Genomic DNA, 57,671 nt, shown 5'->3' with positions numbered 1-57,671 from the left:
GGTACAACGGTTATAGGCGTTGAGAGAAAGGTCGTGCCATAATGGACAGCCAGGGAAACACCGTGACGCCGGGCGCGCCTGATCCGGAATTGAACCGCATCCCGTCGGTGAATAGCCGGGGTGGGGTCTCATCGAACATCCTGAGCAAGGTCGTGTTTGTCATAGCCGTGGTCGCCGTTTTGGCCATTGGTGGGATCGTCACCTTCAAAAAGCTCAACACGGACGCGTCGAATAGGAAAACCGAGCGAGCACTTGCCGCCAAATCGGAAAACAAACCTGCGGCGGTCACTGGCAGGCGGAAGTTCGACGCCGAGGCTTCCCCCACACATCCGGCAAGCGGCACAACCAACACGTCGGATGTTGCCATCAATGGTGCGCCAGCCTGTTCTGACGGCGGTCCTGGAACGATGGCGAGATCGGCCAATGGCGAGCCCCTGCTTGATGCGCAGGGCCAGCCGATGCGGTTTTGCGGGGACGGCAAGATGATCGTGCCCGCTTTGGAGGTCGCAGGCACCGTCCCGCCCATACCGGTCTCCGGCACGCACACGACGACCACTGCCGCCGGCCAACCGCAACCCCATGTCGATCGCTACGGCGGGGACGTCATCTTGTCCGGTGGCAGCCCAACCCGCGCAGGCAGCCAGGCCGATGCCGGCGATCCGATGAACAATCCTCTGATACGCGCTGCGCTGGGTCAGGGGCTTGGTCAGGGCGCGGGCGCACAAAAAGGCCTTATGGCAACGTCGAGCGGCCCCCAGGGCTCTGTTGGCAGTCTGCTGCAGCCCTCAGTCACTCAGGCGGTTCAGGCGGGCAAGATCGGTGACCGCAATATGATCCTGCCTATGGGGCGGAGCATCGAATGCGGGCTTTCGGTCAGGATGGTCAGCGCTTTGGCGGGTTTGACGAGCTGCGTGCTCAGCCAGAACGTCTATAGCGACAATGGACGGGTTGTCCTGTTGGAACGGGGCTCGGAGGCTACGGGAGAGTATCGGGCGGTGTCCGAGCAGGGCCAGCGGCGTCTGTTTATCATCTGGACGCGGATCAAGACACCCAATGGCATTCTGATCAACCTGGACTCGCCGGGTTCGGACAGCCTGGGCACTTCGGGCCTGCCCGGCGGGGTCGATAACCACTGGTGGCAACGGGTGGGCGGTGCGTTCCTGCTATCCACAGTCAAGGATGCAATTGCCTACAAGACAGCCGAGGCCTCCGGAAACGGTGCGGGCGGGGCCATCTTTTATCAGAACACGGCGACGACTGGCGACCGCATGGCGGAGAAGGTGCTTGATAGCACGATCAATATCCGCCCAACGATCTACAAGAACCAGGGGGACCGGGGCTCGATCTATGTGGCGCGCGATCTGGACTTCGGGAGCGTCTATGCCCTACGAGCCCAATAACCGAGCGCTGCCGCGCGACGCCATGGTGCGCGAGCTGATGAAGCCGCTCCTCCATGTGCTGGCCATTCCGGGTGCGACGGAGATCGTCATCAACCGGGCGACCGAGGCGTTCGTTGAGGTCGGTCCTGACTGGCAGTGTTACGATCTGCCCGACATGACCTATGAGCGGTTGCATGCCCTGGCGCAGACGATTGCGACTTATTCCGACCAGACCTTATGCCCGGAGCGTCCGATCCTGTCGGCCAAGCTGCCGGATGGGGAGCGGATACAGATCATTGTGCCCCCCGTTGTCGAGCCGGAGGCGATTTCGATTTCGATCCGATTGCCGTCATCGGACATACGGACCCTGGCCGAATACCAGCAAGACGGCACGTTCGACCGGTTTGTCTGGGCCAGGCCCCAGCATCTCGAAAACCGCCAGAACGACCTGCAAAGCACCGACATCGAGCTGATGAAACACCTGGAATCCAACCGGCTGGCGGATTTCATCGACCTTGCGGTCAGGGCCAAAAAGAACCTTGCCATTGTCGGCGAGACCGGGTCTGGCAAGACAACCCTAATGAAAACGATTTGCCATTCGATCCCGTCGCATGAGCGTATCATCACCATTGAGGATGTGCGCGAGCTGTTCCTGCCCCATCATCCGAACCGAGTGCATCTGCTCTACAGCAAGGGCGATCAGGGCGTGGCCAGGGTGACGCCGGCCGATCTGATTGCCGCCAATATGCGCATGAAGCCCGATCGGGTACTGCTGGCCGAATTGCGCGGTTCTGAGGCCTTCGACTACTTAAAGCTTCTGACGACCGGCCATAGCGGATCGGTGACCAGCTTTCATGCGGAATCGTGCGCGCTGGCGGCCGAGCGATACGTGTTTATGTCGAAGGAGCACAAGGATGCCGAGAGCTACGATGCCAACGCCTTAAAGGCACTCGTGACCTTGACCATCGACATCATCATTCATGTGGCGGCGGTGACGGAAGGGGAGGGGGCGAAACGGCGCAAGGCGCGCTATGTCAGCGAGGTGCATTTCGATCCGGTGGCCAAGCTCAATTCCCGTTTCGGCGAAGCGCCTCTGCACAGGGCCGGCACATGAAAAAGGTCATCCTCATCTTAGCGGCCGTCGCGATCTACGCCATAGCTGGCTATTTCGCGGTCAAATACCTGTCGGGCGCCCTGTACTTCGTGTTTAACAAGGCGGCGCCGGCCCATATAACGCCCACGACCTGGGATACCTACTGGTACGTCTATCACGAGGTACCCGGCCAGAAGAAGCGTTTGCAAATGGCCTTGGTGGCCGCGCTCGCCATCGTCTTCGTTGTTCCCGGCCTGTTCTTGGCCAAGTTTCTGGAGGGCAAGCCGCGCCCGTTACATGGGGCTGCCCGGTTTGCCAATGCTGGCGAAGTCGGTAAGGCCGGATTGTTCGGTGAGGATGGCATTATCGTTGGCAAGGATCGGGGCCGGTATTTGATCTTCGGGGGGCAGCAATTCGTCATGCTGTCGGCGCCGACGCGGTCGGGGAAGGGGGTATCGATGGTGATCCCCAACCTGCTCAATTGGCCGCATTCCTGCGTGGTGCTCGACATCAAGCTTGAGAATTACCGCCTGACCTCAAAATTCCGGGCCAGCCATGGCCAGAAGGTCTATCTGTTCAATCCGTTTGCCGAGGATTTCAGGACCCACCGCTGGAACCCGCTCGATGGCGTCAGCCGCGACCGCAATTACCGCGTCGGCGATGTGCTGGCCGTAGGCCAGGCGCTTTACCCGTCGATCGACGGCAAGGATAATTTCTGGAACGATCAGGCGCGCAACCTGTTCTTGGGCTTGGTGCTCTACCTGATGGAGACACCGACACTGGCCTGCACCTTGGGTGAAGTGTTGCGTCAATCCTCTGGCAAGGGCCGTGCGCTGAAGGATCATCTGCAATCTCTCATCAACGCGCGTAATAAGGGCGACGATCCACTCAGTGAGGATTGCCTGGATGCGCTCGGTCGCTTCTGCGCGGCGAGTGAAAACACGTTGTCGAGTATCTTGGCCACCTTCAATGCGCCCCTGACCATCTTCGCTAACCCGATTGTCGATGCGGCGACCTCGGCGTCGGACTTCGACATATCGCAGGTCCGCAAAAAGCTGATGTCGATCTATATCGGTATCCAGCCGAACCGGTTGGCCGACGCGTCCTTGCTGGTCAACGTCTTTTTCAGCCAGCTTTTGAATCTCAATACACTGGAGCTGCCGCAAAACAATCCGGCGCTGACGCACCAGTGCCTCCTCATTCTTGATGAGTTTACTGCCTTGGGCCGTGTTGGGATCATCGCCAAGGCCAACGCCTTCATCTCCGGCTATAACCTGCGCCTTCTGACTGTGATCCAGAGTGTCAGCCAGTTGGAGTCGGTCTACGGTGAAAAGGATACGCGCACGCTCGTTACCAACCATGCGCTTCAGGTGATGTTCCCGCCGAGAGAGCAGCGCGATGCCAACGCTTATTCCGAGATGCTCGGCACCTATACGGAAACAGCGATATCAAAGGGCAAGAGCAGCCCGCGCGGCGGGGGCGGGCATGGATCGAACTCGGAAAATACGTCTTACCAGCGTCGTGCTCTGATGCTGCCGCAGGAGTTGAAGGAGATGGGGGCGGGGCGCCAGATCATCCTCATGGAGGGGTTGAAGCCGATCCAATGCGACCGCATAAGATACTACGCCGATACCACCTTCATGGACCGCTTGAAGCCGCTCAGTGCCACGCTCAAACGGATCAAGACCAAAATCCCGAACCGGACACAACTCGACGAGGCGGCGTTCGTCAAAAACGAGTTGTCAGCCACGGTTGAGGGGGTCGATATGGTTCTGCATCGGGCGAGGGTAGAGGGGCGGATAAGACCGTTAAAACTCGGTGAGACCATTGATGTCGCCAAACTCGACCTTGACCTCAAAAAACTGCCGCGGCTCGACGACCAGAACAATCCGTCGCCGGCCTCGATCGAGACCTTTGTCGATGCCGCGCTCGACCAGTTCGATGGCCTGAGGCCTCAAAGCGCCAAAAGCCAGATGCGAGGACGCAAAACTCAAAACCCGACACAAGCCGCAAAGCCGAAGGCCAAACAGCCGGCCGTTATCGACATGGCCGCCCCATGAGCTTGCCTATATCCCAGAACAGGAGACCGACTATGAAACTTACAAGCTTAACCGGCCTTGCCACCGTTTTGGCGCTGGCGGGCTGCGCCTCGCCCAATGCCGATGCGCCGCCCTCGGCGTTGGGCCGGACTCCGATTAATTCGAACTCAGGGATCGCCGCTTATCAGGCACAGCAGCCTGCGCCGAACCTGACCGCGACGGACACGCGCATTGAACGGCAAGTCAACGACCTATCACGGCAGGTGGGCGAGCTGAAGGCGTATCTCGTCATGTTGCAGGCCAATCAGGAACAGGCGGGCTTTGTCCCGGCGGCCTATGGCCAGACTGCCCACATGCCCAAACACAGCCTGGCGCAAACGACCCAGGGCCAAAAGGCAGCTATCTCAGCCCCCTCGCTCAGCATGAGCATTGGCCATGACCTAGGCGCCAGCAAGTTCAGCCTCAGTGAAGACGAGGCGGTGAGCTTCGTAGCGGCGGCTAAGGCCAGTGGTCACATCACCATACGTGGCCGCTCGGATGGCAACAAGCTTACGCCTCAAGCCAAGGCGCTGGCTATTGACCGGGCGGTCAGGGTCAAGGCCTTCCTGATGAGCCAGGGGGTATCCGGCGATAATATCAGAATCACCTACTGCACGCATGGCTGCCAGGTCGCCGATGGCGCGACGGCCGATGGCAGAAGGTTGAACCGGCAGACCATTGTCGAGCTGCGTAGCCCGATGAGCCTGTACTCACTCGCCTTGGCACAAAGGGAGTAGGGCGATGAACGAGATTGAGGATGGCCGCGAGCGGTTGCTTAGCGAAGAGGTCCATAAGGCAAAGGTCAATCTGGAGGCACGCTTGAAGACTGCCGACTGGTCCTATGACTATTCCGACGACGCAAATACCCGGCGAAAAGGCGCGGCCGTTATCGACAGGATCTATAAGGATATTGACGCTCTGGCCAAACAGGACCGTCAGACGGCGACTGAAGTCTGGGACCGATATGCGCCCAAGGACCAGAAGCGCCCGCCGTCGCTGGACACGCAGATCGAAGCTCAGACGCAAACTCAGACACAAGACTCGGCTCAACAAGCTCAGAGGCCTAAATCCGGACCCGGTAGTATGCGCTTTATCAATGCGCTCGACCGGGAAATGGCCAAGGCACATCTGGCGGAAAGTGGTTGGCGCGACCGTCAGGACCTGGCCAGGGTGATGACCGATCTTGAGGCGCTGACGCAAGTCAATCCCGGCAAGGCGACCGAGTTATGGGACAAGCATCGGCCAGGGGACCCGGATAAACCGATCTTCATCGACAATGATGAGAAGGACCCAAAGGAAAAAAGCCAGAACCCGATTAAGGATCAGTCCCCCCCAAAAAAGGACAAGCCGGACGACAAGGTCAAAACCGACTTCGACGATCCGGTGCTTGAGGCGCTTCGCAAACGCTACCTTGTGGCAGACGACAAATACTATAAACGCGACACCGCTCGGACTTTGGCGTTTGAGGACCATGGCCGGCGGCTGACGACCAAGCATGATGATGCGGAGATCGCGATTTCGATGGTCGAGCTCGCCCAGATTAAGGGGTGGGAGACGATCAAGGTCAAGGGCAGCGAGGCCTTCCGGCGTGAGGTGTGGTTGCAGGCGCAGCTTCAGGGCCTTGAGGTTCAGGGTTTCAGGCCGCAGGCGGTTGATCTGGTCAAGCTTTCGGAACGTCAGGCCGACAATAACCGCCCGGCCATCGGCGCCATCAACACGATTGAGAAGAGTGAGCGGAGCCGAACCCAACCCCAACCCCAACCCCAACCCCAACCCCAACCCGAAAACACCAAACAAACCCAGATCGACGAGCCGACCGCGAAGCTGACGGATAATCAGCAGATCGCGCTCGATGCCTTAAAAGCTGTTATGCGGGCGCGGGGTGACGGCGATAAGGCGATTGAGATGGCCGAAGCGGTTGCGCGGGATCGCTTCCAGACGCACCGTGTCCATGTCGGTAAGGTCATTGAACAGGGGACGGCGCCGTTTGAGAACGATCCGAAGAATGAGCGGTCCCCCTTTGTGCGGCTAGATACGCCGAAGGGTAGGGAGGTCATCTGGGGCGCTGACTTACCTCGGGCGCTGGAAGAGGCCAAGGCAGGCGTGGGCGACGAAATCACCCTAACGTCTTCCGGCAAACGACCTGTGACGATTACGGTGAAGGACCGAGACGACACTGGCAAGGTTACCGGTGAGCGGGAGGTCGTCGTCAATCGCAATGCCTGGGAAGCGCGAAAGCTTGAGACGTTGCGTGAGGAGGCAAAACTAAGGGTGATCCACCAGGCCGAAAAGGCCAACCCCACGATTCGCACCTATGATGCTAACGCGCCGCGTGTCGAGCCCCGACGGGAAATCACCAAACCACAGGCCAAGATCGAAAAGGACCGCTCGCGCGTTTGATCGTCATGCCGTGCAAGCGTTCGGTTTTCGTTTTTTCCGCCTTGGTGAAAATATCGTACTACATAAATATAGTGTTGTGGAACAGGATGTTTACAATGCCGTCGCCGCACAGGCACTCGCTTGGCGTACGAAAAGCCCTTCTTGCCCTTGGCCTTAACATATGCGGGTTAGAGAACTGATGTCGTTGCGTCTGGGGAATATTGACGTCGAACGTCGAACGATCCGTGTCCGCGGGAAGGGAAGGGAAGTCGTGAGCCACAGGTCTTTCTAAGCCATGACGACGTACTTATTTCAAAGCGCTATGCTTCATACCTCGATCAAAATGTCCGAAGCGATGTCGCTCTATTTTGGAGTGTGAAGATGTTATCTCAAAGGAGAATTTCGCCCATTCACGGTTGTTAAGCGCACGCGACAATGGTATCCGGGTAATGGGAATAGGGGGCGCTTTGTGCAGACCGAACGCAAGTCAGAAACAGAAAATGAAGCAGCAATTGATAGTGGCCTGTTATGCCTGACGGCCTTAATGGGGTTTCTGGGTAAGGCTGTAGATGCAAATCAAGTCCGACATGACCTCGGTATTGGCTCGAAAGCCGCCACAGCACCGGAGTTGCTTCGCGCCGCAAAGCACCTGAACGTAAAAGCAAAATCCGCGCAAGTTTCGTCAGATAGGCTGGGACGGCAACCGTTGCCCGCGATTGCACGTCTGACCACAGGGTCGTTCATCATTGTTTTGCAGGCGTCGAAGGACCAAGTCCTGGTCTTTAATCCAGCCGAACCGGCACCCAGAGCCTTTAGCCTTGCAGAATTCGAAGCGGTCTATACGGGTGAACTGCTGCTATTCACAGTTCGCGATGGTATCGGAAGTTCGACAAAGGCCTTTGATGTCACATGGTTTATCCCGGCCATTATCAAATATCGGCATATTTTACGCGATGTCCTGATCGTATCTTTTTTTATTCAGATACTGGCTCTGCTGACGCCTCTATTCTTTCAGGTCGTCATAGATAAGGTGCTTGTTCACAAAGGGCTGACGACCTTAGAAATCCTCGCCATTGGCCTTCTGTGCGTCTCCTTGTTCGACGTCTTGCTGGGGGCGCTAAGAACCTATCTGTTCTCCCATACCACTAGTCGTGTCGATGTCGAACTTGGCGCCAAACTATTCCAACACCTTACGCGGCTGCCCATGGCCTATTTTCAGGCGCGTCGGGTGGGCGATACGATTGCACGTGTCCGGGAGCTTGAGAATATAAGGGAGTTCCTGACGTCTTCGGCTCTCACTGCGGTGCTGGACCTTTTCTTTGGCGTCATATTCCTTATCGTCATGGGGCTATACAGCCTTTGGCTCCTGCTTATCGTTCTCATCACCCTGCCTCTTTATGCATTGATCGTCTATTTCCTGGCGCCGATCCTGAAAGACCGGCTTGATGAAAAGTTCGCGCGCGGGGCTGAGAGCCAGGCTTTTTTGGTTGAATCCATCACAGCTGTAGAGACTCTCAAAGCCTCTGCCGTCGAGCCCCAGGCACAAACGCGCTGGGAAGGCCTTCTCGCGTCCTACATCAAAGCAGGCTTCTCTGCCCGAATGGTTGCCAATTGGGGATCGCAGGCGATCCAACTCGTCAACAAGGTGGGCACAGTTGCGCTGTTGTTTTTCGGTGCGAAGCTTGTAATCGACGGCCAACTGACAGTGGGTGAACTGGTCGCCTTCAATATGCTGGCCGGGCAGGTGGCAGGACCGGTCTTACGCATTGCGCAATTGGCACAGGATTTTCAGCAGGCAAAGCTCTCGGTACAGCGATTGGGTGATATTCTAAATACGCCAACTGAGCCCGTCCCGAGCGCTGATCGGGGCCGACTACCCGATCTACGCGGCGATGTTCGTCTAGAGCATGTCGGGTTTCGATATCGTTCCGATGGGCCGGAGGTGTTGGCGGACCTATCCCTGCAAATTGCCCCGGGTGAGGTTCTGGGTATCGTCGGTCCCTCCGGGTCGGGTAAATCGACGCTGACCAAACTCGTGCAGCGTTTGCACACCCCAGAGAAAGGCCGTGTCCTGGTCGATGGAATGGATGTCAGTTTAATCGATCCCGCCTGGCTTCGCCGGCAGGTCGGAGTCGTTTTGCAGGAAAATATACTTTTCAACCGATCTGTTCGTGAAAACATCGCCTTGTCCAATCCGGCGATGAGTATGGATGCTGTGGTGAACGCCGCCAAAACCGCCGGTGCGCATGATTTCATTCTGGAACTGTCGGAAGGGTATGACAGCCATATCGATGAACGCGGTTCCAATCTGTCCGGAGGCCAGCGCCAGCGGATCGCTATCGCCAGAGCGCTGGCGTCGAACCCGCGTATTTTGATTTTCGATGAAGCGACCAGCGCACTTGATGCCGAATCGGAAGAGATCGTCCAGAACAACCTCGACAAGATCGTCGCCGGGCGAACCGTAATCATCATCGCGCACAGACTGTCGGCTGTGAGACGGGCCAACCGCATCATTACGATGGAGAAGGGCCGGATCGTTGAGGCTGGGACGCACGACGTGTTGTTGAAAGCCGGAGGGCGTTACGCTCAGCTTTACCGCAAACAAATGGGCCTTCAACATGGTGTGGAAATGGAGGTAAGCGATGTTTAAGACGCTCAAAAGCCATTTCGATACGACGCTGGAAAGCCTCAAGCTCATCAAACAGAGCGAAGCCAGCAAAACGCGGTATGACAACACGGCATTCCTTCCGGCTGCGTTAGATATATTGGAAACACCACCCAACCCCTTGGGGCGTGGCGTCGTGTGGGTCATTGTCAGCTTCCTGATGATTGCCTTGATCTGGTCGATTGTAGGCTCAGTCGATATCGTCGCAATCGGCGAAGGCAAGATTATCCCAAGAGGCCAGGTCAAGGTCATACAGTCGGCCGATCTGGGCGTGGTGCGCGAACTTCACGTCAAGGAGGGGCAGGCGGTAAAGGCTGGTGACGCCCTTATAGTTCTTGACCCTACGGTATCCGGAGCTGAAGTCCAACAGGCACAACAAGCCTTACTGACAGCGCAACTCGAACTGGCGCAGTCGCGCGCCCTCGCTGATTTTGTGGCGGGCCGACCGGCGCACTACGAAGCGCCCGTTGGGGCCGATCTAACAGCTTCGGCAGTTCAGAGTGCTTACTTGCAGCAGCGTATTGACGAACAGAGGTCTACCTTGAGCGGCCTCAACGAGGCGCGCGTTCAACGCGCTTCTGAGTCCCGCATGAATATCGAAGAAGGTCGCAAGCTCAGTCAACAACTGCCATTGCTGGAGGAGCGTCTGCGCGACTTACAGTCCCTGCACGAGCAAGGACTGGCGCCAAAGACCGTTGTAAACGAAGCCCATGAGCGGGCGATCGGTATGCGTCAGGACATATTGATAAGGCGCGAGGAAGGTCATAAGGCACAGGCCGCAGCACTTGCGGCTAATCAGGCGTACATTTCGCAAAGAAGCAAGTTTGCCAGCGACGCCTTGAAGGCCTTGACCGAGGCCGAAGCCAATTACCGTTTGCGGGAGGAAGAACTTAAAAAGACCAGAGAAAAAGCTCGCCTCACGGTGCTCAGGGCACCCGTCGATGGCTATGCGCAACAGCTTCAGCTTCACACGGTGGGCGGTGTTGTTAAGGCGGCCGATCCGCTACTGGTCATCGTACCCAAAGGCGCGGAACTTCTCGTTGAGGCGAGCTTTCCCAATCGGGAAGTTGGCTTTCTGCGGGCGGGGCAGCTGGTGGAGGTCAAGCTGGAGGCCTTTCCTTTCACCCGGTATGGCACGTTAACTGGTAGGCTGGAGCAAATCAGCCGGGACGCCATAAACGATGAGAAGCGAGGCTTGCTCTATACCGCGATCGTGGCCGTTGACGCGCCGGCCCAGCAACAAAGTGGTGGTAAAAGTCATCAAATCCAGCCGAGTATGATTCAGCCAGGGATGGCGGCCAGCGTGGAAATCAAAACTGGCCGTAGAAGTATTATCAGTTACCTCCTGTCACCGTTGTCTCGGAGGGTGAGTGAGGCCGGTAGGGAGCGTTAGCAGGATGCTATTTGTTGTAGACGCCAAGACGCTAGCAGAAGTAAGCCGTCGAAATGCCGCCGTTTAACGTCAAGTCTGAAAATTATAAAGTCGTTTATAGAAGGTCGGCACACCTCATAAATGATGAAAAAATGGTTGTCATGTACCGCAATAGTTGTCATAAATATGCAACCAAAGGGTGTAATTGCTGACTTCGCCGACAAACAGGTGGGGCTCGGGCTTAACTCCGAGCCAAGTCACCACGCGAGTCTTACCTGACGGCTTAGGCCTTGTGGTTGAGTCCACCGGATAACCGTATTTTTGGGAATGAGGGAATGAAATGGCGTGGGAACGTATTGAAGATACTGGCAAAAGGTTGCGTGACAATCCGTACTGCTATTTTGATTCTGATAATGGAAGGACCTATCGTTCCGCAAGTTACCACATGATGAAGGAAGGAAATATTCCTGTCAATGCAGGTTTTCTCTTATCCGGCTCTGATCTATTTCTCCCAGGTTATTACGAACAAACTGATCTTGTGGCTTACGAAGACATATTTTCTGGAATGTCAGGGACCAGAGTATTGTATGATTACACAATTGGAGAGCTGGGAAACTATAGGGAGGCTGCAGGAGTACTTGTTGAAATGTCAGGCTATACTAACCCGCCATTTTTCATCACGGCCGACGACGACCAGGTTGAAGGCTACCTTGACCTATTGCTTTCCTTCTATGTAGCCAGAGACAAAATCAGCCTACAGCCAGAAGGTGTGCCTATTCGATCAGCATGGGTTATCAAGAAACTGATATTCGCCTGCAGGCATACAGGGAAAACAATAGTTAAGCATAATGTTGAATCAAATCAGTATCTAAATTTAAAATTTAAAGGTTGGTAAGTTCAATGTCAATTACGTTGCAGCAAGCGCTCGGCCAATTCAACGCACTTCCGTCCGGAAGTGATTTGACAACGGGTGTCCTTAACATTCTGGATCAGTTAGACCTGACGGAAGGCGGGACGAATAGCAATATAACAAAGACTGTCTTGTACTCAGGACCTATGGGCGACTTTTCAGCCTCTAATTATGCCAAAACTTACGCTGGCCTTTTGATCTCAAGTCTGAAAGTTATAAGGCAGTTCATAGGTGGTAGGCACGCACCTCATAAATGGTGAAAATAGTGGTTGTCATGTACCGTAATAGTTGCCATAAAGATGCAATCAAGGGGTGCAATTGGTAAATGTGTTGAAAATTGGTTGTGCGATTAAGCGCAATGGATAGCGAAGCTTTAAGTGGTCGTCTAGGGAGCTGCGGCCGACCGTAAAACGTCTACCGAGCCGACTGTGTTTTAAGAATGAAAGAATATCTATGACGTGGGAACGCATCGAAGATACCGGGAGGCAGCTTCGGGACAACCCGTACTGCTATTACAATGCTGAGAACGATCTAACTTATCGGCAGGCATTTCACGCCCTCATGAATGAGCGAGAGGTGCCTGTTAATTTTGCATTTCTATTTAATGGACCTGATATCCTACTGCCCGGATACATAGAGCAGACAGCAAATGTAGAATACGAAGATAAGTCGATTGAAGGGCGTGGCGCACGGTTTTTATACGACTACACTATAAAAGAATTGGGCAATTACAGGGAGGCGTATACTGTAATTACGAGCATATCTAAATATGATATTGATCCATTTTATATTACTGCTGACGATGAGCGCATTCATGAATACCTAGGTTTTATATTGTCGTTCTATATGGAAATTAATAAAATCAACAGGGTTCCTCCGGGGGGGGTGAGAAACGCCGTTCATGTAATCCGGGATTTGATTTTTACCTGTCGGCATACCGGCAAGACAATAGTTAAGCATAATTCAGAGTCTGATCAGTATTTAACGCTTAAACTTTGGGAAAATTGATCCAAATGACAATAACCATTCAGCAGGCTAAATCTCAACTTGAGGCTCTCTCTAACAACGGATCCTTAACTGCTGATCAATTTGAAGCTGGTGTTCTCAGCATTCTTGACCAGTTGGATCTGACCGAAGGTGGTGCTAACACAACAATCACCAAAACGGTTCTCTACTCCGGCGCGATGGGCGATGCATCGGCATCAAATTATGGCGCCGCATACGCCCAGCTTATGGGGGCGGATGGGCATTTATATCGTGTCATTGACCGGACGGATGGCGGCAAATTTCTCAGTGATGCTTCCGTCAAAGCGACCATTGTAGACAGGCTTGGGTCAACCAGGGCCACGGGCTTTCTCTTTGGTGAAACTACGGATTCTGCGTGGGCTAGAGTCTCTGACAGATTTATCGCTGAATCGCCACCCAACACACAAATTATTGGATTGGTGCCGGAATATGGACCAAATCGCGTGTTTGGAACAACCGAACTGCCTCGGATTGTAGATACACCTAATATTGTCAAATTCAATGACTTGCCTAGAACTGTAATCGACGGAATTTACAATGACGGCTACGCGGAGGGCGGGAGGCAAGGTGGGCTTGACGCATTAAGACCGTCATTATCCGTTACATCAGCGGACCATATATTCAATAATGATTACGGTCGGCTCGTTGACGCCAGCGGTAAAGGCATTTTGGATGCAGGTGGCAATCCAACTTATCACGTTCCCGGACAGACGTTACCTGACGGCGCAACGATCGAACGACCAAATGTCTTTAAGCCTTTAAGCGGAATTAGCGATGTCGATCAGGCGGCCGCCTACGCTGACTATGTCAAAGGGGCAAGCATCCTTGATAATCTCGGCGTTGCCGGAACGGCGGTGGGTGTGATCCTCGCCTACGACAGCATCATGAAAGATGTTCAGGCCGGCAGAACAGTTGACGCTTTGGCCACGCTTTCGGCATTCGTGGCCGGCTTCGCTGGGGGCGAGCTGGGAGCCATCCTCGCCGGCGGTGTAGCAGCAGAACTACTGGGCGGATTGATTGCTGCCGGCATAATTGGAGGGTCTCTTGCTGGTGGCATTATCTTCCTCGCCGCAGCGGTCGGCGCAATTGCCCTTGGGATAGTTTTTGAAGACGCCGCCAAGCACATATTCCACCCTGATCGACCAGATCCGGCATCTGTCCCGCGTGATCCACTTGTTCTTGACCTTGATGGTGATGGAGTCGAGCTCCTTGGCGTCGCATCTTCTTCAGTCTTCTTCGATATCGACGCCGACAATTTTAATGAACGCGTTGGGTGGGTTTCTTCAGACGACGGGCTACTCGTCCGCGATCTAAATGAAAACGGTACTATTGACGGCATTTCCGAATTGATCGGAACGTCTACTCAAGACGCCTACACAGTGCTTAGAGGTTTTGATAGCAATAGTGACGACATAATCGATTCTCGGGACGCGGTGTGGGGATCGTTGAAGGTCTGGCGAGACACAAATACCGACGGTGTTACAGATGAGGGTGAGCTTCATTCTCTAGAGGATTTCACTATAACCAACTTCTCATTGGAAAATTCCAACGTCGGAAGGACCTTCCAAGGTAATTTCGTGCATTCCGAGGCAACCTATACAATCAACGGATCCACACAACAAACCCGTGCGGTGTTCTTTGGCGTTCAACAAAATCAAACTGAATTTATCGTACCTACAGGCTACGTGCCTGACGCTGATGTTACCAAGCTTCCTGAACTCGTAGGCGGAGGCTCTGTCGCCCCATTAAGCTATAGCATGACAAATAATGCTGCGCTTAAGGCGCAAGTTGTGACTTTGATGCAAGGCGCTGGCTCAATGTCGTTCTCGGTATTGCGCTCCGCCGTTGAGTCCGTTCTCTTCAAATGGGCAGGTGCTGAAAGTGTTGTCGCCGGTTCGCGCGGGTCTAATATAGACGCCAAGCATGTCGCCATTCTAGAAGCGTTTGGAGGGGCATCTTATCCATTTACGATAGCGACCCTAGGCTGGGCTCGAAATCTTGAGGCGCAGTACCAAAGCCTCTTGACGCAATACGCTGCCAAATTCGCCATACAAAGCTATGGCTCGTACATTGCTTTAAACTATGATGGAACCAATCCATCTATTCTAGATGGTCACAATTATAAGTTGGTGAGCCAGCTCTATGTGAACACCATAACAGATACGATAAATTTGGATACCGTCGGGTTCTTGGATAATCTGGTCGCCAGTGTCAATGATCTGGTCGAAAATCCCTTTGAGCTCATTGAAAATGCGACGTTACCTGCAGATATACACGCAGCGCTTGATGTCGTTCGGAGCTTGATAGGTGATGATCTAACCCCTTTGATATCCGAGTCTGGCGCTCTGGGGAACACAGAGAACAGCTCGGATCTAGATCTAAAGTTACTTTTACTTACGCTTGACGCAGGCGGGGGGCCGACAGGCATCGAGTATGGGGATATGTCTGCAAATGCCTGGATATACAATACTACCAAAAATTACTATGGCGGCGCAGGTGACGATACAATCACGGGGGGGGCTTGGGTCAGCAACATGCTCCTCGGTGGGGATGGCAACGACCATCTTGAAGGGGACGCTGGCGAATTCACATTCGGTAATTGGGGAGGCGATATCCTCGTTGGCGGCGCTGGCGACGATGAGCTTGATTTGAATGCGGTTGCGCATTTCGACTGGGGGCAGCGCGATGGCGACATCCTCATCGGCGGCACAGGCAACGACAGCTACCGAGTCAATGACAAAGATGATGAGGTCATAGAGCACGCCGATCAGGGTATCGACACGGTTTACACGGCTATAGAATATACCCTTGCCGATAACATCGAAAACCTAGTCCTTGAGGGGTATGCTGCCAAGGGCACCGGAAACGCTCTCGATAATACAATCACCGGAGATGAATACGACAATTATCTCGACGGTGGCGCTGGCGCGGATACACTGATTGGGGGTGGGGGGAACGATACTTTCGTGATTGATAACCTCGGTGATATCATAATTGCTGGGGGTGAAAGTCCGAACTCTAGAATTCTCACAAGTCTTCAAAACTATGAACTTGGTCAAAATTTCGTCGGTCTCGGATTGATCGGTACAGACGACCTGAACGCTTCGGGCAATGATCATGACAACGGAATAGAAGGCAATTCTGGGAGCAACATACTTGACGCCCGCGCTGGCAATGACATCCTCGATGGCGGTGGCGGGATCGACACCCTTATTGGTGGGCTTGGCGACGACGAATACTATATAAGAAGCAGCGCTGACATTATCGTTGAGAATTCTGACGAAGGCTACGATAAGGTGTATTCGTCTGTAAGCTACACCATGTCAGAAAACGTGGAGTTCCTGGAACTATATGGTGATGCTGACGCCGATGTCACGGGCAATTCCATGGATAATTCCCTTCAGGGGAATCTAGGCGACAACATCCTCATTGGTGGGGGCGGCAACGATACACTCTGGGGCTATTACACTGGAACAGACGTTCTTATTGGCGGGAGTGGCGATGATACTTACCACCTCTCCTCCTATGAAGGGAATATCGCCACGATCGTAGAAAACGCCAACGAAGGTATCGACCTCGTTTTGGCATCGCAAAGCTACACGCTCGGAGATAATATCGAGAATGTAACGATCGCAGCATCCGGAGACTTCGATGCAACGGGTAATGCCCTTGACAATCATCTCATTGGTAACTCAGACGCCAATACCCTGAGCGGTGGCCTTGGAAATGATACGCTTGATGGCGGTATGGGTGCCGATCAACTCATCGGCGGCGACGGAAATGATCTCTACGTCATTTGGGACAACGAAGATACGATCGTGGAAGCCGCTGACGGTGGACAAGATATAGTAGTATCGCATATCGACTACGCGTTGGGTGGCAATCTTGAGAACTTAACCCTGGCAGACTACCTCGACATTAGCGGCACCGGTAATGATGCTGCGAATAATATTCTAGGAAATTCTTGGAACAACATTCTAGTCGGTAGAGGGGGCAATGACCTTCTTTCTGGCGGGTGGGGTGTAGACCGTCTCGAGGGTGGAACGGGCAACGATACATTGGACGGAGGCGCCAGTATTGACACTGCCGTTTTCACGGGCAGCTTCGCTGATTACTCTATAGTCAGAAGCCTTGATGGCAGTATCGTAGTGACCGATCTCGTTGGCACGAACGGTACAGACCTGTTGCAAAAGGTTGAAGACGCGTATTTTGCTGGCGATGACACGACGGTTAACCTGGCACAATTATTGTCGATCAGCGGCACCGCAAATGATGATGTGATTTATGGCACGGCGGGCAACGACGAAATTCACGGTCTTGAGGGAGATGACACGCTCATCGGTGGGGAAGGGGGCGACTACCTCCTTGGTGGCGCTGGAGATGATCAAGTCAACTTTTCCGGCGCTTTGTCGGATTACAGTTTCCGCAGACAGGCCAACGGTCAGGTAACGGTCCAAACCGCGACCGGCGACACAACGACGCTTGATAGTGTTGAAGCCGTCTATTTTGAGGGTAGCCAAAGTTGGATGTCGATGACCTCCGCAGTCGGAGCCTACGGTACCTCCGGTTCGGATGCCTGGCTGGCTGGCACGGCTAGAAGCGACGCACTTTACGGGCTCGATGGCGATGACACACTCGCCGGCCACGAAGGTGACGACTTTATTGACGGCGGCTCCGGAGATGACCAGGCTAATTATATAGGCAATCTCTCGGACTTCGTTTTTAATCGGCAGGCTGACGGATCAATCACTGTTTCCGACACCACGGGTATCGAGGGGACTGATCGACTGTTCAACGTCGAATCTGTCTATTTTGAAGGCAGTCAGAATTGGCGACTCCTTTCGAATCTCGTTGCCGATTATGGAACACCTGGAGACGATGCGTGGCTTGATGGCACGGTCGGGAATGACCTGCTGGTGGGCCTTGCGGGTGATGATACGCTTATTGGTCGGGAAGGCGATGACTTCATCGATGGTGGTGATGGGAGTGACCAGGCGAACTATACTGGCAATCGCTCCGACTTCTCCATCTATGACGCGGGAAATAACACCTACTATGTAATGGATTTAGTCGGCTCAGAAGGTTCGGACCACTTGGAAAATGTCGAAGCTGTCTACTTCGATGGAAGCTCCACATGGATTGATTTGACCAACTACTACAATGAATTCTTCGGGTCATCCGGTAATGACAACTTGCTGGGGGACAGCGGCAAAGATCATATGTACGGGTTAGAAGGCCGTGATAGTCTACAGGGAGCGGGAGGAAATGATATCTTAGATGGAGGGGACGGGATCGACCAAGCGGTATATCTTGGTTCGTTTGCCGACTTCACATTTACCCAAAACCTGGATGGTTCGGTTGCCATAGCAGACCTCGTCGGGGGACAAGGTCAAGACACTCTCGTGAACATAGAAAACATATATTTTACTGACGTCGACATGCGTCTTTCGGTTGAAAATGTGTTTGCCATTTTGAATGGTCAGCCGTTGAACTACTACGGGACATCTATTGATAACTGGCTTGAGGGAAGCCAATGGACTGACAACATCTATGGCTATGATGGGGACGATGATCTATTTGGCTATGGGGGGGACGACAAGATTTTTGGCGGTGGAGGAGACGACGTCGCCAACTATAAGGGGGCGGCCTCGGGATATGATGTTGCCTTGAATCTCGATGGCACTGTCACGGTCACTGATCTTGTTGGTAGTGACGGTACGGACACTTTGGACGGGGTTGAGAAGATCTATTTCTTCTCGGATGGCCATACCATATATACCCACCTTTTGGCCCCGCCAGGTGCGCGCATGGCAATGACGACCGCCACTAACAATAATGCTGCTGAGTTTGGTGATTTCGAAAGTGCAAATCTGGCTTCTGTCCGTGAGGGGACACTGGAGGCCTACGCTCAAGTCTCCATCTCCGAGTTCATAGGTAGCGATTTGTACTCTCCGGCGTCGGTAATGCGCGATGCGGCCGCGTTCCATGATTTCGGCAGATCTTCAATCGCCGATATTTTAGGTAGAAACACAGCCAACTCTAAAATGGTGAAGGAAGTGCCGCAGTCTGCCTTCGACTTGCGAAACACGCATGCGGATATTGAGCAAATTAGGCTTAAGATGGTTGACGCGATGGCAGCGTTTTCACCGGCCGAGAGTGCAGATTTCCATTTGCCATATCAACCGTCGCTGTTTCGACCCGAATTTGCGAATATGTCAGCAAGCTCGTATCGGTCTGTGACCCGTTAAGCCCTGACTCGGAAGCGACCGCGTGTGCTGGTCGCTTCCGGCAGGTGTATGTATTGGCCGTTGTTATGTTATAGTGATGAGCGGGTCGTGGAAATTTCACGCACAGCCTCTCTCATAAGCTGACGTAATACTCTCGCATCATTCGGCTCCCAAGAGGCAAGCGAGCCTTCGAAGGTTTGCGACCAATGAACGAAGAGCGCTGGGCGTTTTCATTGTCGTTACCGTTCGTTTGAATCCATGGATTGCGCGCGCAGGCCGTTCGGTAGATGGGCATGAGCAAATCTTCGGGAAATATAATCCTGGCATCGCCGAACGATGAGACACTCCCGGTGTGCCTAACCAAGCCGCACGGGAGATCACATGCACATTCATCTAGGCTCAGGACCCATTAAATTTGTTGCATCTCGGCCGATTGGCTGATTCACTCTCTGTGTGGAGGGTGACGCGATGAGTGATTTGTTTTTACTAAGCGAGGCGCAGATGCGTCGTATTGAACCGTATTTCCCTTTTTCACATGGGATAGCGCGTGTGAATGACCGGCTCATTGTTAGCGGGATAATCTATGTGATCCGCAACGGTTTGCGTTGGCGCGATGCGCCACGAACGTACGGCCCACATAAGACGATCTATAACCGATTTGTGCGCTGGAGTGCGTTGGGGGTATTCAATCGGATATTTTCCGCCCTGGCCGGTGCTGCTGGGGAGCCTGATCGGCTCATGATAGATGCGACCCATTTGAAGGCTCACCGCACGGCGGCAAGCCTCTTAAAAAAGGGGCTGTTCCCCGACGCATTGGACGAACCAAGGGCGGGCTGAACTCTAAACTTCATGCGGTCTGTGATGGTGATGGTCGGCCTGTTATCATGCTGCTGTCCGAGGGACAGATGAGCGATTACCATGGGGCGGCCCTCATGCTGGATGACTTTCCACCAGCCTCAGAACTGTTAGCAGACAAGGGTTACGATGCAGATTGGTTCCGTGAGGCGCTCGAACAGCGCGGCATAAAACCCTGCATCCCACCCAAGGCTAACCGCAAAATCCAGATCCCCTACGACAAGGCAGTCTATAAATGCCGACACAAGATCGAGAACATGTTTGGCAAGCTCAAAGACTGGAGGCGTATCCACACCCGCTACGACCGTTGCGCACATACCTTCTTCTCGGCAATTGCCATTGCTGCGACCGTAATCTTTTGGCTGTGATCAATGAGAAGTCCTGACCCTAGACAAAAGCTGAGCAGAGTTCGACACACGGGATTCCCAATTCGACCTAACTCTGCTTCACTTCATTTGGTTTTAAATCCCATTTCTATCTGATTAACGCAGACATGTTGGTGCTGGTCTGGCGATAGTGTTCCGCACGCGAACATTATGTAAGTAGGAAATGCATATGAAAATTATTTACCGGGCTGAATGGAGTGATAGTCCTTTATGGACTTGTATGGGTTGAATCAGTGGGGGTGTGGTCATGCTTGATAAGACAAGTGGGATAGAGGAGCTGTCTGAACGGCAAAAGGAAGTTCTGCGTTTGGTCGGCGAGTATTTGCAGGCCAAGGAGATTGCCATACGCCTGAACATTGAGCCGTCCACCGTCAGAACCCATCTTGAGGAAGCGCGCCGTAGGGTGGGGGTGGGCTCCAGCCGCGCGGCGGCAAAAGCGTTGCTTGAATATGAGCAAAGGCAAGGTATCCGTAACGATGACGGACGGCAGCCGATACGGATAGGCGACGGTCCATACGATCCGTCACAGTCGGGGCATGAACAAGACTTTTCTACCGAACGAACACTATCTGATCGTCAGTTGGACCGAGCTGGAACAGGCCTGGAGGATGCTCGCATCCCCGGACAAGCTGCACCGGATCTCGGACGCCATTCAGGCGGTTCAGATACTCGATCGGAACTACGGACCGGAACGCGCGATTTTCAATATGGTCGCCGCCACCGCTTGGCTGACAGACAATGGGCCTTGTTCGATAGACGGTTGGAAGCCCTGACCCTTTGGCAGTGGTTTGGCATGGCGTTGTTAATTACGGTCTTATTGGCCGTGGCAGGCGGCGTCTTGGTGCAGGCTGCATTATCGGTGTTCAAGGGCTTGAGTGAATTTTCGCGCCACTCCGGGTAACCGTTCCCGGCCTGGCGACGTTGGACCCGCGTAGCGGTCGATAGGAGCTAGGATGAAACGAGCTGATATGGCACGTGAGGGTGCGGAACAGTTGATTGTTGCCGAAAGAGCGGTGGATACGGCCTTTATCGAAGTCACCGCGCTGATGAACCTTCTCTGCCGGAGGCGACTCGAATCTAATCTGGCAATGAGTGTAGGGCGGGATGCGATGGCAAAGCTTGTCTCGTCGATCAACAACCTGCAGGCTGTTCGCGATGATATGATTGACACTCACGAGCATCTGAATGATGTGAAGACGCAAATCGGTTGTCGAACCGTCATGGTGGGTCATCTTGACAAGCCGGATGGTGCAGCCGCAAATGCCACAACTGGCCTGCACGTTGTAGCCGGTAATCGGACCGCATAGGGAAGCCGCTTCACATCATGGGTTCTTTCGATATCTGGATATTCGTCTGGGTGGTCGAACTGGCCCTATGTAGTGGTCTGGCGTTTTGGCTTGGCGGCCCAGCCGAACGGACTGGTGCCGCCATCATCTTTTTAGGATGGGTGCTCTCCTACCTCTTACAGTCCCGCGCTGGCGACGGACCGGGGCTCTGGGTGATCATCATAGACGTCGTAGCGCTGATAGCCTTTTCTTTACTATCGGCAAAATCCAGACGGCTATGGACCTTATTCGCGGTGGCTTGTCAGTTCGAGGGCGTTGTATCGCATTTCGCCGAGAGCTTTTCGGACTTTGGCCTCTTCGGCTATTTCACCGCACTCGGTATCTGGAGTGGAGATGCCCTTGTTGTATGCGTGCTGGCGGGCGTGTTCGGTCATCAACTCAGGCTTAGGCGCAATAACAGAATGGAAAAGGGAGGCGCAAAACTGCCCCCTGTCCGCAAATCACGCCTACCAGGCCACAGAACAAGATAGGGCGGGGCCGAGCCTTTCAGCGGCTCGGCCGGTTTTCTAAGGTGATGTTCCCGCCACAGCGCGGCGCGCACAAGTGGCTAAAAGCTCTGCGCGCGTTTGATGGTGCCCAGGCCGGCGGCAACCATAGGGAAATCGCGACCCAGGTGTTCGGCGCCCGCATTCTCTGCGAGGATAGGAATGGCCGATCGGATTTTCGCAGGGCGCGCGTAGAGAGATCGATCAAGTTTGCACGGAGGATGGTCATGGTGGCTACAAGCAACTCCTCGGCTAGGGGCGACACCTTCGCCATTCTTCTTGATCTGACAAAGGACATGCTGGGCAAGGCGCTTGGCATCCGCACAGCTGTGCTTGTTGGCGGCGGCATCGAGCTCGTCGGCGTTGGATTGGGTGTTCTTGGCCCATATATGCTGAAGGTGTTAGTCGACGTGCTGACGGCAGGCAACGCGTCTGCAATAACGCTTGTGGCCTATGTCGGATTATTCGTCGTAACCTGGGCGGGCGCCAATATCCTGTCGACCTGGCGTATGGTCTATTCAACCCGTGTCATCGACAGTCTGTCGGAGCGCTACGCAGCGGAAGTCATCCGTCAATCCCTGCCGGCTGCCGCCACCGCCAGAGACGCAGACAGCGGCTATACACTGGGCCTCGTTGAGCGACTGCCGTATAGCCTGCTCGTCGTTATTGACGGCTTGATTTGGCGAACAGTCCCCTTGCTGCTTCAGGTCCTTGGCAGTCTGTGCGTTGTCATCGGCCTCATCCCCATACATTACTCGGCCATTCTGGTAGCTGTTTTCGCGGGATATGTGGCCACGACGTGGATAGGTGCCAATCACCATCAAGCCAGGTCCATGACCGCCAATACCGCCGCCGGCGCCGTCTCGCAAACCGCCGGCGATATCCTGAGAAATGCCCGGCGCGTTGTGCTCAACGGCGCCCTCGAAGCCGAGGTCGTCAATATCGGCCATCGTTTTCAGGAAAGGGCGGCAGCAAACGCGCAGATGATGGGTTCGTTGTCGCTGATGGCTCTTTACCAGTATGGCCTGGTGGGCACAGGTCTTCTCGCCCTGATGGGACTGGGGGCGCTGGACGTCATGGCCCATCGCATGACGGTGGGCGATTTCGTGTTGTTGCAAGGCTACGCGTTCCGGCTTGTCGGCCCCCTCAGTGGCTTAGGGTTCATACTGAGCCAGGCAGGCCTGTCGATCGCCTGCATCCGGGACGTAAAGCGTCTCATGCAGCGTTTAGAACCTGAAGTCGCACCCACCGAAGAACCGGAAGGCGCCGCTGAAATTACCCTCACCTCTGTCAGCTTCAGCTACGGGCCGGGTCTGGCAGGCCTAACCGAAATAACCGCGCATGTGTCGCCGGGACAGTTCGTAGTTATCGTCGGACCCAATGGCTCGGGGAAGTCGACGTTGGCGCAGGTAATCGCCGGGCTGTTGCCGCCATCGTCAGGATCGGTCAGGATCGGCGGACAGGATGTCGGGCGAATTCGGCGCAGCGATCGGCATCGCCATATCCTGTATGTCCCCCAGTTTATCGGCTTTTTTAACAGGTCTCTGGCCGCGAACGCCCTCTATCCGCCAACCACGCAAACAGAGGCCAGCCTGGCGCAGTTGCTGGCGGAATGGCATTTTTATGAGCCTGGACGGACAGTAGATTTTGCGGCGGAGGTAGGCGAGCAGGGCGAGCGTCTATCCGGTGGGCAAATACAAAAGCTCGAACTCGCGCGCATCGCCGGCGTTAAATCTGCCGCCGTCATTCTCGATGAGAGCACCTCGGCGCTTGACCCTATCAGCGAAGCGGCGGTGATCGCGCGGCTTCGGCAACAGTTCGGCAGCCGGACGACGCTGATCCTGATCAGCCACCGAGAGCACATGGCGGAACTAGCCGATCAGGTCTGGTTCATGAAGACGGGGCGTTTGGTGGGGCAAGGGACGCACGAGATACTCATGCGTGACTCCTTAACCTACCAATCACTTTGGAGGACGCAATCCGCATGATTTTAGAATGGCTTCTATGCAACGTCCGCACAAGCCGTCGGGTGCTGGGCCTTGATTGCAGTGAAAGAAAAGCGCTGAACAAAACCGCTGCTCAGCGCTCGTCATCAGTCGAATGGTCGCAAGGATTTACCCGTTGACTTTATCCTTCAATGCCTTGGCAGGCGAGAACGAGATCTTCTTGGATGCAGCGATTTCGATTGCAGCGCCGGTGGAAGGATTACGACCCGTGCGGGCGGGAACGGCCTTGACAGAAAATTTGCCGAAGCCGGGCAGATTGACTTCTTCGCCAGCTGCGGCGGCGTCTGCTATGGTCTTCAGTAGGCTATCCACCAGAGCTTTGGCGGCAACCTTGGTCAGGCTTTGTTCAGTGGCTAACTTGTCGGCGAGTTCGGTGATGTTCATTTAAAAATCCTTCCGGTTAAGCGGATGGGATATCCACAGCGGTCGGCCATTTTAAATGAGTCGCTAAAAACGTCCAATTATCAGGCATTGCCTTCAGTCCATGCTTCTTTGAACTGGGTGAAGATTAGCGGCGTGACATCAGGCCAGGCAAGATACTTTTCAGCCAGTCCAGATCCGCTTCAGACATTTTAGATAACTGAACAACCATCGCGGACATTGCGGGATTACTCAAAGCAGATTTTGGCAAGTCGCCGGTGAAAAGCTCGGCAGGATCGATACTAAGTGCGGTCGCTAGTTTTTCAATTGTTTGGAAACGAGCGCCAGAGCTTCCGCTCTCTAAGCGTGAAATCATGTCCACGCTAAGGTCAGAAACTTCTGCAAGATGTGCTTGCGTAAACCCTCGGTTCTTGCGATGGGCCGCAAGTAGTGAGCCGAACCGCTTTCTAAGATCACCTGACATTGATACAATGCTATATATAACCGCCATGCTCCAAAACTGATGTAGGTGGCGGAATGGCCCTTGAGCGCAATTAGCTTCGTAGTTTGGAAGATAATTCTGGAATGTTTAAAACGGGCAATTAGCTTCGGGTATGCAATTGTCAAAAAATCAGCTGGATCGTCGTTCAAGCGTGTCCATAAATTGTTTGAGAAGAGGCAAATCGTCCGTTGGAAGTCGGTTGATGCGAAGGCACAATTCGTCAACTTCGGGGGAACGACGTACGCTTTTGGGGAGCTCTGTGGTTGTCAATTCGGCGACATCGATTTTTAAGGCATCTGCCAGCTTTTCAAGAGTTTCGAAGCTAGGTTCGCTGACACCACGTTCAATCTGGGAGATCATGTCTTTACTAACCTTAGACACGTCTTCTAACGCCGGCTGGGTCCAACCGTGGCGCTTCCGGTGGATCGCAAGGAGTGTTCGAACTCTTTCTTTTAAATGGCCTGCCATAGTCCATCGGTAGTTTCTAAACTCGATTTGGAAAACGGAAGCTCCGTACGATCAGAATTGTAATCGTACGTATATTGCGATTTACGCACTTAAAGTTATACTTGATGCCGCTAACGTACTCTAATTCGGAGTTTCAGCGGTGACGATTTTTGATGACCCCAGTGGTGAGATACCGCTCAACGCTGTCGATGCGCATGTTGGCGCGCGGTTGCGTGCGCGACGTATGTTGGTTCAGATGTCTGAGGAATGGCTGGCCGGGCAACTGTGCATTTCGGTCGAAGACCTCCAGGAAATGGAGCAGGGGCAGCTTAGGATCTCGTACGACCACCTTATCCAACTGATCGATCTGCTCGATGTGACAGAGCGTTATTTCTATCAAGGCGTTGGCAGCACCCCGCCCGAGCGGCCGAGGGCTAGCAACTGGATTCGAGAGGTCGATAAGTGGTTCCGTTCAAACCTGTTTCCACATGAAGCGGCCCTGATGGCGGTAGCGCGAAAGCTGACCGGGAACAACGAAACGGCCCGCGAACTGGTACAGGAAACCTATGCCGTACTTCTGACTGGCGAGCGTTGGCGCGGCATTCTCAATCCACGCGCCTACGCGATGCAGGCTATCCGCGGCATATCCCTGAAGTTTATCAAGCGGGCACGGGTGGTGCCAATAGATTTGGTGGCGAACATGGAAAGCGTTGATCAGTCCGATCTCGGCCCCAGCGCTTATGACGTTGTATCTGTTAAACAGCGCACCCAATTGATACTCGATGCCATTGAGCAACTGCCGCCGCAGTGTCGTAAGGTTGTGAAGATGCGTCGGATGAAAGAGATGCTTCCGCGTCAGATAGCCGAAGAGCTGGGCATTAGCGTCTCGATGGTCGAAAAACACTTGGCTCGCGGCATGGTGCTGATCGCGGATGTCTTGGGGCGGCATGACCGGGGAGGGGGCGCCGAGGTTGCACGAGATCGGGCCAAGGCAGAGCGCGAATAGACGTGCCCAGCAATTTCCGGTAACTTACACTTAGCGGAGCACAGACGCGTGCTTGCAGCCAGGACAGACACCCTTGGATACCACTACCGAAAAATCCTCATGGCAGATCGTCAACGACGCCGCCGCGTTGTGGCATGCGCAGCTGGATTCCGGCACGGCAGACGAGGCCGAGTTCGAAGCCTGGAGAGCGGAAGATCCCTTGCATGCTGCCGCTTTCGCACGCATCGCCGCGACATCGCTTGAGCTCGAAGACCTATCCGACCTCGATTATGCAAATGATCATGACCTGAAATCCCAACGCCTGATCGACCGTCGCGGTTTCTTCCAAGTGGTTGCTGTCGCTATCGGTTTAGTCGTTGGGGCCGCGTTCTGGGGCCTCAGTCGGTCACGCGCTCACGCCGAAACGGGGATAGGCGAACGGCGCAGCGTCACCCTGCCAGATGGTAGTCATCTGGAACTCAACACGGATTCTAAGGCTTCCTGGAAGTTCAGCAAATCGATCCGTCGGATCTGGCTGGAGCGGGGCGAGGTCGGTCTCGACGTCGTCGCAGACGCACGTCCCCTCCATGTTATGATCGGCAAATCCGCTGTCGTCTTGACCGAAGGCGACCTGAACGTCCGGCTGCGTGGCGAAAACGTTGATCTGACCATGCTTCAGGGGCGCGGCAGCATCCTCTCCAATGCGAATTCTATTGCCAATGCGGCGCCTGTCCCGGTGACAGCGGGGGAGGGCGCTATCGTTGGACAGGGAACGCCGCGCGTCCGCACGATATCGGCAACGGACCTGCAGTTCACCTCGGGATGGCGACAGGATCAGATCATTCTCGAAGGCCAGACGCTGGGTACGGCGATCGAGGAGTATAACCGCTACCTGAAAGCAAAGATTATCGTCGCCGATCCCGAGCTTAACGGCCTGCGATTGGGAGGGCGCTTTAACACCCATGATCCAAAGGACTTCTTGGCCTCATTGCAAACGAGCTTCGGTGTTCACGCCACCGAAGGCAGCGAGGGCAGCATTATACTGACGCGATAAAATCTTCTCTGTCGGCGGAATTATTTTCGCGCCGACGTGAGGTGCCGCCTTCGCGAGCGGTCTCCCCTGTACGTGACAAACACGTGACAAATAGGGGAAAGAACTATGGCACAATCAAAAATAAGGCGCCTCAAAACGGGCGCGGCACTGTCGACACTCATTTTTAGTGCGGCACTGATCGTAGCACCGGCGGCCTGGGCCGATGCGAAGGTTTTCGCATTTGATATCCCGGCGGAAAATGCTGCCAAGGCACTGAACGATTTCTCCGTTCAGGCCAAAGTCCAACTCTTGTTCCCTTATGATGTCGCCGCGCGTTCAGTTGCGTCGGCCGTTAAGGGCGATCTGACCCGCGAGGCGGCGCTGGCGCAGCTCTTGTTGAACACGAACCTTGAGGTGGCAAGCCAGACTGATACGACGATTTCTCTACGGGTGAAGGAGAGTCGTGAAACCACTACGGCCGACCCCGTGACAGAAGTGATTGTTACCGGCACCCACATACGTGGCGGCAACCCAACGTCTCCCGTGCATCTCATCGCACGCAAAGACATCCAGCAATCGGGCTATTCACAGGTCGGGGACCTGGTGCGAAGCTTGCCAGAAAACTTCGCAGGGGGGCAAAACCCCGGCGTGATCGGCGCGGGCCTGACCAATAGTACCAATGCTAACGCCTCAAATGCTTCCACTGTGAACTTGCGCGGGCTTGGAACTGATGCGACGCTGGTTCTGTTGAATGGTCATCGCCTGTCTGCCGATAGCTTTTTCCAGGGCGCGGACATATCTGGTATTCCTCTGGCCGCCATTCAGCGTATGGAAATCGTTCCCGACGGTGCTTCAGCCCTCTACGGGTCCGATGCTGTTGCCGGCGTCGTGAACTTCATTCTGCGCCGGGATTTCGACGGCGCTGAGGTCAGCGCACGGGTTGGTGCTGCCACGCAAGGTGGCGGGACCGAACGCACCTATAGCGCTCTCGGAGGCCTGACCCGTGGCGATTGGTACATCCTTGGCAACTATGAATACTCTAAACAAGATGGCATTACCGCTGGGGAGCGCGATTTCACGGCGGATGCTTCACCTGTCACGACCCTCTGGCAGCCCCAAACTCGCAATTCGCTGTTTGTCAGTGGTGGCAAAGACTTCACTGACAAGGTGTCGCTGACCTTTGACACCCTCGTAAGTGAACGGGACACACGCACCGTCACCCAAGCCGTCAAGTCCAGCTATATCGGCTACAACGCAATCTACACCCCCGCTTACAGCGCGGCGGCCACATTGAAGATTGTATTGCCGCATGACCTGAACCTACGGCTCGTCGCGGGCGGCTCGGGCAGCCGTAACAAGAACGAAATTGAAATACCGGCCTACGCCTATGCTTACCAGACGCGGTATAGAAACGACGGCCAATATGTCGAAACGATCCTCGACGGCAGCCTCGCTCACACGCCGGCCGGTGACGTGAAATTCGCCGCTGGATTGGGGTATCGTCGCGAGGGGTTCCAACAGGGCGCGTCTATGGACGTTGACCGGAATGTTTCATCGCTGTTCGCTGAAGCCTTGGTGCCCTTGATCGCACCATCCGCCAATCGGGCAGGGTTGCATGAGTTTGAGATCAGCGTTGCCGGCAGGGCGGAAAACTACAGCGATATCGGTAGCTCTACGAACCCAAAAATCGGGATCCGCTATGTGCCCTTCACCGACCTCACTTTGCGCGGGAGTTGGGGCACATCCTTCAAGGCGCCATCCTTTTCCCAACTCTACGGAAGCGCCGATCTCTATCTCTACCCGGCGAGTGCGGTTGGATATAACGGCCCCTCCGCCGACGCAACGGCCATGCTGGCCTATGGTGGCAACAAGGATCTGAAGCCGGAGCGTTCAACCTCGTGGACCCTTGGCGCCGAATATATGCCACGCGAAATTCCGTCGCTTAAATTGTCCGTGACCTATTTCGACATCGACTACAAGGACCGCGTTGTTCAGCCTGTCTCTTATCTGGTTGCGGCCCTGACTGATCCGATTTATGCGCCGTTTATTGATACCCTACCATCCGCCAGTGCGCAGGCAGCAGCTATCACGGCCTCCGATTCCTTCTCGAATTATTCCGGGGTGCCGTACGATCCGGCGGGCGTATTGGCCATCATTCATGACAATTTCCAGAATGCGACTGCGCAAACGGCCAAAGGGTTTGACGTGTCATACCGGCAATCCTTCGATCTTGGTGGAGGCACCCTGAGTGCCTTTGCCAACGCAACGACCCTGACCCTCAAACAGCAGACCATTCCCACGCTGCCGGTCGTCGAATTATCGGGAACCATTTTCAACGCGCCAGACTTCAAGGCCCGCGCGGGCATGTCCTGGTCTGAGAAGCGCCTGATCGTCACCGCGATTGCCAATTACGTTGGTAGTGAAACCGACACTGTGGTGTCGCCGCCTCAGGAGGTCGGCTCGTGGACGACCGTTGATGCCAATGTCAGCTACCGGTTTGGCGACCAGCATCCTTTCACAGTTACCCTGGCAGCCTCCAATCTATTCGATCGCGACCCGCCGCGCGCTCTGAGCCCCTCGATCAGCTACGAGGGCGTCTATTTCGACAGCACCCGCAGTTCAATTGTCGGGCGCTTCGTCAGCGTGACCCTTTCGAAGTCCTGGTAAGGAAATGAAACCGATTTTGTATCGGCTGTTCGCGCTGTCAGCTGGCCTTCTGGCTGGCGGCGCGACCAAAGCCGAAAACTGTGCTGATCTTCTGCCTGGCGTTGCTCAGAAATCCGAGACGCGCGCCATCAGGGCAGAGGATTTGATCGAACTGCGCGATATAGGACCGGCAGGTGTCAGCGACACAAATACAACTGTCTTCCGTCTGTCGCCGGACGGGACAAAGCTAGTCTTGCAGTTGCGGCGCGCCGATGTCGCGAGCAACCAGTACTGTATGGGTGTCATGGTCGTCGATCTCCTTCAAGGTAGCCCGCCACACCTCGTCAACAAGGGCGGCGAGTTCATCCGCCAGACCTATAGTGTGGGCGGCTTTGCCGCCCACACATCACCTGGAACGCCGCTAGCGACGACGCCGAAATGGTCGCCCGACGGCCGATGGCTTGCTTTCATTCGACGCGACTATGGAATTACCCAATTATGGCGGGCAAATGCCGATGGGAGTGGCTCAGGGCCTTTGACGCATGGCCTCTTTGACGTCGAAAACTTTGCATGGTCCGCAGATGGCAAATCGGTGATTTTTTCAGCACGCCCTGGCTTAGTTTCGGCTGAAGCTGACCTTGAGAGGGAAGGGCGTGAGGGCTTTTTGTTTGATGATCGGTTTGAGCCGATCTCAGGCAATCGCCCATTGGTCCGGGGAATATTCCCCGTCGCCTTTTTCTCCGTCGCGCTGGATGGGGGCGCTCTTTCGCAGGTCAGTGAGCAAGAGGGGGCGGCGGTCCTCTCCATAACCAAACCTGAAATCGCCACAGACGCCGATGCCTATGCCGCGAGCCAAGACGGTGATGTCGCTTGGACCGAAGCTCAGGACAGGCAGAACGTTATGTCCGAAACAGGTCTCCGCGTGAAAACGCAAGCAGGTATGGAATACCGATGTGACAGGGTGGAGTGCAACGGCGTCACAAACCTGTGGTGGATCGAGGGCCAAGGGAAGGTAGCCTATATGCGCCGTGAAGGCTGGCGAAAAAGTGATACAGCCATCTATGCGTGGTCGCTCGGTCACTCTGACCCTGTGCGCGTCCTCCTGACCGACGATGCGCTCCTGGGATGCGAGGTCAGGGGGCAGCGTCTTTTCTGCGCGCACGAAAATTCAAATCATCCACGTAACATAGTCGAAATCAGTCTGAAAACTGGACAACTAAAAACGGTCTTTGAGCCAAACCCAGACTTCTCACAAGTCCGCCTGGGCACTATCGAGCGGCTCGAATGGACGAATGCCTTTGGTATCGCTACGTTTGGCGATCTGGTTCTACCGCCTGATCATAAGACCGGAGACAAGCACCCGCTCGTCGTTGTGCTCTACGAGTCGCGCGGCTTCTTGCGAGGCGGGACCGGCCATGAATATCCGATCCAACTGCTCGCGGCAAAAGGCTACGCTGTTCTGAGCGTGCAAAACCCGCCGAGCATTGGAATGACACAAGGTGCGACGTCCTGGGAAGAAGTGAACAGGCTGGACCGCGTTGAATGGGGCGACCGTCGCAGCATTCAGTCTGCCATTGAAACCGGCGTCGCCCGGGTCATACAAGAAGGCGTGGTCGATCCGCATCGACTAGGCATAACGGGGCTAAGTGATGGCGCGTCCAGCGTTCAGTTCGCGCTCATCAATAGCAAACTGTTTGGGGCAGCTGCCATGAGCAGTTGCTGCGAGGATATTCCGGCAGCAACCTATCTGGACGGTCCCGCGGCTTCGCGCGGCTTGCATGCTATGGGCTATCCCTCGCTGTCTAAGCCCGACGACGCTTTCTGGATGGCAATGTCCGTGCGTGCAAACGCCCGCACGCTTACAACGCCGTTGCTGATCCAGACGCCAGACCGTGAATATCTTGCCGCGCTGGAAGGCGTGGCGGCCTTGCGCGAGTTTCACCAGCCTGTCGAGCTCTATGTTTTTCCGGACGAGAACCATGTGAAATGGCAGCCGGCACATCTCGCCGCAGTCTATTCGCGCACGGTCGATTGGTTTGATTTCTGGTTGCAGGGAAAGACGGACCCTGAACCGTCCAAAGCCGCCCAATACAAGAGGTGGGAAGCCTTGCGATCAGAAAGACAGAGTGCCTCTCCGGGGCAGTAATGCCTAGGCACTCCAGGCAGCGCCCTACCTTGCATACTTTAGGTAGGGCGCATTTTTTCCGAAGTGTCGGCTGGTCTATTATGCCGGTTCTGCCGCCCTTTGGCGTAGCTTGTTCGACCAGTGCTGCGACCAAGCTTCTGCCTCAGCAAGGACAGCCAGGCGCATGTACAGACCGGGAGGGATCGGGGACGGGGATGACAGGATCTGCTCCAGCCTATGTCTGTCCAACAGACCCTGACCAACAAGAAGCCCGTCAAGCAATTGCGTCTTTAGAATTGTCTTGTTGGTGTCGACGACGTCGTAGGCAAAACTATGCGGCCCGCCTTTCGACCGCCGATCTATGATTGCCGACGGCAGATCGGGGGTAAACGCACGCCTGGCCAGGGCGCGGTCGCGGCCGCCGGCACACCATTTCCACGACGGGATGCGCAGACACAGCTCCATAACGGGCTGAGACAGTAAGGGGAGTATGAGCGCCGGCTCGTCACGGGGGTATCCGTCGATCGTACCCTGAATACGCGCTAAAAAGGAAACGTGGACCGCACGCCCTGGCAAGGTGTCCGGCGGTGCTTGGAGCCATGGGTGACTTACGGGCTCCGAGAGTTTGGTAATCTCAGGGTTCAGCAAACGGGTGTCTGCGAATACGGCGTAGGCACCGTCATGGGAAAACGCGCGTTTGGTTGCCATCGTTAGAACCTCTATGGCGCTGCAAGACCGCATTTGGCAGATATCATTCAAGGTCTCGACCAGTCCGGATGACAGCCCCTCCGACAGAAAGCGATCGAGCAACGGCGTGGCAGATTTCATGAAACAGAACACGTTGTCGCCGCCCACGCCGCTAAAGTGCGCGTCGATCCCGAGGGTTTGGGATAGGCGCTTTCGCAGTTTGTGCTCGCTTTGCCCAAAGGCGAAGAGGATAGGCCGTGGCAAATGGCTAGCGGTTGAGCGCGTGATATCGATATCGGAAATCTGGTGGAATCTCTCCAACAAGGGAACGTCGAGCGCCTCGGTTAGGATGCGCGCATACTGACGTTCATCCCCTTCCGGCTCGTCGGTAGCCATGGTCAGACAGCTCAAGTGTGATGCCGGATGGGCGAGGCATGCCGCCACTATAGAGCTGTCCAGCCCGCCAGACACCCCGAGCAAAATATTCTGAAACCGACTGGCCAATGCACGCGTACAATCGCGCACGGTGGCGTAGAGTTCCGGGATCAGTTCCTCAATGCCGTCCTCCAAAGGCGATGAGGCAAAATCCCACGGGGACCAGACGGAAGCGACAGAAAGCCCATGACGTGTAATGGATAGGCGAAAGCCTGAAGACAGTTCCAGGACTCCAGGAAGACCCGTTTCCGGTGTTCGAAACTCGTGCGCCAGCAAGTGTCTGCGCATGAAGGTCCAGTTGATATCACCTGCGACGAACCCAATATCGAACAGGACCATGACGTCTGAAGCGATGGCGACCCATCCGTTCCGCTCAACATAGTGGCAGGGCATGCCGCCGGAAGGGTCTCTGACGACATTGAAACTCCCGTCGGCGCCAATGATGAAACCGATATACCGGCCCCAGATAGCCCTAGTAAGGCTTGCCCCCATTGAGGCGCGTGCCGCGCTGGCGACGTCATCGGCGACCCTGTGCTGGCGCGCATGAAGCTGGCTACTGCTAAACACGTCTCCCACAATCATACCGCCATCATCAGCGAGTATGATAGGGACCGCATCGCGCGTAAAAATGGATATGCCTTCCGCCTCAAAACTGGCCGAGAAGTCGGCGGATGCGGCAATCTTGCGTGCAGGTGTACTTTGGGCTTCCTCAGTCCTTGCAATCAGGCAGAGGTATCGCTCAGCCATATCACACCACCAGGATCGGGGTGTAGCGCAAGACGTGATCGACTTCGTCGTTCAAGACCATTTCGTTCCACTGCACCCACGCGTGAGCTTCGAAGGGTTTCATCCGAACGCCGATGACGAGGTTGGGGTAAAACTGATGTCTCGCCAAAAGGTCGATGAGTCCAAGCGATCGTCTGAGGCACTGATCTTGATGCGGAATAAGTCGGCGCAGGGCGAGGTGTGCATGCAGAGGCGTGAGCGGCGGTGAGTTTTGCACTTTTTGTCCTTCTGCTGCGGCGACATGCTTTCGCTGTCTGATGGCGTCAATCATGCCGTTTAGGCGGCGGTACTTGAGGGCAAGTGTCGCGCCGAGTTGACAGGCCAACGCCTCAAGGCAGGTGCCAATCGGCAGTCCGGAATGCGTTGCGAATGCGGTCAGCACCGACGCACTTGGCATGCCGATGTGTTCCACTGTCTCTGTTGACACAGTGTCGGCTCCCTCAATAAGCAGGCCTGCCTGAAGAAGGGGAGCCAGTGCCGCTAAGTCGATGTCATTGAGATCATGACCTGCCACGAGGTTTTGAAAGGCGGCCTCGGTGTGCGCTGGCAGCGCGAAATACCGATCCGCCGGCAAGTCGAGGCAAGCGATCTTTCCATTGGCAAGGCAATGGAAAACGCCTTTCCGCAAGTGAAGGCTCATGGTTCGCTCATTTGAGTAGGTGGGGCGTACAAAGGGTTTGTACGCCCCAATGGTTCGATCAATCGCGATCAAGGCCCATCGGCTTCGCTTGTTCCTGCGTCAGGATGCTGTCGGGACGGCCGAAGCCGACGCCCTTGGTTTCCGACGAAGCGGCGCCGAGGTCGATCAGGTCTTCGTGGGTTTCAATCTTTTCCATGGTCGTTCTCCTTAGGTTGAGTGAAATGGCCATGACCATTCATGGCGACGTCACGCTACCACCTGAAGAAGAGAAACTTTCATGACGACTTTAAGTCGTCTGCGAATAAGCAGGGGTGACTTTTTTGAAACGTTCGTTTGAACCCTCTACGTTTGACCTGATCGAGCGTTAGGGGTGGTAAGGGCCGCTCAGCTTATCGGGGCTGTCGAGGCGAAGGCGGCTGTCCTAATCCCATCGGGCGATAGGCCAACGAGACAATTTGGGGGATGATGTCGAGGCGGCGCTGGGTGTACTCGTGAATCAATCGCTTCAGGGCATCAACGTCCTGGTTGGTCCACGCGATGGTGAAGTTGACAAGTTCAGCCTCCAAATCGAGGGGGAGCGCGGCCTTTAGCATGCGCAGCGGGTGAAGATGATCGTTTAAGCGCTCCATCTCCCTGACGATGAAGCTGTTGTCAGTCTGCTCAACGACCAGGGTAAAAAAGCGCTCGATATCGCCGACCGGATCGGCACTGCTCTTAAATGGCGCGGCAGGGTCCCTCGCCGAGGGTTTCAGCTTGCTGAGATTGAGCCCCATCATAAAGACGTGCTCGTTCCAGTCATATTTGTCGCGAACGGTCTCGTCCGTCACGAGGGGGCGATAGAAGCCCTCATTTGTGTGAACCTCCAGCAGCCCTTCACCGACCAATCTGTACAAAGCAGCACGTAAGGTCGTTTTGCTACAACGGTGACTCGCACTCATGGCCGTCACATTAACGCGCTGGCCGGGCAGCAACGACCCGCTGCATATCTCGGCCTTTATGCCAGCAAAGACCTGTTCGATCAGAGAATTGAAGTCTGTCATGGTCAACCCAGTATAACCGACAAGAAGCAAGTTTCAGGTTTAGGTGTCCCACAGGTCGCGGCACGGCGGACGTGTCACAAGGTATTTGGGTACACTTTGGGTTGTAACCTTTTTTGTGCGTGAACGCAACGTCCTCAAAACCGTCGGCTATTTCGACGAGGCGGCGCTCAGTAGCGGCAGTGATGTCATCGTCTGTCGCCATCGCAATATATAAGTAAGCCCTAAAAGTCCCCGGTGAGTCGTGATAGTTATTGCCGGAAACATACGAACGCTGGGAGAGAACATGTCCGATCTGTTTAAACGCGAACGAAAATTGATGGACGAGGCCCGTCGTTTACTTGGACCAACCCATGATCTGAGGGCTCTTACTGGAGGGTTGCAGGATGCAAATCCCGCGGCGCTGGGTCTGACTGATAAGCGGGCCTTGATAGATGCGTTGGGCGCGCAAGACCTGGTGGCTACCGCATTGAGACATAGTCATATCAGTTCAGGCATGGACGCTCAACTTAAGGCGGATGCAATACGAGCTAAGATGATGGCGGATTTGATGGGCTCCGGAGCGCTTGGACGAATGGCTCAAGGGGTTGAAGCAGAAAAATTACGGACCGAGCAACTGTTCGGTCAGGCGAAATTGGCAGGGGTATTCGCACAGGACATGAAAATGGCGGCGGCTATTCAAGCGACCGTGAGGGCCGATTTAGCCTACCAGTCAAAGTTTATGACTGTTGCAGTCCAGGACGCGATACGCCTAGCGGCGACCGAACAGTCGAAAATGGGGCTGGCGTTCGAGACGTTTCGAAAGGCTGGTGGAGATGCTGCGTTGATAGCGGCAATTGGAGAAATGAGGTCTCCTTGGTTGCGCATTGACGATGCAGCTCGATCTGTACGTGCCTTCTCCGAAGTTGTCGCAATTGGCCACGGCGTTGCATCATCGTTGCCGTTCGATGAGCAATTTGCCTCTACGTTGCGTCAGGACCTGGGGGATTGGCGAGATCCGATGTCCGTGAATATCGAAGCGGTCTCTGATCCGGTTCATCGCACCGAACTGTACGCGGACCAAGGCTATCAATCGGACCTGACCGACTTTCCGGCGCCTGCCTTCGATCAAGCGATGGTGATTGCCGGGCTTCGTCAAGAACTCGATGCAATCGACGCTGAGGGGGGGGGCGGTGACGGGCTGCAACGAGCACAACGGACGTTTGGTCTTCTTCAGAAACTGGAAGTCGCGGTTCGCGAATTCATTGTGACCGTGATGCAATCAGCCATCGGCGACAACTGGATGAGAACTCACCTACCACAGGGAATGCTCGACAGCTGGACCGGGAAGCGGGAGGCCGCCATCAGGGCGGGTAGTGCACCAGGCGCCTTAATCGATTATGCGGATTTCACCGACTATCGAATGATCATCGAAAAGAGCCAAAACTGGAATCTGGTTTTCAAACCTATTTTTGGTCGGGTTGAAGATGTCAGGGAGTCCTTTCAGCGGCTCTTCCCAGTGAGGATTGCGACCATGCATGCACGTGTCATTACGCTTGACGATGAGCTTTTAGCACTGGTCGAGGTTCGCCGGATTCATCGGGCAATCCGCAAGAGTTGATTTCGATGAACGTCTTGCTTTGCATTAGGACTGAGGCGGGGCCTGCTTGTGGGTTTGATATAGTTCAAAGGCCACGTGTACGACTTCGGAAAATCAAGCAAAAATTGCGTGACATCTATCTACAATCTGCCAAATATATAGCGTCGCGTCGGCTTTCTGCGTGTTTGGGCGCGTTGCAATTGGGTGGGGTAGGCGTTTTTTGACTGTGGCCCCAAGCGCATTTCGTATTGAAAATCGAATTCGACGAAAAACTGCCGGATTAAGCTGTGCATTGTCAGACGGCTCACTTGTTTTAACTTGAGAGATCATCATGCCTGGACTTAAAAAGCGCTCTCTTCTTTTGGGGGGGCATGCCACATCGGTCGCATTGGAGCCGGAATTTTGGGCGGTTTTGGAAGACATGTCCGCTAAACGTAAAACCAGCCTCGCGAAGCTGATCGCAGCGATTGATGGGGAACGCGGTGACCACCTTCTGGCGTCGTCGTGCCGTCTTACAGCTCTGGCCTATTCGTTGTCGGTGCCGGAACGGGCGAGGGGGCGCTCCCCCAAAGAGCAGCCCCCCTCAAAGCCCGATGTGGCTCAGACCTGACGGACCGCTGCTCTTTGCATGACATAGGGCGTTGCGATCCAGCGCCAGGAGGACTATCAACAGGGCCTTTAAGAAACTAAGGGCTGGCCATGGCTGACGACTTTAATCCGATCGACCGGACTGTTGATATTGTTTCGGCATATGTGAGCAACAATCCCGTTCCGCCGTCGGGGCTGTCAGCGCTTATCAAGTCGGTTTATGCGACGCTTTCAGCCCCGAGAAAGAGCAGCGAAACAGTGGCACAGGTGACCGCCACTCTCGTGCCTGCCGTTTCCGTGAAGAAGAGTATTTCAGGGGATTGGCTGATCTGTCTCGAAGACGGTCAGAAGTTCAAATCTCTGAAGCGACATCTCCTGACAAAGTATGGCCTGACACCGGATGCCTATCGGGTAAAGTGGAATTTGCCGCGTGACTATCCGATGGTAGCCCCATCCTATTCCGCGACGCGCTCGACCCTGGCTAAAGCCAATGGTCTCGGTCAGAAGGGAATGCAGGCAAAGAGCACGGCGCCCACGCCCTCTTCGAAGTCGGCCAACCGTGTAACCAAGAAAGCGGTGGCTGGTGTCTGAAACGGCTCAGGCAGGTCGCCTTTCACCGGCAAGTCGTATTGATCCGGTTTTGATGCAGTCTATATTTATCTTGGCCTGATTCCAAGAGAATCGCGTTAGGCGGGTTTATGGTTGTTTTTAACGCTTTGGATGATTATTTAATGACCAGATATTTTGAAAGGCGTTTCTGAATGGAAGTTGATAGCAAAAATCCCAACCCTATAGATTTGCACGTGGGCGCTCGTATACGCATGCGTCGCAAATTTTTTGGGCTGTCACAGGAGGATTTAGCGAAAGCCATCGACCTGACATTTCAACAAGTCCAAAAATATGAGCGCGGATCTAATCGTGTGAGTGCGTCTAAGCTTTACGCCATTGCGCTAACCCTCAAGGCGCCCGTTGCCTATTTCTTTGAAGGGTACAATGATGGCGAACCCGCCGATGCCTTTAGTGAATCCGCGTCAGAACAATTCGTCCATGGATTTTTAATGACGACGGAAGGGATTGAATTGGCGGAAGCCTTTCCGCGCATTAACAATGCCAAACATCGCCGCAAAATTCTGGACCTTGTCAGAACGCTGGCGGAAGACGAAGCTTAGGATAACGCTCAGATTCCTTACCGTCACTTGTTGCACGCATATTACGACAAGGCCAACAGTGAGGTCACTCTGTTGGGGCTATCTCCGGTCAGTACCGCTGAGTAGGACCTCACCCGGCCAGCTGCGTAGTTCGTCGCTGGCATTTATCGCGAGAGAGTGTCCAGCGTCCACGTAGATCGGCTCGATCCTCTCAGGTTGATCTCGGATCTCCAGCTGGGTGGTGCGGTCGTTGCGAAAAGATTGATTGGATCAGCCGTCTCCCCCTCGCCTGAGCCGAATGCCTGGGGGCATCGATTGGAGCTAAGGGGGCGAAGCTGGCGGCGCCGAGCGTCGTCGATCTGTCGGAATTTTCGCCGGTACCAGACGGCGTAACGAAGCTCGTCTTGGAATTTCTTCAGGAGCTTTTGCTCAAATTGGCCCTGCAAATGGACAGAGACAGACTATGAGACCGGAAGGGAGCGCAAGCGCCAAGCCCAATCGCAAATTCTCTGGTCGGGTCGCGGAGCAATTACCTTTCAAAGCAACAGATGGCTGTCTTTGGATGATAATGGTGTGCCATAAATCTGCACGTTTAGTTAGTCTTGACCGTGATACAATCCCGTCACGTGGATGCGTCGCAGTGGTGACGGGCCTGGAGGCTTTTGGGATGGTCTGAGGTCGGCAGCGATGAGGGGGGCTGGTTTGGACGAGCGTGTAAGGCAAGTTGTCAAAAAGGTTACGGCGGACCTTAAGGCAGATAAGAGCGCCAAATGGGCGACAGCAGTCCTCGGCGCGGTGATCATGGGTGCCGGCCTTGCTGACACAAGCCAAATGTCACACGGCATACTAAATTGGCTGAATATCCATTTCGATCGGATCGGCGTCGCCATCGCGCATCGGACGGGGCTCAACACTCAATTCGTCAAATTGCTTCTACTTTATGGCTCGGTCATCCCTTTCTGGGTCAGCGGCCTAGTTCAGCAATTTCTCTTTAAGCAAAAGGAAAAGGACCGACCTCGCGATTACCTGATCGCAATTGCCTGCACGTGGTTCCTTTGGGCGATCTTCCTAGTCAAGATGCTCCTCATCCTTGAGGACGGCACTTCCATCACCCCTACCGACATTCAGATGATCCTGCTCTTGAGTTCGATCATTTCGGCGTTCCTATGCGTGATATCGCTGGTCATCTATGGCCTCCTTGACTGGCTTTTCAAAGTGCCACGCTATCCCGCCTACCTGTTTGCCAGCTTTCTTCCGCCCATGCTTCTGTTCGGATACGTGGCGTGCAAAAGTTCCATAAACATGCACGACCAACAGTTGGTCTTCTACCAGACACAAGCCGACATGATGAGCATGGCGGTGATGAGCTTCTTTCAGCTCTTTCTGCCGGTGTTGATAGCCGTCAACCCGTCGCGCGTCAGGTTCATCGGCCTGCTTCTGATCGTCCTGTTTGCGGGCGCATACGGCATCGATTTCCTCGCAACCATGGTCGGGAATATCTGAGTCATTGGTCTCTGGCTGCAGCGCTTGTCGGATGACGAAGGCTCGGTCAACGGCGATCTGTCCGCTCGCTGTGAAGGATACGTTTGCGAATCCGGTCAAATAAGAATTGATCTAATCGGATGCCGGTATTGGCCCTTGTCAATGTTTGCAACGCTGGTCGTGCCGCCTTGACCTCTCGCAAACCTGCCCAAATTTCGAACCCCAAGAATTCCATTTCAGCCAGGTTGTGGGAGATTTTGAAGTCGCTTGCGAGGCGCCGCGCCAAATTAATCAATTCTCTCGATTGATGATTGAAGGGATTATGGAATTTGCCTTCTAGCAGCTTACGGGCGACAATGACGCTGACCTGATTGATGCGAAATTGCATTTCGCTGAGCGCGAGAATTTTTCGGTCAGAGTCATTCAGTCGGAATTCTTTGGAGAATGTGTCGAAGAGTTGCTCGCAAATCAGCAGATCGTTTACGGCTGAGCTTGCCGATACGCTCGCTTCCCGCAGTAGCTCTAACGGCTGGAGTATTGCTGAGCGGGAGTTGAGCGGCAGCCCAACGCTTGTGGCATAAAATAACTCCAATGCGGCGCGTTCTGAATAGGTACGCACCTGTCTCACAGCGTGATAAGCGCGCTCGGTTTCCGTTACGGCTGAGTTTGTATTGGTAATATGCAGGTTCAGTGCTTCGCGGAGGGCATTTTTTGCAACTGCATAATACTTCTTTACAGTCTGAATGCTGCGCATAACTGAGGATACTGCGGTATCACTGTCCATCCGCGTGATAAGATGGCGTCCTGCATTTGCCAACCCGTACCGGTGTGTGACCGCGTTGAGGAAAAGCAATTCTGGATAAAATCCGTCGACGCCGCGTTGGGAATCCCGGGCACCTTGGTCCGATTTCAGGGCGATGTCGGCAAATCGCATTGCCTCTACGCTGTCCCCATCTTCCATCGAAAGGCAGGCTGCCGCCGCGAAGGTCACTTCTGCGGGATTGCTTTCCAGGCTCGTGTCGGAAAGGTCATCCAGTGACAATGCCGGGATATGGCGAGGCTTCTCAATATCTCGTAGCTTTTGAATTATTTTCTTTGCTTTGGGCAACCAAAGCCGGAGGCTTTCGTGGGACTGCTCGTGGAGCAATTCGTCAACAAACCGCTTCAATGTGTCTGTGTCGTCAATGCTTTCCAGCTTTGCCATCATCGCGGCATGTTCGTCGACCCGTCGAGCGACCAACGCCGCGGCCGATCCTACGGCAATGCGTTGATATTTCCTCCAACGGTTTGTAATGGAGGCCCAATCTGCGGCGAGGCGGTGCTTGTCGGGCTGGGCTTCCTCTATCAACTCTCGAATCGCCGGATCCGATATGAAGTCAGGCTTTTCGGATTGAATGAGCGTAAAGGTTTGAGCCGAATATTCCGGATATTCGGCCGCCAATTTTTCTCTATCCGCAGTTCTTAACCAAGGAAGAATCGACATGCCGATAGCTTGTTGTACAGAATCGAAGAGATTTAGAGAGGCAAGCTCACTATCCCTTAATGCGCCGAACGCCCCTCCGATGTCTCTTGGATTGAAATGGGGTGCATACTGTGTAAAACGCCTGAGAATATAAGGGACTTCCGTCGGCTGCTTTTGGTACCACCGACGGTAAGTGTCGATCAGAAGCTGATCGCCCGTTACGAAAACAATGCGCAGTTTCGGGTCGGGATTGACGTCTGCTATCTTCTGAACCGCAGCAATGGCCCATGCATCATTCCAGATGGACCCGATCTCGTTGTCCTCGGATGGCGAACTTGACTCTAACGTCGGGGGCAAACGCTCCCTTCGAGTCCGTCCTCGATTGCCTGGCAATAGAAGCTCGTCACGGAACATGCGGCTCCATTCCCTCGCGTCTTCAAGGATTTCATCCATGACACTGTCAGTTAAACCACAAGCTGCCTCTAAAGAAATCGTCCGCCCGTAAATTTTCGTAGAATAGAGACGACGTAGTTGGATGATATGCTCAACGATGTCGTCGCTGACCAATAACGCGGAGCAGTGGCTTACCTTACGGTGGAGGTCGACGACATCGCGATCAACACCCCCCAGGATGAGGGCTTCACAGTCCGATGCGATCTGTTCTGCTTCCTGGCTGGTAAGACCTTGTGGAACGCTCATCGTGTCACCCGACAAGATGCTGTGCACCAAAGCCTTCTTCTTTTTAATCCGCTCAAGAAGGTCTTCTGCTTGTCGACGTGGATCGGTCTTAAGCTCGGCATTGATCTCGCCAGCGCGCCTGGCAAGTTCATCGCGATGCCCGTCTGTCATCGACAGTAGATTTGAAGACGCGCCTGGCAACGTTCCCGAAATGATCCATTCAGCCGTTTGCATTGATGTTTGAGCTTCCGCTGATCTCGCAAGATCTACCGGGAAAGATCGATCGTTTCTCCAAACATTCGAGTAGAAGCCGCCCTGACTGGACGTCTGATAGTGAGGGGACACTAGATATTCGAAGATGTTTTCATCTAACACGTAACGGATGGTGCCTTCTCGCTGTATGTGGGCGTCATCATCCTCGGACATGCCTAGGTCGGCAGAGATGTCGAGCATGGCCATCTGTTGCTTCAAGATGTTTACGATATCATCGTCCATTGGCCGCGCCCTCCAATGTCTCGAAAGTCTTGTGCCACGCGTCCTTTTCATCTTGCGGAATAGTCGATTGTGGCCGCGGCGCTTTTGCGAGCGCGACGATCCCTTCCAATTCCATAGCGGAAAAAATGCCTTCAGCCTTTTTAGAAATTATTTCTGCTGCAATGCCATCCGCATTCTTGTCAGCATCTAGCACACGCAATTTTGTTTCCTTCACTATGCGCGCGAGCGGCAACAAGTAGAGACCGTTATCAGAGCGACTATACAAGTTACCGAATGCTCTTCCGACCTTGTCGAGAATTAAGCAATTTGATGAGACGCGGTCTACCATGTCGGCTCCAGGCGACAGCGACCGAAGCTCCAGGAGGCCTTCTAACGTGAAGAAACGATCCGTCTCCGGAGAAGCGAAATAGACCTTTCTTTCGGCGCAATAGAGAACCAAACCACCTACTTTACGCGGAACTCCTATTACCGTCACCGGACTGCCTAGGTAGTCTGTCGCTTGCTCTATTGGTGCGGCAAAGTTATATGATGATCTCGTGACTCTGACGCCTTCAGCGAACTGGACCACATCGTAAAATTGAGAGATTTGGCTTCCGGGTGACGGGTTCACTTCACTCAAACGCATCAGGCGCCCGACCTCGTCCTCCCCCATGAAACATGGATGATTTTCCGACAAATTGGCCGTCAAATAGCGTGGGACTAGCGCATAAAGCCGATCCTTCAGGCCAAGGACAGCGCCGACGGCAAATCGTTGCTGCTGCCCTGCAAAACTGAGCCGCTTTTCCGCGGAGATATCGATTCTTGCCATCCTAGGAATCCTGGATGGGGCGGGTGAAAATTCGCTCCCCCCGGCTCAAATCAATACCAAATACCTGGGAAGGGGGAGAGCCCTCAAAGCCAATGACTTCGTAACCAGTAGCTGTGATCGCCACTTCCACAAATCGCCGGCACAATCGGCTCAAAAATTCAATCACCATGTCGCGTCTATAGTCTCGATATGCATGAGTACCAGGCAGATTCCTTGGGAATGGCCTCGGACATTTAAGGTCGCCGTCCCAAGCAGGCACAGCAAGTCGGTCGGCAAGTTTCCTTTGGTGTTCGTCGATGTACTCTAAGTCGGCGGCACTTACGCAATTGCCGAAATTCGTATCGGGCCCATGCCGAACGATGAGGCGAACATCCTTTTGCTTGAAATCGTATCCACCTACGGAATAGCCGTCACCGGTTCGAACCACCTCGGCATGCTTATACTCAAGCCCCTTACCATAAATTTTGGCGTGATAGATCAAGAGTTTGTTGATTGGGGAAGCGGCATCGGAGACAGGCTTCGACCACTTCTTATCGACGAGGATGTGAACCGGTGCACCCTCAATATATGATGCCTTCAAAGCCTCTTGGACGGACTTGTAACTTCCGTCAGTCTCGATCAGCTCCGCGGCCGCAGTGTAGACCTCATCCAGTTTTTCAATTGCTTTTTCATCTTTAAAGTTGTCTCTGGCTGCCTCGGCTTCCGAAATTGATGCTGCCAACGGCGTATCGGACAAGAGGTGGGCTATTCTTACAGGTAGGTCGCCACGGTCAAATCTGCTGTGCAGAATTCGCAACATGTCGATCAGGCCACCGTCTCCCGCCCCACTTACAATGAACCGTGTTGATGGCTCTGTGTTGCGAGTGTCGACAATATTGTCAGGTGTCCAGTAACCAATCCACTCCCCTTTATCTAAAAGGGTTTCCGCCCTTTGTTCCTTTCCGAAACCAAGGGCAACGATCGCGGCGCGGTAGGACTTGGTGTTCCCTTGTCCGTTGCACTCAAGGGAAATTGACTTGTCTGATATTGGAGTGACGTGGGTCACCATCTTGCGAGGCTCGACGTTCAGGAGCTTTTTGTTAGCCGCCTGTACCTTTTCCACTTCTCGCAACAGGTGGTCGGCAACTTCACTGCAAGGAAGTTGATACCAATCCAGGTAGGGTAATGTCGTGGTATCTGACAATGGCTCCATCGGCCATTTGGTAATGGTGGGATTGACTATGCGATGAACAGTTTCTGATTGGCGAGACAAAAGCTTCGCGCCGCCTTCAAAGATGTCAACTTTAGCGCCATACCCAACGAGCGCTACAGCCGCCGTCAGACCCGCCACACCGCCGCCTATGACAGCGACCGCATCATCCTTCTTAAATCCTCCTCGCTTATGCAGGGCATATACGAGATTGACTGCCCGCGATTGCTGCGAGGTGAAGCTGACACGATTGGCAAAGGGGCCAATAACATGAAAGGGCGTATCCGCCCGCGGCGTGCAGATGCGGACGATTTCTTCAAGTTCTAGTTGTTTGAGCATCGTGCCCCCTGCGGCCTCTCGCAAAGGTAGTGTTGGCCGGGATTAGAAAAACGTCAATGACCTTTTTTCCACAAATGCTCCGATTACTGACGAGTGTTGCGGGAATACCAAAGTGTTATTATTCGCTCAGATTTTAGCGCCTCGGGAAGAGATATGCTGTTTCAATACAGCGGTGTGGGAAGGAAACGCCAACTCAACCAGTGATGTTTGCACGCTAACCTCGGTCACCTCGGCCGTTGGTGTAAATTGTTTGAGAACGTCCCCTGCATCCAAGATATTTCGGTGTCGCGTAAAAATAAGTAGATGGTCGTCATGACGTTCCGTGTGAGTTACAAAGACGTCCGATGGCGATATTTGTATTTGAGTTTCTTCGAATAGCTCACGACAGGCGGCCGCTTCTGCGCTTTCATCACCATCGTCGACGTACCCTCCCGGCAGCGCGTAAATACCTTGCTCGGGCGCGACGCCCCGTTTCACGCAAAGTAGCCCTATTTGGCCACCACGTGTTTTGATGGGAACTGATATGACGGCCACTGGAAAGGGATTGTTGTAGGTCACCTGATCGCAGTTACTACAATGCTTCGGAAAAGCTGACGTCGGCATCGCGAGGCCGCAGTATGTGCAGTAAATTTTTTGCACTTTTGCTCCCACTGCTTTGTCGCGACTCAACCAAACACTAAGTCAACGACGCGGTAATATGTGTGACAGCAAATAATGTGGAAGGCAACCTACTGACGCCCGACAAGGCCGTCAAAGGTCCTCAATAATAACCCACCTGACCACTACACCGAGTGCATTCCGTGAAGACACCACTATTCCTCCACCGCGACCAATTTGTCCAAACAAGGCGGTTAGTCCAACTTTTAAAATTAGATTGTGCACTGCATTGGAGCGTCTTTATGCGCTGGTTGCCGTAAAGTGACCACATCAAATTTTTCGGACCTCGCTGGAAATTCCCCCAACTTTTGGATACGACTGTCTGGGAAAATTCACTGGTCTAAGATGATAAATGTAACCCCTCTGTCGATCCTACTGGGCGAGCTAGGCAGTCATGCCGCCTTCATGCTTCTAGGTGGCGGCGCGTTGGCCATCGCAGGCGCGTATAGCCCATTGATGCCATCGTCGAATTTGTCCGGGGAATGGTCAAGAAATCAGTTTGTCCGTTCTTCCGTCAAAAGCCCAGAGTTAACGGACAACGCAATCACGCGTCGAGCCTGAAAGGTGAATAAATTCAATGATATGCAGTAGCTAAATCTATAATATATTGATTTATAACTGATTCCCTAGCGTCATTTTTTACGCGTATTGCGACCAGGTCATGCTTCGTAAAAAATTGATGCTGCGGAGGTCCACATAATTTTTCCCACGCCCTTGTTCGCTTGCGTCACGGATGTGAGTCCAATACCTATCTCGAAAAAACGAGTTCGTTCGCGAAATCAGGGACAGGCTTTCGGGATCTCGACGGCTTTCGCCCGACGGGTCGGGTCGAGCCAGAGTTCAAGCGTGAACCTGGAGACCGTGTTGCCCGTCGCCGATCGGCAGCTAATGCTACCAGGGCGGGGAAAGACTTTGGATTTATGGAGGACGGTCAGGAGCTCCGTCGCTGCAGGGCGATCCTTGTCGTTGAAATAGCGAACCTCCGCCAAGTCTGCCGCTGAGGTGAGCCGTTCCGCCCTTGGCACATCGAAACCGGCTTGTGCCAGATCTGTACGAACGGCATCAATGGTGGCCCTGTCGCTGCCGGCGAACTGGACGTAGACGCGCGGAACGACGCGAACCTTGGCCCAGTACTGCACGCCGGTCGAACGTTTATAGCCCGTCGGCTGACTTTCCAGGACAATGAAATAGCCGGCCGGTACGACGGTCTTCGCCGGGGGTGAGACATAGGGGCCATCCAGGGCCGGCATATCGTCGCGTAAATAGATGTTCGCATAAACCTGGAAGCGCTGGCCAGGAAAAACCTTCGCGAAATCGGGGCTCTTCGCACCCCCGCCACCGACGGTGCGAACCTGCGGCCGGTCGATCGAACCAAGCCACATCGCCCCCTTCAATTCGTCAAGTTGCGCCAGGGCAGAGGCGGAAGTTGCAACAGGCGGTAGTTTGTCGTCCAGCCTCTTTTCGGCGATCGTCACCTGTTGAACCGCAAATTTTTCGTCTTCTCTGGCGTTGTCAGCAGCCTCCGTGGCGACTTTCTTTTCAGCGTCCGCTTCGGCGATGATGCGCTTATATCGCGCGCTTTCGCTCCCGAAATAAAACGTCATGCTCATGGCTGCGATAAGCATGAGGACCAACAGTCCGATCAGACTTCCGATAACGATATGCTTTTGTGTTTCCGTGCGCCGGGTCGCAGTTTGACTGGCTTCGACATACTCTACCAACAGGTCGGATTCGCTCTCGAAGCGGCGAGCCTCTGTCAGGGCGGTGCCTCGAAGCAGCAGGTCGCTATCCCTGTCGGCATTTTTCCACCGTTTCGCCAGCGACTCGATTTTCGACACTTCGCGATCATACTTATCCTTCGCGTTCAGCCATCCTTGCAGTTCGGGCCAGGTGGAGGCGATTTCCGCACTGGTAGCCTCGAATCGGTCGCTTTCCACGGTTTCCCCCGGCAACCGCCGGATGGCGCCTGCTGCTTCAAACGTCTGCAGGATCGCATTCCATTTGGGCTCCAAAACACTCTCGGCCCGCGCCTCGAGCGAAGCGCGGGTGCAGGGCGGGCTACGCTCGAAATCCGTTTCGTTCTTTTTCCGCAGCAGTTCCTCGAACAGACGGCGGGCCAGCCGCCGGTCAGTTTCGTCGTCCAGAGATTCAAAGGCCTGCTGCGCCGACGCCCCGGCCTGACGCCCGCGCGCGCCTTCATAGGGCTTCAGGGTCAGCAACACCGGATAGCCATGCCCCTCCAGGGCGGCAACCGCAGAGGCCCAGTAGTCGATAATGCCCTGAGCTTCGTCGCGCTCGGCGGTTCGTTCGATATCGACCCCTGCGGCATGCACTGACTGGCGCAGGGCATCGGCCGTTTCCGACCGGAACTTGTCGTCTTCAAGGTCGCGCCATTGTTGCATCAGGTTGAGATGCCGCTCACGCAGGCCGGCGATGGTGTCGGGTGTCGGAGGGCTTTCGGTCATCAGGCATCTCCCTCGAGGGTGCGCAACGGTTCCTGCAATAGTTTGAGCTTTCCGCAATCTTGTAGCAGGCGGTTATCAGCCTGCTGAAAACGTACCCTGACTTCCCGCGAGAAAGCCGGAAAGGCGCGCTTGAACCCTTCCGGCTCGAGCGGGGTATCGGCATCGCCCAGCCCTGCCAGGGTCAGCATGTCGAGCACCTCGTCGTCCAGGCTTCGGGCGGATATGGCTCGCAGCGCATCGACCAGGTTGCGGCAGTGAAAATTCAACTCGATCTGTCGGCCCGTGCTCCGCAGAAGTTCCTCGATATTGACGAGGGTCGCTTCGGCCTGCTGCCATAGCTGATGGATCACACGACGATCGCGCAGCCGGACATCGATATCCTCCAGGCCTTGCGCGGCCGCCGACAACACGCCGGCCGGCTCACCGGCAGGTTCGAGGCTGCGGAGCAGGGCGGCAAAGGCGGTGAACGGTATCGCCTCGGAGGCTTCGACCAGCTTGCTGTCGAACAGGCTCATCTGCTGACGCAACATGGCGCGCAACAACCCCGCGGCGGCTTCCGCCGTTTCCGGTGCTTCGAGGTCGGCAGCGGTCACCTGGCTGGCAATGGCCTTGATTTGCGCCACCACGTTATCGCGCAGAGCCCGCGCCTGGACCGGGGCGGATCCGTGCAGGAACTGCCCTTCGATACGACCGTAGCCGAGTTTCAACTCCTGGACCTGAACCCGCAAACTGCCCTTGCGTTCGAACGGGGTGGTCGCCTCGGGCGAGACGCGGAGCAATTCGGTCAACACACCCATCTGAAGGCCGTGCAGGACATCATGGATGGATTTGTAACCCATGAGGTCTTCGAGACCGTCGGTCATGCGGCGGGCCAGTTCGCGGCCCTTGGCGTCCAGCGCGGGCGCCGTGCCGAGCGTGGTCCGAACGGCCTTCACGCGGCGCTCCATACGATCGGTGTCGTAGTCCTCGCGACTTTGCTCGAACTGGTCTTGCGTCACCCGGACCAGCAGGTCCGGGTGACAGGCCTTCACCCACTCGCGTAGTGAGGCATTGCCCGGCAGGCTCACGAAGGTGGCGGCCAGGCAAGTTTCGCCCCGGTTTTCAACGACGCACAGTGCAGTCCGCAAATCAGGTATAACCAGGCCCATCGGGCTATTTTGCATGCCCAGCTTTTCGTACATATTGTAGCCAACGGCGCCGAACACGATGCCGTTCAGCTCCTTGTAGCCGTCGGCAATTCCAAAGGCACGGCTCAGTATGGCGTCCAGTTTTTCTGCAGCGTCGGCGTCACAAACCATGGTTCAGAGCGCTCCGAGATCGATGCCGGATTCGGCAAGCGCCGCCCGGATACGCCAGATCGGCACGCCCCGGCCGACCGTTTGGTCGGCCAGATTCGACGGCGAAATCCCATACCGGGCGACGTGGTGCAGGGCGATCAATCCGCCATCGGCTGTCAGGACTGGCGAACCTGCACTGCCCGGTAGCGTTCTCGCACTATAGTGGACACGAGTGCCTTCGAGGGAATAGGCGGTCAGTTTTCCAGGTGAAACCTCCAGTTGGCGCCCCTCGGGATGTTGCAGGATGAAGACATCGTCCCCGACGGCGGCAATCGGAACCGGGTCGGGCAGGGGCAGCACCGCCCGACCGTTGGGAGCGGGACCGGCCAGCCGGATAAGCGCGAAGTCCAAAGCCTCGGTCGCGGATTGGTCCTCCCCTTCATACAACCAATCGGTGTCTGACACCGCGTATTTTCGGTAGGCCACCAGCCAGCCGGACCCGGCAGCGGCATTCACTGTCACCCCCGGCAGACTGCCGTAGCCCTGGAAATGCAGGTGAATTGCTTCACCGCCGGCTTCGTTGGCAACCAGGTCGTTCACCGCGGAATAGGTTGTCAGGACAAGGTCTTTCGAAATCAGAAACCCGGTTGCGCGCGGCTTGTCGTTGACCAATACCCGGCAAATGGCGCTCTGCATGTCGCCGATCGCGGGACCGCGCTGTCGCGATTGGTCCCAGGCTGGAGGTATTTTGGAGGAGAAGCCCAGCAGTCGTGCCGCCACGGTTTGCAGGGGCTCGACTTCGTTTTGCTTTTCTTTCCAGGTCAGGGAGAGGAGGTCGTGCGACCGTCCTTGAGCGTTCGCCCATTCGACCAGATCGTCAACCGCGAGAACTCCGGGCTGCACCGTATTGACATAGTCCGACACGCGCACGCCCCAGGAATTGAGCAGCAGGTTGTAGAGCCCCAGTTTGTCCGGATAGGCTGTCACCAAAGCCTCCTTGATCGCGGTCAGGTCTTTCTGGGTCATGGTCTTGGGGGCAACGGTATCGGACATGAACCCGTTTCCTATAGAGTCGCCGGATCGATTTTGGCCGCCTTCAACGCCGCCATGATCCGGGCGATCGGCACGCCTTGGTTATACTGCGGAAACAATGTGGGATCGGCGGCGTGGTGCAGGGCCACGAGATTGAGGTCGACGTCGAAAACCGGTGAGCCGGAACTGCCACTTTCTGTGGTCACGTCGTAGCGGTAGCGCAGGCCGCCGGGATAATCCAGCACCTCGCCCATGGCCAGTTTGGCCGGCTCGCCGCCTGGATGCTGGCAGATAAGGACAAAGTCGCGCTGGGAAACCACCGGTGGAAGGGTTGGCCATGTCACCGGCCGCCGTGCCGGCTCAACGTCCTGGCTGAGGGTGATCAAAGCGAAGTCCAGTTCGTCCGGCCCCGGTACGCCCTTGCCAGTGAGGTCGCTTTCGGAATAGGGACTGTTGAGGTCCAGCCAGTCAATACCCATCGCGCCGTTGAACAGCACGGTGCGAATGTTGGCGTCGTAATAGTCGAATTCGCAGAAAATCTGATCGCCCTGCGTGTCGGCTGCGATCGCGGCCTTCACAACGTGATAATTGGTCAGGACGGTGTGTCGCCCGATCAGGAAGCCCGTCCCCTTGATGCCCGCGGCTTGAATTCGGCACAGCGCGCCGGAAAGGCCGGCCAGGCGTTGTTGAAAGGCCTGGAGGTTGATCAGGCGCGACCGCTTGGCCACGAGTTTTTCCAGCGTCGGGCGCACCTGTGGCGGTGGCGCGGCTAACGGAGGCGGGGCGTATTTGGCCAGAGCCGCCTCCGGTGGAGTCAGCCAGTTATTGGCCAAGGCCTTGAGCGCCGGGTTGCCAGGGACATCCGCCCAGGCCAGGGCCAGCAGATCAAGCTGGCGCCCGTTCGCCCGGGCGTACTGGACGATCCGTGCCATCACGACGCCGCCGGGATTGTCAAGCGAGGTGACATCGTCTTCGACATCCACGCCCCATTTGTTGTGGAGCCGCATGTAGAAGAAATCCCGGTTGGGATAAGCCTTGCGGATCGCATCCCCGATGGCTTCGCGGGTAGCGTCGTCGACTTCGTCTTCTTTGGCGAACAGATTGGTTACGTCGTTCATCTTGTCCCTTTCCGCCGGCTTCAGACTTCGGCGCCGCTGATCCTGTCGTCGATCTGGCTGATCAGCTTGGCCTTCAGCTTCGGCTCGAGCGCGGCCAGGAGGCCGTTGTCGCAGGTCATGGTGGTCGTGGCGCTTTCGAACTCGGCGCTGACATCGGAAATCTTGAAGAACAGGATCCGCACCTCGCTTGACTCGACGTTCAACCGGGCCACCGCATAGCGGATCGTGGTTTCGGTGTCGTTGCTGCTGACGGCGGCGAAGTGCATCTCATTCACGTTGAACCGGCGGCTTTCGCGGTCGAACAGGGTGATCCACGGCGCGTCCGCATCCATCTCCTGCAAATTCTTGAGCGCCTGCAGGATGATCGGCCCGACGGCGGCGCCGCCGAACGCTATGGTCAGGAAGGGAATGATCGCCTTGTGCACGGCGACGTTCTTCTTCTTGAACGTGGAATGCGCCACGGCATAGCCGCTGACCCGGAAGCCGATTTCGGAAAGCGCCTGGTTGTAACGCGCCAGCCAGTCGTCCTCGTCGTCTTCCGGCTTCATGGCGCGAGTTGCCACGCGGCTGGCGTAGAGCAGGGCCAGCGAGACCGACGCGCGCAGGACGACATTCGGCGTCGCCGAGAAGTCGATCAGCGTGGTGCTCGAAACGACGACATCAGGTAACGTGCTGAGATCGAGTTTGGGCGCCTCCGCCGCTTCCAGGCCCTCGAGGGCAATTGCGCCGACATCGGCCGATTCGATAAAGGAAAATGGATTGTAGACCATCGCAGTTTGTTCCCCGAAAATCAGTGTGAATCAAAGAAAACGTATTTGTTCCAGCTGATCCAGCCGGATATCCGTACCGCCCCAGGAGGCTTCAGTGGTGGACGATTTGGCGTCCACATCGGCCAGGCCGCCGAAGGAAATCCCGCCGCGGGCCTCGATGGCGCGGATGGAGGTCTGGGTGGCGATGGCCTGTTGCGGTGAATGGAATTCGCCAAAGACGAATTCGGTATCCGGCGACGGCAGGCTGTCCTTCTGGCTCATCTCGTAACCGGTGGCGCACAGCTTGCCGGTCCGGTCGTGAATGAACGCTATCACCTTCCAGAACTTCACCGGAATGCGGATGCCGTAGATGGGGGGATCCTGGCTGTCGAAATAGGGACCGGTAAAGACCGATATCTTCATGGCGTCCTCACGGGCATGCCCCAGGGCGTAGTCCTCCAGCGCCAGCCAGATGGGGGAATTGAACGCCTGCATCTGGGGAACGGTATTGGTCACATGCATGGAATCGGCATTGCCCCGGTTCCATGTGGCGGCATCGTCACCCCATACCGGATCTTCTCGGCGGGTCATGTGGCCCCGGCTGAAACGCGGCGGATTGCCGTAGCACTCGTTCAGGATCTGTTGCGCGGACGGAATGCGCGGGTCCAGCCGCCAGCCAACCCGGGGCGCCTTGCGCGACCGGCCACCGTCGATGTTGCAAGCGCTGAGGATACACATACGTCGGCTTCGGCTCATGACGACACTGAAGTGTTCGTACCGCAATTCGGTGTCGGGCAGGCCACCATTGTCGTAGCTCAAGATATCGTGCGTGGCCCCGACCTTCGGCAGCGGCACCTCCGGACCAAGGAACTCCGGGACATAGCCGCGCCGGGTGCGATAATCCTCGGCCGGCGCCTCGACGGGGACCAGGTTGTCCGGCGGGCCCAGCGGTGGACGTGCCGTCGCCGTCGCCGTGACGGGGGCTGAGCCGGGCGAACCTATGTCGACCGTCACGGTCACGGGGATCGTCACTGACACCCGGTTCGCCGTCGGTTCACGCTGTGGCGCGGGTGAGGGATAGACACGGCTCTGTGCCGGTGTTTCTGTGTCCGCCCAATAGTCGTCCCAGGGGCCGGGCTGGCGCTGGGGCGTTCCGGCGAAGGCGACTCCGGCATCGATGACACGGCCGTCACGTGCCAGTTCGAAGGCCGGGACGCCGAAATTGGTGTCCAGGTAAAGCCCGCCGAAATGCAGCGCCGCCACGGTGCCCTGCCCGACGGAAAGGACCGCCGAGCCCGATGCGCCCCCTAGGGTGGAGGGGTCGTGGGTGCCGGCATTGACCGTCTTGCCGAAGCTGTTGGTCTCGCGGCGTCCGGTAAACTTGCCCGGCATCAGCCGTTTGACGTTGTAGATGCCGCGAAATACCTGGTTCTGCACTTGGGCGTCGTTACGCGGATCGAAGGCCGGGTAGCCGATGGCGACGACATCGAAGACGCCGGAAGGTGGTGTGACCTCCAGGCGCAGGGGCGCGATCGTGTCTGGAAGGTCTTCGACCCGGAGCAGGGCCATGTCCCAATAGGGGTGGATCATGACCACCTGGACGACCTCCAGCCGCACGGTCCCCCCGTCGACACGCTTTTCGAGGTCGATGTCGCTTTTCAGGCCGGGCTTGAACGCCAGGTCGCGCAGGCCCAGGCCGTTGGCGAAAATCTCGGCGACATGGCGGTTGGTCATGATCAGGCCGGGGCCGGCGACAAAGGCCGTCCCGCCGTAGGGCAGCGCCGGATGGCCGGGCAGTTCGACCCGTCCGACGGCGGGTATGGCCTGCCTGATGATGTTACGTGGGGCGTCGTCGAGCAGGTGCTTCCACAAGGGATGATCGGTGGCGAAGGTGTTTCCAGCCAGGACATCCAGAACGGGGCGCTTGTCGGGGATGATGATCGCCTCGAGTGCGAAGGTCTCCGCGGCTTCGAGCGGGCGCCGGGCGGCAATCTTCTCCACCGTCTTTTGCACAAGCGGTTTCAGGTCGTCCGGCACGTATCCGGCGGGTGCGATCTCTGTTTCGGCGCCCGAAGCGGAAAGGGATTCCAGACCTCCATTTTCCAGCGCAGCCGTCTTCGGCAGGATCCCGCTCAGAAACGACAGGGCCTGAATTTGTCTTTGGTCCATAATGTCCCCCTAAGGCGTTTTCGCCTCCAAACGGAAAATTCGGTTTTACAACAATGCGGTACAATCGTCCGGGGCCCTGGCAGGCCGTCCTGGTCCCTAGCGGAGGGAATTTTTCTCAGACATACACCAAATGGTTGTATGACGCAATGGATCATGTTAAGCATCTGCCGGTTAGTCCAACAATTTGTCCGTGTTTCCGAGTTCTGACGGAAGCGACTCCGACTCCGTCTCATCCCATTCACAACACAGCCACGAGGGGGGTCCTGCAGTATGGTCTCGCCAGACAACGTTCAAGACGTCATTCATGAAGAGCCGGTGGTCACGGACGAGGACGGTCATGCCGATCCGACCGATTGCGGCGGCAGCGAGGCCGTGCAGGACGCTTTGGAAACCGTGCGGTCGTGGCGGCTGGCGCGCAGCCTTGAGCAATTGCGCAGTCAGATCAACGCGCGGTTTCAGTCGCGGTCCAAGGCCAGCGACGGCACGATCGGCGATGCCGCCCACGCGACGCGCAGTTCGGACCACAATCCTTGGGTCGTCGATTCCGCCGGCAAGGGCGTGGTGACGGCCATGGATGTCTCGCATGATCTGGCGAAGGGCATCGACGGCAACTGGTTGGCCAGGACGCTTGTGGCGGGCAGCGATCCGCGCATCAAGTACATCATCTGGAACCGCCGCATCTGCAGCGCTTCCGCCATCGGCAGCACGCCGGCCTGGACCTGGCGCGCCTATACGGGCGCCAATCCGCACAACCACCACCTTCACCTGTCTGTCAGGCCCGAGGCGTCGCGGTATGACGATGTTGCGGCTTGGAACCTCGACGCCGGCAGCCACGAAAGCCTGGAAAGCATCGACACAACGGCTGAGGTGGACGAAGAAATCCTGATCGCCAATGCGCTCAACACGATCGGGGAAGGGCGTCGCGAGGCCTCGCTTCTGACGCGACTAATCGACGCGCAGGCGGAAATCGACACCCTGCTCGACCTTTATGTCGCCGAACAGCGGGCACAGACGGCGCCGGAGGACAATGCGCTGGAAGCGGTCAAGCCGGGCTATGATCAGCTCAAGGCCGGCTATATTAATCTGTTCGACTCCATGAAGGTCCGGCCGGAGCGCGCCGGTGAGGTCGCTTGGCACCGCACGAAGCTGCTGCAGTTCAGGCCGCGTTACGAAGAGGTCGCGGCCCAGACCGGCGTGCCCTGGTGGTTCGTCGGTATCGTCCATGGGCTGGAAGGCAGCTTCAATTTCAAGGCCCACCTCCACAACGGCGATCCGCTGACGGCCAGGACGGTGCAGGTTCCGAACGGGCGTCCGCCCGTCTGGAATCCGCCCAGCGACTGGGTGTCCAGCGCCGTCGACGCCCTGACCTATCAGAAACACGCCCACCAGCCGGACTGGTCCCTGCCCAAAACCTTGCATCGTTTCGAAGGCTATAACGGCTTCGGCTATTATGCCCGCAACATCAACTCGCCCTACCTGTGGAGTTTCTCTAACCACTATACAAAGGGCAAGTTCGTCAGGGACGGGCTCTACGACCCGCAGGCCATATCGAAGCAGTGCGGGGCGGCCGTCATGCTACGAACCATGATCGATAATGAGGATGTCAAGGTCTGACGTTGAGGCAAACCGCGCGGTTCGCTGGTAAGACGTTCTGGAGGACCTGCTGAAGTCTTACAGCGTCGACGACGCGCGCGCATGCCGGCGGTGGTTGGAAACCAGCCACGGAATTCAGCGTATAAGTCGTTATAAAAGTTCCGGCTGATTTCTCTATAAGCGGTCGAACGATGTCGGCCTAACATCCTTGCGAGTTCAATGATGGAGAAAATGCCGGACCTTGCAAGATCGAACATTGGTTTCGAAGGAACCGACCTTCCCAAGAAGCACAATCAAACTGAAGGTCTTCATCAGGCCGCGGGTGTGGTTCGAAAATCTGACTTGCTGAAAGGTGATCTGCCAGAAGCTGTGTGGAATTTTACGGCTATGGGGGGGTAGGCTTAACACGGTTTAACTGGAGGAACGCTTAAGACTTGGTCTCCGTCTTGCACCCAGGCGTGATCACTGCTCAATCCCTTCTATTTAGCAGGCCGTCATTTCAATAGATCTGTTAAGTCTACAACATGGAGGGCCGCGATATTTGAGCCAGCATCAATTCCGACGTCACGTTTGTGACGCGATTGTCATAAAATTCATCTTGTAATTGCATCGCTGGCTATTTAGTGGTCCTGTGGGCTTTAGGGTGGGTATTATATGGATGGGGAAAATGTCGGCGTTGACAGGGGGTTATTGTGTCTTGTGGTAACCGGGGCAAATTGGCGTGCAAGGGGGCTTGGCAGGGACTCGCGGTTATGATTCAAACTGGAGATGGCTCCATCGACTGAATCGAATGACGATTTTTCCCTGGCGGGTTTGCGCAGTGTTGTTGCGACACTTTTGGGGCAGGTTGAGCGACTCCAGACGGAGGTAGGTTCGCAAGCGAAGGTCATTGAAGAACAATCTCGTACCCTTGAAGATTTGAAACTGGCGGTGACGGTTCGCGACGCCAAGAT

The 57,671-nt window shown here is 55.5% G+C and carries 44 protein-coding genes (1 of these 44 running past the window's edge); 27 read left to right on the top strand and 17 right to left on the bottom strand.

The window, feature by feature from the left end:
- The 16 genes from B060_RS0113705 to B060_RS0113620 all read left to right on the top strand — a co-directional run.
- Positions 1-42: the end of a TrbG/VirB9 family P-type conjugative transfer protein gene (locus tag B060_RS0113705; protein ID WP_018082364.1), read on the top strand. Its footprint begins 822 nt before the window's first position; 42 of the gene's 864 nt are visible here — the last part of the coding sequence; its start codon lies beyond the left edge, outside the window; its stop codon occupies positions 40-42.
- On the top strand, positions 42-1,400 hold the full coding sequence (virB10, locus tag B060_RS27200) for a type IV secretion system protein VirB10 (RefSeq protein WP_018082363.1): 1,359 nt from the start codon (positions 42-44) through the stop codon (positions 1,398-1,400). The genes B060_RS0113705 and virB10 overlap by 1 nt, the downstream gene beginning before the upstream one ends.
- Positions 1,381-2,493: a P-type DNA transfer ATPase VirB11 gene (virB11, locus tag B060_RS0113695; protein WP_018082362.1), complete on the top strand. Its 1,113-nt coding sequence runs from the start codon at positions 1,381-1,383 to the stop codon at positions 2,491-2,493. The genes virB10 and virB11 overlap by 20 nt, the downstream gene beginning before the upstream one ends.
- Positions 2,490-4,532: a type IV secretory system conjugative DNA transfer family protein gene (locus B060_RS24595; RefSeq protein WP_023447301.1), complete on the top strand. Its 2,043-nt coding sequence runs from the start codon at positions 2,490-2,492 to the stop codon at positions 4,530-4,532. Before virB11 ends, B060_RS24595 begins: the two co-directional genes overlap by 4 nt.
- Before the next feature lie 32 nt (positions 4,533-4,564).
- Positions 4,565-5,287, top strand: a complete 723-nt coding sequence (locus B060_RS0113685) for an OmpA family protein (protein WP_018082361.1) — start codon at positions 4,565-4,567, stop codon at positions 5,285-5,287.
- 4 nt (positions 5,288-5,291) lie between these two features.
- A complete protein-coding gene (locus B060_RS0113680) occupies positions 5,292-6,950 on the top strand; it encodes an LPD7 domain-containing protein (RefSeq protein ID WP_018082360.1) in 1,659 nt (552 codons plus the stop codon).
- Between the two features lie 448 nt (positions 6,951-7,398).
- Entirely contained in the window at positions 7,399-9,579 is a 2,181-nt protein-coding gene (locus tag B060_RS0113675) for a type I secretion system permease/ATPase (RefSeq protein ID WP_018082359.1), read from the top strand.
- Complete coding sequence (locus B060_RS0113670) at positions 9,572-10,987, top strand: HlyD family type I secretion periplasmic adaptor subunit (protein WP_018082358.1); 1,416 nt, start codon at positions 9,572-9,574, stop codon at positions 10,985-10,987. The genes B060_RS0113675 and B060_RS0113670 overlap by 8 nt, the downstream gene beginning before the upstream one ends.
- A gap of 319 nt (positions 10,988-11,306) precedes the next feature.
- Entirely contained in the window at positions 11,307-11,861 is a 555-nt protein-coding gene (locus tag B060_RS0113665) for a hypothetical protein (RefSeq protein WP_018082357.1), read from the top strand.
- 468 nt (positions 11,862-12,329) lie between these two features.
- Entirely contained in the window at positions 12,330-12,884 is a 555-nt protein-coding gene (locus B060_RS0113655; RefSeq protein ID WP_018082355.1) for a hypothetical protein, read from the top strand.
- Between the two features lie 5 nt (positions 12,885-12,889).
- Complete coding sequence (locus B060_RS28245; RefSeq protein ID WP_018082354.1) at positions 12,890-19,150, top strand: beta strand repeat-containing protein; 6,261 nt, start codon at positions 12,890-12,892, stop codon at positions 19,148-19,150.
- A 447-nt stretch (positions 19,151-19,597) separates the two neighbouring features.
- Positions 19,598-20,352, top strand: a protein-coding gene (locus B060_RS26565; protein ID WP_085931824.1) for an IS5 family transposase whose coding sequence is annotated in 2 segments (ribosomal slippage) — positions 19,598-19,931 and positions 19,931-20,352 — 756 coding nt in all. Because the reading frame shifts where the segments join, the coding sequence is not laid out codon by codon here.
- 265 nt (positions 20,353-20,617) lie between these two features.
- A complete protein-coding gene (locus tag B060_RS26120) occupies positions 20,618-21,271 on the top strand; it encodes a response regulator transcription factor (protein WP_018082351.1) in 654 nt (217 codons plus the stop codon).
- Between the two features lie 52 nt (positions 21,272-21,323).
- Positions 21,324-21,677, top strand: coding sequence for a hypothetical protein (locus B060_RS0113630; RefSeq protein WP_026172834.1), 354 nt, complete (start codon positions 21,324-21,326; stop codon positions 21,675-21,677).
- Between the two features lie 17 nt (positions 21,678-21,694).
- Positions 21,695-22,186 (top strand): hypothetical protein, encoded by a 492-nt coding sequence (locus tag B060_RS0113625; RefSeq protein ID WP_018082349.1) that lies wholly within the window; start codon positions 21,695-21,697, stop codon positions 22,184-22,186.
- A 44-nt stretch (positions 22,187-22,230) separates the two neighbouring features.
- The gene (locus B060_RS0113620) at positions 22,231-24,189 is read left to right on the top strand and encodes an ATP-binding cassette domain-containing protein (RefSeq protein ID WP_018082348.1); all 1,959 of its coding nucleotides are present in this window, start codon (positions 22,231-22,233) and stop codon (positions 24,187-24,189) included.
- A gap of 126 nt (positions 24,190-24,315) precedes the next feature.
- On the opposite strand, the gene B060_RS0113615 is transcribed toward B060_RS0113620, so the two are convergent.
- The 3 genes from B060_RS0113615 to B060_RS26560 form a co-directional block, all read right to left on the bottom strand.
- Complete coding sequence (locus tag B060_RS0113615) at positions 24,316-24,591, bottom strand: HU family DNA-binding protein (RefSeq protein ID WP_018082347.1); 276 nt, start codon at positions 24,589-24,591, stop codon at positions 24,316-24,318.
- Positions 24,592-24,715: 124 nt separating this feature from the next.
- The gene (locus tag B060_RS0113610) at positions 24,716-25,051 is read right to left on the bottom strand and encodes a helix-turn-helix domain-containing protein (RefSeq protein ID WP_157405642.1); all 336 of its coding nucleotides are present in this window, start codon (positions 25,049-25,051) and stop codon (positions 24,716-24,718) included.
- 147 nt (positions 25,052-25,198) lie between these two features.
- Complete coding sequence (locus B060_RS26560; protein ID WP_081606855.1) at positions 25,199-25,537, bottom strand: helix-turn-helix domain-containing protein; 339 nt, start codon at positions 25,535-25,537, stop codon at positions 25,199-25,201.
- Positions 25,538-25,676: 139 nt separating this feature from the next.
- Between B060_RS26560 and B060_RS26115 the strand changes: the two genes are divergently transcribed.
- The 4 genes from B060_RS26115 (at position 25,677) to B060_RS0113585 (ending at position 32,326) form a co-directional block, all read left to right on the top strand.
- Complete coding sequence (locus B060_RS26115) at positions 25,677-26,522, top strand: sigma-70 family RNA polymerase sigma factor (protein WP_018082344.1); 846 nt, start codon at positions 25,677-25,679, stop codon at positions 26,520-26,522.
- A gap of 73 nt (positions 26,523-26,595) precedes the next feature.
- The gene (locus B060_RS0113595) at positions 26,596-27,555 is read left to right on the top strand and encodes a FecR family protein (RefSeq protein ID WP_018082343.1); all 960 of its coding nucleotides are present in this window, start codon (positions 26,596-26,598) and stop codon (positions 27,553-27,555) included.
- A 105-nt stretch (positions 27,556-27,660) separates the two neighbouring features.
- Positions 27,661-30,201 (top strand): TonB-dependent receptor, encoded by a 2,541-nt coding sequence (locus tag B060_RS0113590; RefSeq protein ID WP_018082342.1) that lies wholly within the window; start codon positions 27,661-27,663, stop codon positions 30,199-30,201.
- A gap of 4 nt (positions 30,202-30,205) precedes the next feature.
- Entirely contained in the window at positions 30,206-32,326 is a 2,121-nt protein-coding gene (locus tag B060_RS0113585) for an Atxe2 family lasso peptide isopeptidase (protein ID WP_018082341.1), read from the top strand.
- A 78-nt stretch (positions 32,327-32,404) separates the two neighbouring features.
- Here B060_RS0113585 and B060_RS0113580 read toward each other — a convergent pair whose 3' ends face one another.
- The 4 genes from B060_RS0113580 to B060_RS0113565 all read right to left on the bottom strand — a co-directional run bounded on the left by B060_RS0113580 (position 32,405) and on the right by B060_RS0113565 (position 35,893).
- Positions 32,405-34,174 carry a lasso peptide isopeptide bond-forming cyclase gene (locus tag B060_RS0113580; RefSeq protein ID WP_018082340.1) on the bottom strand — a complete coding sequence of 590 codons (1,770 nt, stop codon included), beginning with the start codon at positions 34,172-34,174 and terminating at the stop codon, positions 32,405-32,407.
- Between the two features lies 1 nt (position 34,175).
- Positions 34,176-34,853 carry a lasso peptide biosynthesis B2 protein gene (locus tag B060_RS0113575; RefSeq protein WP_018082339.1) on the bottom strand — a complete coding sequence of 226 codons (678 nt, stop codon included), beginning with the start codon at positions 34,851-34,853 and terminating at the stop codon, positions 34,176-34,178.
- 58 nt (positions 34,854-34,911) lie between these two features.
- Positions 34,912-35,049 carry a lasso peptide benenodin 1 gene (locus tag B060_RS27195; RefSeq protein WP_018082338.1) on the bottom strand — a complete coding sequence of 46 codons (138 nt, stop codon included), beginning with the start codon at positions 35,047-35,049 and terminating at the stop codon, positions 34,912-34,914.
- Between the two features lie 193 nt (positions 35,050-35,242).
- A complete protein-coding gene (locus B060_RS0113565) occupies positions 35,243-35,893 on the bottom strand; it encodes a GntR family transcriptional regulator (protein WP_018082337.1) in 651 nt (216 codons plus the stop codon).
- 283 nt (positions 35,894-36,176) lie between these two features.
- Here B060_RS0113565 and B060_RS0113555 point away from each other — a divergent pair, with 283 nt between their 5' ends.
- The 5 genes from B060_RS0113555 (at position 36,177) to B060_RS0113535 (ending at position 40,708) form a co-directional block, all read left to right on the top strand.
- Positions 36,177-37,490, top strand: coding sequence for a Swt1 family HEPN domain-containing protein (locus tag B060_RS0113555; protein WP_155847661.1), 1,314 nt, complete (start codon positions 36,177-36,179; stop codon positions 37,488-37,490).
- A gap of 310 nt (positions 37,491-37,800) precedes the next feature.
- The gene (locus B060_RS0113550) at positions 37,801-38,079 is read left to right on the top strand and encodes a ribbon-helix-helix domain-containing protein (protein WP_018082334.1); all 279 of its coding nucleotides are present in this window, start codon (positions 37,801-37,803) and stop codon (positions 38,077-38,079) included.
- 89 nt (positions 38,080-38,168) lie between these two features.
- Positions 38,169-38,648 carry a Ros/MucR family transcriptional regulator gene (locus B060_RS0113545; protein ID WP_018082333.1) on the top strand — a complete coding sequence of 160 codons (480 nt, stop codon included), beginning with the start codon at positions 38,169-38,171 and terminating at the stop codon, positions 38,646-38,648.
- 170 nt (positions 38,649-38,818) lie between these two features.
- Positions 38,819-39,226, top strand: coding sequence for a helix-turn-helix domain-containing protein (locus B060_RS0113540; RefSeq protein WP_018082332.1), 408 nt, complete (start codon positions 38,819-38,821; stop codon positions 39,224-39,226).
- Between the two features lie 681 nt (positions 39,227-39,907).
- Complete coding sequence (locus B060_RS0113535; RefSeq protein WP_026172831.1) at positions 39,908-40,708, top strand: hypothetical protein; 801 nt, start codon at positions 39,908-39,910, stop codon at positions 40,706-40,708.
- A gap of 46 nt (positions 40,709-40,754) precedes the next feature.
- Here the strand turns inward: B060_RS0113535 and B060_RS0113530 are convergent, their stop codons facing one another.
- The 10 genes from B060_RS0113530 to B060_RS26105 form a co-directional block, all read right to left on the bottom strand.
- Positions 40,755-43,322: a hypothetical protein gene (locus tag B060_RS0113530; RefSeq protein WP_018082330.1), complete on the bottom strand. Its 2,568-nt coding sequence runs from the start codon at positions 43,320-43,322 to the stop codon at positions 40,755-40,757.
- Positions 43,312-44,130: a hypothetical protein gene (locus tag B060_RS0113525; protein ID WP_018082329.1), complete on the bottom strand. Its 819-nt coding sequence runs from the start codon at positions 44,128-44,130 to the stop codon at positions 43,312-43,314. Before B060_RS0113525 ends, B060_RS0113530 begins: the two co-directional genes overlap by 11 nt.
- Position 44,131: 1 nt before the next feature.
- Positions 44,132-45,658 carry an FAD-dependent oxidoreductase gene (locus tag B060_RS24575; RefSeq protein ID WP_023447303.1) on the bottom strand — a complete coding sequence of 509 codons (1,527 nt, stop codon included), beginning with the start codon at positions 45,656-45,658 and terminating at the stop codon, positions 44,132-44,134.
- A gap of 126 nt (positions 45,659-45,784) precedes the next feature.
- On the bottom strand, positions 45,785-46,216 hold the full coding sequence (locus B060_RS24565) for an NUDIX domain-containing protein (RefSeq protein WP_157405641.1): 432 nt from the start codon (positions 46,214-46,216) through the stop codon (positions 45,785-45,787).
- An 878-nt stretch (positions 46,217-47,094) separates the two neighbouring features.
- A complete protein-coding gene (locus B060_RS0113510) occupies positions 47,095-48,780 on the bottom strand; it encodes an nSTAND1 domain-containing NTPase (protein ID WP_018082325.1) in 1,686 nt (561 codons plus the stop codon).
- Positions 48,780-50,078 (bottom strand): hypothetical protein, encoded by a 1,299-nt coding sequence (locus tag B060_RS0113505; RefSeq protein ID WP_018082324.1) that lies wholly within the window; start codon positions 50,076-50,078, stop codon positions 48,780-48,782. The genes B060_RS0113510 and B060_RS0113505 overlap by 1 nt, the downstream gene beginning before the upstream one ends.
- 3 nt (positions 50,079-50,081) lie before the next feature.
- Positions 50,082-51,110: a trypsin-like peptidase domain-containing protein gene (locus tag B060_RS0113500; protein ID WP_018082323.1), complete on the bottom strand. Its 1,029-nt coding sequence runs from the start codon at positions 51,108-51,110 to the stop codon at positions 50,082-50,084.
- 11 nt (positions 51,111-51,121) lie between these two features.
- Entirely contained in the window at positions 51,122-52,207 is a 1,086-nt protein-coding gene (locus B060_RS0113495; protein ID WP_018082322.1) for a trypsin-like peptidase domain-containing protein, read from the bottom strand.
- 20 nt (positions 52,208-52,227) lie between these two features.
- Complete coding sequence (locus B060_RS26110; protein WP_018082321.1) at positions 52,228-52,977, bottom strand: hypothetical protein; 750 nt, start codon at positions 52,975-52,977, stop codon at positions 52,228-52,230.
- Between the two features lie 30 nt (positions 52,978-53,007).
- On the bottom strand, positions 53,008-55,125 hold the full coding sequence (locus tag B060_RS26105) for a DNA/RNA non-specific endonuclease (protein ID WP_018082320.1): 2,118 nt from the start codon (positions 55,123-55,125) through the stop codon (positions 53,008-53,010).
- A 270-nt stretch (positions 55,126-55,395) separates the two neighbouring features.
- Between B060_RS26105 and B060_RS27730 the strand changes: the two genes are divergently transcribed.
- Together B060_RS27730 and B060_RS27725 are read left to right on the top strand one after the other, a co-directional pair.
- Positions 55,396-56,739, top strand: coding sequence for a hypothetical protein (locus B060_RS27730; RefSeq protein ID WP_018082319.1), 1,344 nt, complete (start codon positions 55,396-55,398; stop codon positions 56,737-56,739).
- A gap of 747 nt (positions 56,740-57,486) precedes the next feature.
- Positions 57,487-57,671: hypothetical protein (locus B060_RS27725; RefSeq protein ID WP_040401813.1), on the top strand; the 185-nt coding region annotated here is incomplete at its 3' end.

The organism is Asticcacaulis benevestitus DSM 16100 = ATCC BAA-896, from assembly GCF_000376105.1.
GTDB classification, from domain to species: domain Bacteria; phylum Pseudomonadota; class Alphaproteobacteria; order Caulobacterales; family Caulobacteraceae; genus Asticcacaulis; species Asticcacaulis benevestitus.
The sequence above is the reverse complement of the archived record's forward strand: the minus strand, read 5'-3'. Positions and strand labels throughout refer to the sequence as shown.

Coding starts and splice junctions, on each gene's coding strand:
- B060_RS27730 (WP_018082319.1), top strand. CDS start 55,396: ATGGTCTCGCCAGACAACGTTCAAGACGTCATTCATGAAGAGCCGGTG.
- virB10 (WP_018082363.1), top strand. CDS start 42: ATGGACAGCCAGGGAAACACCGTGACGCCGGGCGCGCCTGATCCGGAA.
- B060_RS0113510 (WP_018082325.1), bottom strand. CDS start 48,780: ATGACCGAAAGCCCTCCGACACCCGACACCATCGCCGGCCTGCGTGAG.
- B060_RS26560 (WP_081606855.1), bottom strand. CDS start 25,537: ATGGCAGGCCATTTAAAAGAAAGAGTTCGAACACTCCTTGCGATCCAC.
- B060_RS24595 (WP_023447301.1), top strand. CDS start 2,490: ATGAAAAAGGTCATCCTCATCTTAGCGGCCGTCGCGATCTACGCCATA.
- B060_RS0113665 (WP_018082357.1), top strand. CDS start 11,307: ATGGCGTGGGAACGTATTGAAGATACTGGCAAAAGGTTGCGTGACAAT.
- B060_RS0113685 (WP_018082361.1), top strand. CDS start 4,565: ATGAAACTTACAAGCTTAACCGGCCTTGCCACCGTTTTGGCGCTGGCG.
- B060_RS0113620 (WP_018082348.1), top strand. CDS start 22,231: ATGTTCCCGCCACAGCGCGGCGCGCACAAGTGGCTAAAAGCTCTGCGC.
- B060_RS0113655 (WP_018082355.1), top strand. CDS start 12,330: ATGACGTGGGAACGCATCGAAGATACCGGGAGGCAGCTTCGGGACAAC.
- B060_RS0113550 (WP_018082334.1), top strand. CDS start 37,801: ATGCCTGGACTTAAAAAGCGCTCTCTTCTTTTGGGGGGGCATGCCACA.
- B060_RS0113585 (WP_018082341.1), top strand. CDS start 30,206: ATGAAACCGATTTTGTATCGGCTGTTCGCGCTGTCAGCTGGCCTTCTG.
- B060_RS0113630 (WP_026172834.1), top strand. CDS start 21,324: ATGAAACGAGCTGATATGGCACGTGAGGGTGCGGAACAGTTGATTGTT.
- B060_RS28245 (WP_018082354.1), top strand. CDS start 12,890: ATGACAATAACCATTCAGCAGGCTAAATCTCAACTTGAGGCTCTCTCT.
- B060_RS26105 (WP_018082320.1), bottom strand. CDS start 55,125: ATGGACCAAAGACAAATTCAGGCCCTGTCGTTTCTGAGCGGGATCCTG.
- B060_RS0113575 (WP_018082339.1), bottom strand. CDS start 34,853: ATGAGCCTTCACTTGCGGAAAGGCGTTTTCCATTGCCTTGCCAATGGA.
- B060_RS0113610 (WP_157405642.1), bottom strand. CDS start 25,051: ATGTCAGGTGATCTTAGAAAGCGGTTCGGCTCACTACTTGCGGCCCAT.
- B060_RS24575 (WP_023447303.1), bottom strand. CDS start 45,658: ATGCTCAAACAACTAGAACTTGAAGAAATCGTCCGCATCTGCACGCCG.
- B060_RS0113495 (WP_018082322.1), bottom strand. CDS start 52,207: ATGAACGACGTAACCAATCTGTTCGCCAAAGAAGACGAAGTCGACGAC.
- B060_RS0113590 (WP_018082342.1), top strand. CDS start 27,661: ATGGCACAATCAAAAATAAGGCGCCTCAAAACGGGCGCGGCACTGTCG.
- B060_RS0113680 (WP_018082360.1), top strand. CDS start 5,292: ATGAACGAGATTGAGGATGGCCGCGAGCGGTTGCTTAGCGAAGAGGTC.
- B060_RS0113545 (WP_018082333.1), top strand. CDS start 38,169: ATGGCTGACGACTTTAATCCGATCGACCGGACTGTTGATATTGTTTCG.
- virB11 (WP_018082362.1), top strand. CDS start 1,381: ATGCCCTACGAGCCCAATAACCGAGCGCTGCCGCGCGACGCCATGGTG.
- B060_RS0113525 (WP_018082329.1), bottom strand. CDS start 44,130: ATGGCAAGAATCGATATCTCCGCGGAAAAGCGGCTCAGTTTTGCAGGG.
- B060_RS0113505 (WP_018082324.1), bottom strand. CDS start 50,078: ATGGTTTGTGACGCCGACGCTGCAGAAAAACTGGACGCCATACTGAGC.
- B060_RS27195 (WP_018082338.1), bottom strand. CDS start 35,049: ATGGAAAAGATTGAAACCCACGAAGACCTGATCGACCTCGGCGCCGCT.
- B060_RS26120 (WP_018082351.1), top strand. CDS start 20,618: ATGCTTGATAAGACAAGTGGGATAGAGGAGCTGTCTGAACGGCAAAAG.
- B060_RS0113625 (WP_018082349.1), top strand. CDS start 21,695: ATGGGTTCTTTCGATATCTGGATATTCGTCTGGGTGGTCGAACTGGCC.
- B060_RS0113565 (WP_018082337.1), bottom strand. CDS start 35,893: ATGACAGACTTCAATTCTCTGATCGAACAGGTCTTTGCTGGCATAAAG.
- B060_RS0113580 (WP_018082340.1), bottom strand. CDS start 34,174: ATGGCTGAGCGATACCTCTGCCTGATTGCAAGGACTGAGGAAGCCCAA.
- B060_RS0113555 (WP_155847661.1), top strand. CDS start 36,177: ATGTCCGATCTGTTTAAACGCGAACGAAAATTGATGGACGAGGCCCGT.
- B060_RS0113500 (WP_018082323.1), bottom strand. CDS start 51,110: ATGTCCGATACCGTTGCCCCCAAGACCATGACCCAGAAAGACCTGACC.
- B060_RS0113540 (WP_018082332.1), top strand. CDS start 38,819: ATGGAAGTTGATAGCAAAAATCCCAACCCTATAGATTTGCACGTGGGC.
- B060_RS0113670 (WP_018082358.1), top strand. CDS start 9,572: ATGTTTAAGACGCTCAAAAGCCATTTCGATACGACGCTGGAAAGCCTC.
- B060_RS0113615 (WP_018082347.1), bottom strand. CDS start 24,591: ATGAACATCACCGAACTCGCCGACAAGTTAGCCACTGAACAAAGCCTG.
- B060_RS0113530 (WP_018082330.1), bottom strand. CDS start 43,322: ATGGACGATGATATCGTAAACATCTTGAAGCAACAGATGGCCATGCTC.
- B060_RS26110 (WP_018082321.1), bottom strand. CDS start 52,977: ATGGTCTACAATCCATTTTCCTTTATCGAATCGGCCGATGTCGGCGCA.